The sequence below is a fragment of the Streptomyces sedi genome (genome assembly GCF_006335015.1).
Lineage (GTDB): Bacteria > Actinomycetota > Actinomycetes > Streptomycetales > Streptomycetaceae > Streptomyces > Streptomyces sedi.
This window is the reverse complement of record NZ_VDGT01000010.1, coordinates 1-54872: the sequence shown is the minus strand read 5'-3', so window position 1 is coordinate 54872 and position 54872 is coordinate 1. Positions and strand designations below refer to the sequence as shown.

Below are 54872 nucleotides of genomic sequence, written 5' to 3'. Positions count from 1 at the left end.
CCGTGGACGACGGGCTGTCGCCGGATGACGGAGGTTGACCGAGTGATGACAAGGAGCGAACGCCGGTGCCAGAGTAAGAGGGTGACGTCGCCGCCCCCGCGCTCCACCCCGGACGCAGCCCACGCGGCCTCCGAGCTGGTCGAGCTGCTGGAGGTGCTGTGGGAACGCGGTCGCGACGCGGCGTCCCCCGCGCCGGTCTCCCCCTCCCAACTGCGGGTCCTGCACGTGCTGGAGCGCGAGGAGGGGATCAACCTGCGCGGTCTCGGCGAGGTGCTGGGCGCCGCGCCCTCCTCGGTGAGCAGGCTCTGCGACCGGCTTCAGGCGCTCGGCTACGTCGAGCGCGAGCAGAGCCCGGCGAGCCGCCGCGAGTTGCAGCTGTCGTTGACGCCGAGCGGGCGCGCGTTCCTCGCCGAGCTGCGCGGGCGCAGGAAGCGCGCGTTGGAGACGGCCGTCGCCGCCATGGAGCCGGGCGCGCGGCGGGCGCTCGTCGAGGGGCTCGCCGGATTCCGGGCCGCCGTCGAACGGACCCCTCACACCGTGGAACGGACCGCGCTCGCCGTCGAAGAGCCCGCAGCCGTCGTGCGACAGGCCGTGCCCGCCGTCGAAGAGCCCGCGCCCGTCGCCCCACACGTTCCGCCCGCCCCGCCCGTTCCGGCGGAACACGCGGGCCGCGAAGGCGAGGGCGCCGGGCGCCCCGCCTCCCCGACCCCCGCGTCCCCGACCCCCGCCGAGCCGGCCGCCTGGGGGGACCGGGCCGGGGGCGGACCGGGGCCGCGTACTCTCGGGGGGCGCGTCGGCGCCCCCGAGGCCACGGCGGGATAACGACCGGCGTCACGGCGGCCGTTCGGGTTACGGCGACAGAGCGGGAAGGCTAAAGTTTGCCGAGCGGCAACTATGGGCTTTTCACACGTCGATGACATCCAGGACGCCTCGGGGGAAGGGCGGGAGCGCCGGTGCGACCGCGGTACGAGAGGGTTTGATGTGAGTGCCATCGAGTCGGCGGGGCGGGCCCGGGTGGCCCGCGCTCTGCGCGACCACGAAGCGGAGATCGCGGAGAACTGGATCAATCTCCAGGTCGAGCAGGACGTGCTGGTCGCCGGCATCGGCGAGGGCGAGCTCAGGGGCGAGGCCGACCAGCTGGTCGCCTCCCTGCGGGGCGCGCTGGCCGACGAGGAGTTGCCGACCGCCCGGCTCGCGAGCGAACACGCCGAGCTGCGCCGCACCCTGGCCGAGCTGTCCCTGCGCCGCGCGCGCGGCGGCGCGACCCCCGCGGCCATCTCGCTCGCCGTCCTCGCGCTGAAGGACGTGGTGCTGGAGATCCTGCGCCGTTCCACGCGCGACGCCACCGAGCTGTTCGAGGCGGCCGTGGTGCTCAACCGCGTGCTGGACGCCGGCGGGATCCTCGCGTTCGACCAGTATGTGGCGACCCGCGAGGAGATCATCAGCCGTCAGAGCCGACAGCTGATGGAGCTGTCCACCCCCGTCGTCCGCCTCTGGCGCCACGTGTTGGCCGTGCCGCTGATCGGCACCCTGGATACCAGCCGCACCCAGGTCGTGATGGAGAGCCTGCTCCAGTCGATCAAGGACGACGAGGCGCAGGTCGCCATCATCGACATCACCGGCGTCGCCGCCGTGGACACCTCGGTGGCCCACCATCTGATGCAGACCGTCGCCGCCGTGCGGCTGATGGGCGCCGACTGCGTGATCAGCGGCATCCGACCACCGATCGCGCAGACCATCGCGCAGCTCGGCGTCGACCTCTCCGCCATCCTGACCCGCGCCACCCTCGCCGACGCGCTCGCCGCCGCCCTGCGGATCACCGGCGACGCCCCGCTGCCCGCCGGCGTGGGAGGCGGCTCGTGACCGGGGTGCGCCGCGCGACCGGCGTGCCGATCCTGCGGCTTGGCGACGTGCTGGTCACGGGGCTGCTGGAGGAGCTGGACGACCGGTCGGCGACGGCCTTCCTCGACGAGCTGACCGAGCGCATCACCGCCGAGGGCGCCAAGGGCGTGCTGATCGACATCTCCCGGCTGACGATCATCGACTCGTTCGTGGCCCGCACCCTGAGCGAACTGACCACCACCGCCCGCCTGCTGGGCACCCGGGTGATCGTCGCCGGGATGCGGCCACCCGTCGCCATCACCCTCGTGGAGCTGGGGCTGCGGCTGGACGGCGTGGAGACCGCGCTCACCGCCGAACGCGGAATGGCCGCCCTGGGCTGGTTCCGCACCGCTTCTTCCCAGGAGGTCGGGCATGGCGACCATGCCGGATGAGCCGTCCGTGCGGCTGGCCAGCCGGCAGGCGCCGCCGTTCGCCGGACCACCGGGGCCGGTGACCAGCCGCAGCGAGCACCCGGTGCGCGTCGAGGAGGACCTGATGGAGGCGCGGCACGCGGTGCGCGCCGCCGCCCTCGCCGTCGACCTCGGCCTGGTCGACCAGACCCGCGTCGTCACCGCCGCCAGCGAACTGGTGCGCAACGCCTACATCCACGGCGGAGGCGGCGTCCTGGTGATCGAGCAGCTCAGCCGCAAGGGCGGGCGCGGCATCCGGCTGACCGTCAGCGACGACGGGCCCGGCATCCCCGACCTGGACGCCGCGCTGGACGACGGCTTCAGCACCGGCGCCGGCCTCGGCCACGGCCTCGGCGGCGCCCGGCGCCTGATGCACGAGTTCGACGTCGAGTGCCCGCCGGGTGGCGGTACCACCGTCCGCGTCACCCGCTGGGCACCCGGGTGACGCGCGGGTGACCAGCCCCTCCCTGCCCCGGGTCACCCGGCAGGTGCGCGTCGACCATGTCTCGGCCGTTCATCTCGCCCTCACCGAGGCCCGCGCGCTGGCGCGGACGCTTCGACTGCCGGGCGCGCTCCCCGAGAAGGCCGCGGTCCTCGCCAGCGAGCTGGCCACCAACCTCGACAAGCACGCCCGCGACGGCGTCCTCTACCTCCAGCCGCTGCCCCGCGGCGGCGGCCTCGAACTGACCGCCGTCGACCGCGGCCCCGGCATCGTCGACGTGCGCGCCGCGCTCGCCGACGGCTTCTCCACGACCGGCACCCTCGGCAGCGGCCTCGGCGCGGTCCGCCGGATCGCCGACACCCTGACCCTCCACTCCGATCCGCGCGGCACCCTGGCCCGCGCCACCCTGACCGCGCCGGGCGCGCGGGAGCCCGGTCCGCTCGGCGCGATCTGCCTGCCGGCCGTCCCCCACGACGCGCCGGATCCCGTGTCGGGAAGCACCGGCCGGGACGGGGAAGGGGAGGCGTCCTGCGGCGACGCGTTCGCCGTGCGGGAGACCCCGGACGGCCGCACCGTCGCCGTCATCGACGCGCTGGGCCACGGCCCCGAGGCCCAACGGGCCGCCGACAGCGCGCTGGCCGTCTTCGACGAGGACCCCTCGGCGCCGCTCACCGAGCTGCTCACGCGTCAGCACCGCGCGCTGCGCCGTTCGCGCGGCGCGGCCGTCGCGCTGCTGCGACTGGGCGCCGAGCAGGCCGAGTTCGCGGCCGTCGGCAACGTGCGGCTGGTGCGGATCGGTCTGGAACGGCCGCACGGCGGGCCGGCCGGACCTCCCGGCATCGTCGGCTACACCCTGCCGCGCCTGGTCACCCACCGGCTGCCGCGCGTGCCGGGGGAGACCCTGCTGCTGCACACCGACGGCATCGCCCCCGGCTGGTACCGGGCGCCCGCCGAGGAGCCGCCCCGGCTGCCGCCGACCCTGCTCGCCCCGTTTCTCGCCCATCGCCACCGACGGGTCCGCGATGACGCGGCGATCGTCGCCATCCCCACGTGAGGCCATGAACAGCAAGGACAGCAACCGCTTCGCCGATCTCGACGGACTGCGCCGGGCCGTGCGGCAGATCGCCAGGCGCCACGGCCTGCCCGTCGACCTGCGCGCCCGGCTGGTCGTCTCGGTCAGCGCGGTGGCCGGCGCGGAGTTGGCCGCCGGGCGCCCCGTCACGCTGGAGAGCGCCCTGCGCCAAGCCGCCGCGCGCCCCCCGCTGCTCGCCGTGGCGTGCCGCTGGGCCGACCGCGAGACCGTGCCCGACCTGGCCGAACTCCCGCTGCCCGCCGAGGTGGACGACGACGGTTCCGTCCGCTGGGAGCTGCCGGTGACCTGGAAGGAGCGCTCCGGGCACCGGGACCCCGAGGACCAGGCGCTGGAGCACGAGCTCCAGCACGCGCTGGCCAGGGCCGACGCCCTCGCCGCCGACCACCGTCGCCTCAAGCACGAGCTCTCCGAGACCAACAGCGGAGTGCTGGCCCTCTATGTGCAGCTGGAGGAACGCGACGAACGGCTGCGCCGCGCCCACGGCAAGACCCTCCGGGAGCTGGAGGACGCGCTGCGCCCGCCGCCCGTCGAGGTCGAGGGCGTCGAGATGGCCGTGCACTACGCGCCGGCCGGCACCGACGCGCCCACCGGCGGCGACCTCTACGACTGGTTCACGCTGCCGGACGGCTCGATCCACATCACCGTCGTGGACGCCCTCGGCCACGGCGTGACCAGCACCCGTTCCGCGCTCAACGTGACCCACGCGGTGCGCACCCTGGTGCTGGAGGGGCACCGGCTGGACCGGGTGGTGGCCCGCACCGACGAGGTGCTGCACCCCTTCGACCCGGCGCTGATGGCCACGTTGCTGCTGGTGCGGATCGACCCGGCGAGCGGCGAGGTCACGCTGGCCAACGGCAGCCATCCGCCGGCCCTGGTGATGCGCCGGGACGGACAGCACGGCTATCTCGACCTGAAGGGGCGCGGCATCGGCTTTCCCATGGCCGGCTCCGACGAGATGCTCACGACCCGGCTGGACCCCGGTGACCTGCTGGTCCTCTACACGGACGGGCTGACGGAGAGCCGGAAGAACCCGCTGGAGGGCGAGGCCAGGCTGGTCGAGGCCGCCGCCCGCGTGACGGGCGCGCCGATCGCCGACATCCCCGGCCGGCTGGCCGAGGAGATGCACACGGTCATCCTGCACCCGGACGACACCCTGGCCCTGGCGATCCGCCGCACCCCGGCGGCCACCGCGCCGCCGCCCGCTCCGTGAACCCGCGCCCGCCCGGCGCCGCGGCGGCTACCGTGTGCGGGATGGAAGGCACCGACCCCGCGCGTGACCGCGCCGCCGCCCGCCCGCGGGTGCTGCTCTCCTGCGCGACCTCGATCGACGGGTTCCTCGACGACCGCACCGACCGCCGGCTGGTGCTCTCCGGCGCCGAGGACCTGGACCGGGTGGACGCGGTGCGGGCCGCGTCGGACGCGATCCTGGTCGGGGCGGCGACCGTCCGCGCCGACGACCCCCGGCTGCTGGTGCGTTCCGCCGCACGCCGTGCCGCCCGTGAGGCGGCGGGGCTGCCGGCCGACCCGGCCCGGGTGGTGCTGACCGGCAGCGGCCGGCTCGACCCCGGGGCCCGGGTGTTCACCGTGGGCGGTGGGGAGCGGCTGGTCTACTGCCCCGGGGAACGGGTGCCGGGCGCGGTCGCCGCGCTCGGCGGCGCGGCCACGGTGGTGGCCGGCGGCGACCCGCTGGACGTGCCGCGCGTCCTGGCCGACCTGCGCGGGCGCGGGGTGCGCTCGCTGATGGTGGAGGGCGGTGGCGAGATCCACACCGCGTTTCTCGCCGCCGGTCTCGTCGACGAACTGCACCTGGTGGTCGCGCCGTTCCTGCTGGGGGAGAGGGGCCGGCCGCGCTTCACCAGGACGGTCGCGTTCCCGCAGGGCCCTGAGCACCCGATGCGGCTGGCCGAGACCCGCCGGCTGGGGGAGTGCGTCCTGCTCCGCTATCTGACCGGCCCGGCGCACGAGACCGACGACGGGGCCGACGACGGGACTGACAAGGAGACCGACGACGGGACCGCGGGCGCGTCCGCCGTCGAGGGGAGGGCGGTATGAACGAGCCCCGTTCACCCGGGGGCCTGCCGACGGCTCGGGAGCGGCGCCGCCGGCTGCGGGAGACGCTGGAGCTGGCCCGGCGCTGCCCGCCCAGCCCGACCGCCTTCGCGGTGGGCGCGGTGATCGTCGCCGCCGACGGCACCAGGATGGCCACGGGCTACTCGCGCGAGACCCACCCCGCCGACCACGCGGAGGAGGCCGCCCTCGCCAAGCTCGCCCCCGACGACCCGCGGCTGGCCGGCGCCGTTCTCTACAGCTCCCTCGAACCCTGCGGTCAGCGCGCCTCCCGCCCCGCCACCTGCGCGGAACTGATCATCGCCGCCGGTATCCCCACCGTCGTCTACGCCTGGCGCGAGCCCCCGCTCTTCGTGACGGCGGCCGGCGACCACCGGCTGCGCGCCGCCGGGGTGACCGTCCTGGAGGAGCCCGAACTCGCCGCCGAGGCACGCGAGATCAACCGCGCGCTCTTCTCGGACCCCGGGACCGTCCCCGACCCCGAGCCCCCGCCGCGCCCCGAAGCCCTGTAAGCCCTGTAAGCCCCCGATCACCTTCCCTGAACGACAGGACGACAGAGCGACAGGACGACAGGGCGACAGGGCCCGCACGGGAAAACCCCGGTACCCAGGGCCCGCCTCCGCTTGGGCGGACCCCAGGCACCGGGGGCGAGGGGTACGCGGTCAGTTCACCGCCGGCCGGTTCGGTTCACCACCGGCCGGTTCAGCTCACCGGGGTGAAGTCCCGCGCGCCGATGAAGCTCGGCCGGCGCACCGGAGCGGCGAACGGTTCGACCGCCGTGTTCTCCACGCTGTTGAAGACGATGAACACGTTGCTGCGCGGATAGGGCGTGATGTTGTCGCCGGAGCCGTGCATGCAGTTGCAGTCGAACCAGGTGGCCGACCCGGCCTTCCCCGTGAAGAGGTGGATGCCGTGCCGGTCGGCGAACCCGGTCAGCGCCTCGTCCGACGGGATGCCGGCGTCCTGCATCTGGAGGGACTTCTTGTAGTTGTCCTCCGGGGTCTCGCCCGCGCACCCGAGGAAGGTCAGGTGCGAGCCGGGCATGATCATCAGCCCACCGTTGGTGTCGTAGTTCTCGGTGAGCGCGATCGAGACCGAGACCGTCCGCATCCGGGAGAGTCCGTCCTCCGCGTGCCAGGTCTCGAAGTCCGAGTGCCAGTAGAAGCCGCTCGCCCCGAAACCGGGCTTGACGTTGATCCGGCTCTGGTGGACGTAGACGTCCGAGCCGAGGATCTGCCGGGCCCGGTCGACGACCCTGGGGTCGCGGACCAGACCGGCGAAGACGTCGCTGATCCGGTGCACCTCGAACACCGACCTGATCTCGCCCGACCGGGGTTCCACGACGGAACGCTCGTCGGCACGCACCCCGGGGTCGGTCACCAGGCGGTCGAGTTCCGCTCGGTAGGTGGCGACCTCTTCGGGAGTGATCAGCTGGTCGATGGCCGCGAAGCCGTCCCGCTCGAACGAGCCCAACTCGTCGCCGCTGAACGGCCCCGGGGTCCCCGGCTCGGACCACACCACCGGGTCCTGCCGGGGGGTGGCCACCTCGGTGGCCCCGCGGGTCGGGTACAGGTCTGCGGTGCGTTCGGGTGCGGTGGTCATAGTGCTCCCTTCGTATCGATCAGGCTTCGGTCAGCAGCGGGTAGACCCCGTTCTCATCGTGGTCCTCCCGGCCGGTGACCGGGGGGTTGAACACGCACATCACGCGGAAGTCCGTCTTCGGGCGGACGGTGTGCCGCTCGTGGCCGTCCAGGAGGTAGAGGGTGCCCGGCTTGATGAGGTGCTTCTCGCCGGTCTCCTCGTTGGTCAGCTCCGCCTCGCCCTCGACGCAGAAGACCGCCTCGATGTGGTTGGCGTACCACATTGTCGTCTCGGTACCCGCGTAGAGCACCGTCTCGTGAAAGGAGAACCCGACGCCTTCCTTGGCCAGCAGCAGCCGCTTGCTGCGCCAGGTGCCGGAGGCGGACTTCACGTCGCGGTCGGTTCCCTCGATGTCGCTGAGCGATCGCACGATCACGTTGGTGCGCTTCCTTTCCTTCTGTGGATTTCTGTTTCCCGCCGGTGGACCCCGGCGGACCGGTGGTGGTCCAAGGGGACGGCGCCCCCCGACTCGCGGGGGACGCCGGTGGGGTCCTGGGGTGGGGGTCAGTCGGTCTCGCGTACGGCCCTGGTCAGGATGCGCAGGCCCTCGTCCAGCTCCTCGGGCGTGGCGGTCAGCGCCGGCAGCAGCTTGACGACCTCGCTCTGCGGGCCGGAGGTCTCGATCAGCATCCCCAGCTCGAACGCGCGCTGGCAGACCCGGCGCGCGCGGTCGGCCTCGTCGAAGGTGAGCCCCCAGACCATGCCGCGCCCCCGGTAGCTCGCGCCGGCGTGCGCGTGCTCCACGGCCAGGGCGCTGAGGGCGTTCTCGATCTGCTCGCCCCTGCTGAGGGTCTGCTTCTCCATCTGGCCGTCGGCCCAGTAGGTGTTGAGCGTGGCGGAGGCGGTGACGAACGCCGGGTTGTTGCCCCGGAACGTGCCGTTGTGCTCGCCCGGCTCCCACACGTCCAGCTCGGGGCGGAAGAGGCACAGCGACATCGGCATCCCGTAGCCGCTGATGGACTTGGAGACGGTGATGATGTCGGGGACGATGCCGGACTCCTCGAACGAGAAGAACGCGCCGGTCCGCCCGCAGCCCATCTGGATGTCGTCGACGATCAGCAGCATGTCGTGGCGTACGCACAGGTCGGCCAGCGCCCGCAGCCACTCCGGCCGGGCGACGTTGACCCCGCCCTCTCCCTGCACGGTCTCGACGATGACGGCGGCGGGCTTGTTGAGCCCGGAGCCGGTGTCCTCCAGCAGCCGCTCGAACCAGATGAAGTCGGGGGTCTGCCCGTCGAGGTAGTCGTCGAACGGCATCGGCGTGCCGTGCACCAGCGGGATGCCGGCGCCGGCCCGCTTGAACGCGTTGCCCGTCACGGCGAGCGCGCCGAGCGACATGCCGTGGAAGCCGTTGGTGAACGAGACGATCGACTCCCGGCCCTTCACCTTGCGGGCCAGCTTCAGCGCCGACTCGACCGCGTTGGCGCCGGTCGGGCCGGGGAACATCACCTTGTGGTCCATGTCCCTGGGGGAGAGCACCACGTCGCGGAAGGTCTCCAGGAAGGCGCGCTTGGCCGTGGTGGACATGTCCAGGCCGTGGGTGACGCCGTCGCGCTCCAGGTAGTCGATGAGGGCGCGTTTGAGGACCGGGTTGTTGTGGCCGTAGTTCAGCGACCCGGCGCCCATGAAGAAGTCGAGATAGGTGTGGCCGTCCTCGTCGTACAGATAGCTGCCGCGCGAGCGGTCGAAGACCGTCGGCCAGTTGCGGCAGTAGCTGCGCACCTCGGACTCAAGGGTCTCGAAGATGCTCAGGTCGGGCTGGGTGATGGTCACAGCGGATCTCCAGGTGAGGCGAAGAGTGGTCGTCGGGTCAGCGCGCGGCGGCGACGTCGGGGACGCGGATCGGGCCGATCCGGTACAGCACTTCGGGCTGGTGGCCGCTCTCGGGGAACACCTGGCTGTCGAAGAGCACCTCGCGTCGCACGGAGGCGAGGTGCCGTTCGGCGAAGGCGGCGAACAGCCGGTTGGAGGCGGTGTTGTCCGGTGTGACGGTGGTCTCGATGGTGGTCACCCCCAGCTCCTCGCCCGTCCGGCGGGCCAGGGCGTCGAGCATCGCGGCGGCGAGGCCGCGTCCCCGCTGTGCGTGGTCGACGGCGACCTGCCAGATGAGCAGGGTCGTCGGAGCGTCAGGGCGTACGTATCCGGTGATGAAGCCGACCGGTTCGCCCGACGCGTCTCTGGCCACGATAGAGGTGCCGGCGTAGTCACGGCACCACAGCAGGTAACTGTACGAAGAGTTCAGGTCAAGAACGCGGGAGTCCTTGGCGATCCGCCAGAGGATGGCCCCGTCCGCCAGCTGTGGTGTGTCGAGCGTGAGCTCGTTTCCTTGTTCCACTGTCCCGGCTATTTCCTGGTAATCGACGGCACGTGCATGGTCTGCTTGTGCGGGGGTCATGCGAATTGAATTTACCCAGCATGAGTGGAAAATGCATCGCCGACCGGGGTTAACGGGGGTGGGGGAGATGTGTTACGCGCGCGCGTGGGTCGGGCGAGGAGTGGCGGCGAAACGAGGGGGTTTGTCCGTTAGTTACCGGACAAAACGGGCGCGCTCGTGCGCTTGGTCACATATTCGTAACGACGGTGTGACCCTGTTGGCCTGGCGGTGTGATGTTGGGGGCACCCTCGGGCGTGTCGGTTTAGGGATCAGAAAACCGGGAAGAAGCGCCTCGATCCCTCACCCCGATAAACCCGGGAAACGGCTGTCGAATTTCCGGCGGACCGCCGGTGTCCCGGATGCTGGAAGTCTTCTCCGTCCGATGCGCTGAAGACGCGGAAAAGATTATGCGGATCACCGGTGGCAAATGCCAGCCGGAGAGGGCCGGTCAGCTGAACCCACCGCCGCCCTCCACCGCGCCGCCCGGCCCCTCGCCGGTGATCAGATAGCGGTCGAACGCCGCGTCCCTCGGCCCCTCGCCGTGCTCGTACTGCGCGGCGAAGACATGCGCGCCCTCCGCGACCTCCCGGCCCTCCCGCAGCTCCCAGCGGAAGACCAGGTCCCCGCCCTCCTCCCCGGTGGTGAACACGAAGTCCTCCTCCGGCGGAGTCCGCCAGCCGCCCGTCGGCCGCGCCGCCTCGTCCGCGACCACCCGCACCTCCACGGTCAGAGCCGTCAACGGGTGGCTTGTTTCGAGCGTGACCTCACTCTGCGACCAGTACGGGTTGTCGTCCCGGTAGACCTCGCCCGACGTGGCCAGCGTGCCCCGCGCCGACGGCGAGGCCGCCGTCGCTTCGCCCCGCTCGCCCCCGCCCAGCCAGCCGCCGACCAGCACGGCCGCCCCGAGCACGCAGCCCACCGCGCCCACCGCCCCCGCCACCAGCCGCCTCCGCCGGCGGCGCGACGCGGCGGCGACCGGGTCGGGCGCGGCCATCCCGCGCGCGACGCGCGCCCGCATCCGCTCCCGGTCGGGCCGGTGCCCGGCCGCAGCCGCCCGCAGCAGCTCCCGCGCGTCCTCGCGGTCGGCCATCGGCACTCGTCCTCTTCCGGTTCGGCGGTCGCGCGGCGGGCGGACGCGCGGGTGCGCGGTCGCTCACCCGCCGCGATGCTGGAGCGGGCCGGCGGACAGCGCCCGCAGCATCTCCGGGGCCCCGCCCGCCTCCTCCGCGCGGACCTCGGTCCGGCTCAACAGGCGCTGCATCTCGGCCAGTCCGCGCGAGGTCTGGCTCTTCACCGTACCCACCGAGATGCCCAGCGTCCGCGCGGTGTCGCGTTCCGAGAGGTCGAACGCGTGGCGTAACACCACGCACGCGCGTTTGCGGTACGGCAACCGCGCCAGCGCCGCTCTGACGTCCAGCACCGCGGGCACGTCGGGCCCCTCGGTCTGCTCCGCCTGCCCCGCCGAGAAGAGCGCGATCCGGCGGCGTTCCCTCATCCGGGCGCGGATCTGCGAACGGGCGAGGTTCGCGACCACGCCTCTGGCGTAGGCCAGCGGCCGTTCCGCTTCGGTCATCCGGTTCCAACGGTGCCAGATCGCGACCAGGGCGTCGGCGGCGAGATCGTCGGCGCCCTCCCTGCCGCCGTCGCCGCCGAGCAGCAGATAGGCGAGTCGGGAGAGTTCGACATGGTGACGCTCGAAGAAGGCGTGGAAGTCTTCGCTGGGGCTGGCCACGCCGGCCTCCTCGGGGGTGCGGCTCCTCAATGCCTGCCGACGGCGTTTGTTCGACAGGTCGTGCGGTGTCCGTGACGTCGCCCAGCCCCGGGAGTTGGGAGCGTAGCAGGGGATCGGTAGGCTGCCGAGGCTCGTGAACCGGCCGGTATGAGACGAGTTCTCGACCGGGTCGCCGCCGCGGCGGCGACCCGGAGCCGGCGCCGCCCGTCGATTCCGCCCCAGGGAGGTCCCGTTGTCGAACGGTCAGGTGCTGCGCGTCACGGGCCGGGTACTGACCGGCCCGGCCGCCGCCGCGGACGAGGGGGAGGTGCGCGACGAGGTCTGGGTCGTCGACGGTCGGATCAGCCTCACCCCGCCGGCCTCCACCCGCGAGGTCACCACGGTCCGCGGCTACGCGCTGCCCGGCCTGGTCGACGCCCACTGCCACGTCGGTCTCGGTCCCGAGGGCGCCGTCGACGCGGAGACCTCCGAGGCGCAGGCGACGGCCGAACGGGAGGCAGGCGCCCTGCTGTTGCGCGACGCCGGCTCGCCGGCCGACACCCGCTGGATCGACCGGCGCGAGGACCTGCCGCGCGTCATCAGGGCGGGACGCCACATCGCCCGCCCGCGCCGCTACATCAGGAACTACGCCCACGAGATCGAGCCGGAGGAACTGCCCGACCGGGTGCGGCGCGAGGCGCGCGCCGGCGACGGCTGGGTGAAGCTGGTCGGCGACTGGATCGACAGGGAACGCGGCGACCTCGCCCCGCTCTGGCCGGCCCACGCGCTGCGCGAGGCCGTCGCCGCCGCCCACGAGGAGGGCGCCAGGGTCACCGCGCACTGCTTCGCCGAGGACTCCCTGCGCGACCTGGTCGAGGCGGGCGTCGACTGCGTCGAGCACGCCACCGGGCTCACCGAGGAGACCATCCCGCTCTTCGCCGAGCGCGGCGTCGCGATCGTGCCGACGCTGGTCAACATCGCCACCTTCCCGAAGCTGGCCCGGGCCGGCGAGCGCCGTTACCCGCGCTGGGCCGCCCACATGCGGCGGCTCCACGAACGCCGTCACGCGACCGTGCGCGCCGCCTGGGAGGCCGGCATCCCGGTCTACGCCGGCACCGACGCCGGAGGCTCGCTCGCCCACGGCCTGATCGCCGCCGAGGTCGGCGAACTCGCCGCCGCCGGGCTGCCCCCGCTGGCCGCGCTCTCCGCCGCCACCTGGGGGGCACGCGACTGGCTCGGCCGGCCGGGGCTGACCGAGGGCGCCCCCGCCGACCTGGTCGTCTACGCCGAGGACCCGCGCCGCGACCTCACCGCGCTGGCCCGCCCCCACCGGGTGGTGCTGCGCGGCCGGATCGTGGGCTGAGGCGCGCGGGATGTGGTAGGCGCCGGCGTGCACGCCGGCCCGCAGTGCGAACGGGGAACGCCCGTGCGGCCCGACGTTCCCTCGTATGAGTGAAGTGACCTCTGATGGTCATTGATCACCCCCGGCAGGCCGAAGGATGGCGGCGTCCCGGTCGCCGCCGTGCCTGTCCCTGTTCGCGCGGCGGCGACGTTCACCATCTCGTGGGGGTTCATCACCCGTGTTCAACTCTGCCTTCGGGCGGTCCATCTCCCTTGCCCTGGTGGCCGGTTGCGGCGCGCTCCTGGCGGGCGCCACGCCCGCGGTCGCCGACGAAGGGCCGGAAGGGGAGACCCACGGCACCGCGAACGCCGCGGTGCTGCGCACCACGCTCGACGTCTCACTGCTGGACGGCGCGGCCAACCTGCCGCTGAACCTGGCGCTCAACGAGGTCAGCGCCCCGGCCGACGGGTCCCAGGCCGACGAGACGCTGCTCACCGCGACGCTGGACGGGGTGGCCGACGGCCGGCCGTTCGACGTGCTGCGCGCCGAGGTCGCCGGCGCCGAGGCCACCGCCGACGGGTCGGCCGCCACCGCCGACTCCGAGCTGGTCGGCGCCCGCGTCCAGCTGCCGGGGCTCGGCGCGCTCTCGCTGATCGAGCTGAGCGCCGTGCACTCCCGCGCGCACTGCGCCGTCGGCGAGACCCCCGTCGCCGAGACCACCGTGCCGGCCAGCGCCACGGTCCTCGGCCGGGAGGTCACCCTCGACTCCACCGGCGAGACCCGGCTGGAGGTGCCCGGCGTCGGCGAGGTCACCCTGGCCCTGGGCCAGCGCGAGACCACCGACACCTCCGCCGCCGCCACCGCGCTCGAACTGGCCGTGGAGATCAACCCGTTGGAGCTGAACGTGGCGACCGTCAGCGGCCGGGTCACCCTGGCCGAGGCCGCCTGCACCACCCCGGTCGGCGCGCCGGCGCCCGAGGAGGAGTCGGAGGAGCCCGACGCCGAGGAGCCCGAGGGGCCGGCGCCGCAGAGCGGGGGCGAACGCCCGGCCGGCGACCTCGCCGAGACCGGCGGCGGCTCCGCCACCCCGTACGTGGTCGGCGGTGGCCTGGCGCTGCTGGCCGTGGGAGCGGGCACGGTGGTGCTCGCCCGCCGTCGCGCGGCGTGAGGCGGTCGCGCTGACCGGCCGTTGACCGGTTGCCGCACGCGCGGGGGCCGGTGCCCGGCGAACATCGCCGGGCACCGGCCCCCGCCGCCGGGCCGGGGGCGGGGGCGTCAGGCGGCGATGATCCAGATGCCGTAGCAGACGGCCGCCGCGCACAGCCCGAAGGAGAGATAGCCGGCCGACCTCGCCGGGGCACCGCTCCTCGGCCCGCTCGTCCGGATGCCGAGCGAGAAGAGCCCGACCACGGCCACGGTCAGCAGCACCGACACCAGGATGACCTGGCCCAGCACGTCCCATTCGATGTTCATCGTCTGTGAGGACCTTCGCGTTTCGAGGTGTTTCCGGGATCGAGGTGTTACCGGGGTGCGTCGTGTTACCCGGGTGCGGGCGTCAGGAGGCGCTCGGGCCGGGACGCCCGGCCGTCGAGTCCGCCGGCGCGGTCCGCTGCTCCGCCTCCGGGTCGACGACCGGCGGCGCGAGCACGGCCAGGGCCGGCTCCTCGTCCCCCGCGGCCGACGTGCTCACCGTCGAGGGGTTCACCGCCGCCGACCCGTTCACCGAGGCCGTGTCCACCGAAGCGGTGTCCAGCGAAGCCTTGTCCACCGAGACCGTGTTCACCGGGGCCGTGGAGGAGTCGTTCACCGTCCCGTTCACCTTCCCGGTGCCCGAGGCCTCCGCCACCGAGGCGTCCGTCACCGGCTCCTCGTCCCGTACGGCGACGGTCTCCTCGGCCGGCAGGGCGTCCGGGTCGTCGTCGTTGACGTTGTCGGAGGAGACCGGCCGGCGGCGCGAGCGCGCCCAGATGGCGCCGCTCACCACGATCAGCAGCACCGCGACCGTCGCCACACCCCAGTCGCCCTGCTCGGCCAGCAGCGCGCCCAGCGCGCCGACCAGGCCGGCGGCCGGCAGCGTCAGCAGCCACGCCACGACCATCCGGGAGACCGTGTTCCACCGGATGACGCCGCCGCGCCGCCCCAGCCCGGAGCCGGTCACCGCGCCCGAGCAGACCTGGGTGGTGGAGAGCGCGAACCCCATGTGGGAGGAGGCCAGGATGGTCGTCGCCGCGCTCGTCTGGGCGGCGAAGCCCTGCGGCGGCTGGATGTCCGTCAGGCCCTTGCCCAGGGTGCGGATGATCCGCCAGCCGCCGAGGTAGGTGCCCAGCGCGATGGCCACGCCCGCGGAGGTGATGACCCACAGCGGCGGGTCGGAGTCCGGCGCCAGCGAACCGCCGGCGATCAGCGCCAGCGTCATCACGCCCATGGTCTTCTGCGCGTCGTTGGTGCCGTGCGCGAGGGAGACCAGCGCGGCGGAGGCGATCTGCCCGGCGCGGTAGCCCTTGGCGCTGGTGGCCCGGTCGGCGTCCCTGGTGACGCGGTAGGTCAGCCGGGTCGCCATGGTCGCCGCGACCCCGGCCACCAGGGGGGCCACCACGGCGGGGATGATCACCTTGGTGATCACCGCGTCCCCGTTGATCGCGCCGAAGCCGACCGAGGCGACGGTGGCGCCGATCAGGCCGCCGAAGAGCGCGTGCGAGGAGCTGGAGGGGAGCCCGGCGAGCCAGGTGAGCAGGTTCCAGACGATCGCGCCCACCAGCCCGGCGAAGATCACTTCGGGCTGGATGCCCGCCTCCTCGTCGATGATCCCGCCGGAGATGGTTCTGGCGACCTCGACGGAGAGGAACGCTCCGACGAGGTTGAGTATCGCCGACATCGCGACCGCGGGTTTGGGTTTCATCGCCCCGGTCGAGATGGTGGTGGCCATCGCGTTGGCCGTGTCGTGGAAGCCGTTGGTGAAGTCGAACGCCAAAGCCGTGATGATCACGATCGCGATCAACAGCGTGAAGTGTTCCATGTACCGGACAATCGTTCGGCGGGGTGGGGGCAAGCGGAGTTAACGTAGGGTGAATAGGTGAACGGAAGATGAATGAACGGCGGCGTAACGCTGTTGCTTCGATCCTTTTTTCGGCAGGCCCCTCCGGGGGCCGGAGGCCGATACCCGCCGAATGGCGTTCCGCCTGGCGGGAGTTGGTGCGGGCCGCCCGGCGGACGGTCACCGATGGTCTGGTCGTCGGCACCTCGGGTAACCTCTCGGTCCGCCTCGGCGAGACGGTCCTCGTCACGCCAAGTGGCGTTCCGTACAACGAACTCGGGCCCGGCGACCTCCTCGCCGTCGACCTCGAAGGCCGGGTCGTGGCCGGACGGCTGAGGCCGACGAGCGAACTCCCGCTCCATCTCGCGGTCTACCGGGAGAGCGAGGCCGGCGCGGTGGTGCACACGCACGCCGCCCGCGCGACGGCGGTCTCCACGCTGGTCGACGAGGTGCCCACGATCCACTACATGGCGGCGGCCATGGGCGGGCCGATCAGGGTGGCACCGTACGCGACCTACGGCTCGGACGAGTTGGCCCGCGCGGCGCTCACGGCGCTGGAGGGGCGCAGCGCGTGTCTGCTGCGCAACCACGGCACCCTGGTCCACGGGCGCGATCTGCGGCAGGCGATGGACCACACGGCGCAGCTGGAATGGATGTGCGAGGTGTGGCTCGCGGCCAGCTCCGTCCCCGGCCGTCAGCCGACCCTGCTCGACGAGGCGCAGCTGGCGGAGGTGAGCGAACGCCTGCGTGACTACGGCAACGGGACGCGCCGCTGAGGTCCTTCGACGGGCACGGCCACCGTCGCGGTGGCCAGGGGCGTCACCGTCCGCTGTCGGCCACCCGCCGGGGTGCGGTCGGCTCCCCGCCCGGTTCGGCCGCCCCACCCCGGAGGGCGCGCGGCTCCCCGCGCCCCGGCGGGGCGCGACGCCCGAACGGGGGGCGCCACGTGGCCCTCTCCCCGGCGCGCTCCCATGCTGGGGTCATGCGACGGCGGATCACGGCGGCGGTCGCCGCCAGCACGGTGTTGGCGGCCGGGGTCGGACTGAGCACGGCCGCGGTGGCCCGGTGGGCCACCCGCACGGCCCTCGGCGCGGCCGGCGCCGGCCGGCCGCTCGGCTTCGCCGGCGTCCGCTTCGCCGTGCACGGCAGCACGCCCGAGACCGTCACCCTCACCCGTTCCCCTCTCTCCCTGCGCCCCGGCACCTACCGGCTCACCGGCCGCCACGGCTCCGCCGTCGTCGGGGAGCCGCTGGAGGTGGCCAGCTCGCCGGACACCGTCGTGCGCCGCCTGCTCCCCAGCGGCGGCGCCGCCCCGTTCGCCACCGGCGCCTCCGTCGGGCTCACGCCCCAACTGCACGTCGGCGACCCACGCTCCGCCCTCGGCATCGAGTACACCGACGTCGCGCTCCCGCACGGTGCGGTCACCCTGCCGGCCTGGTACGTCGCGGGCGACCGCGAGACCTGGGTGATCGCGCTGCACGGGCTCGGCACCACCAGGGAGGGCCCGTTGAACCTGCTGCCCTTCCTCCACCGGCACCAGTTCCCCGTCCTGGTGCCCGCCTTCCGGGGCGACCCCGGCGCGCCGCGCCGCGTCGACCCCGTCTACCGGTTGGGCGCGGGGGAGTGGGCCGACGCGGAGGCGGCGCTCCGCTTCGCCGTGCGCTCCGGCGCACGCCGGGTGGTGCTCCACGGCTGGTCCGCCGGCGCGACGATGGCGCTGTACGCCGCCACGCACTCCCCGTTGCGCCGCCATGTCGCCGGCCTGGTCCTCGACTCCCCGGTGCTCTCGCCCACCGCGACCCTGCGCGCGCTCGCCGTCCGGCGGGGCCTGCCTCCGCCGCTGCGCCCGCTCGCCGTCGCCGCCGCGCGCCGCGACGCGCTCCCCGAGCGCCCGCCGCCGATGCCCCCCGTCGGCGAGCGGAACGCGCCCCCGCCCGTGCTGCTCCTGCACGGTCCCGACGACAGCGTCGCCCCGTTCCCCCACAGCCGCGACTTCGCCGGCCGCCACCCGGAGAACGTGCTGCTCCACACCGTCGCGCGGGCCGAGCACGCCGCGATGTGGAACGTCGACCCCGACGGCTACGAGGAGGCGCTGCGCCGCTTCCTCACCCCCCTGATGTGAGCCCCGCCGCGCCCTCGCCGCACGCCCGCCGCCGTGCCGCGGCGGGATGTCCGTCATCTACCGCTCTGTGCGGGGGGTTTGGGCTTTGACGGCCCTAACGGCGAAACTGCTCGGGTGACGTCCCGAACTCCGCGTGAGCCCCGGTTGCGCCTTGTCCCGCAGAACGCCCCGCAACGAGCGCCCGTCCAGCGCCGCACGGGGGAGCGCAGAAGGACCCCACGGCCACCCAAGGGCGTGCTGCCTCCCGAGCGTCTGGCGCGGCAGGCGCGCGAGCTGCTGGCCGACGCGGTGCGGGTCGCGCACTGGGCCAGGGAGGCCGGGCTCTCCCCCGAGCAGGACGCCGCCCGCGCCGCCGCCGAGCTGGGAATGTCCACCGCCGAGCTGCGGGAGAACTGGAGCCGCGCCCGGCTGGCCGGCCTGCTGGAGATCGAGGGGGAGGGCGGCGCGGTCAGCGCCGGCTGGCGGCTGCGCGCCTGGGAGCGCGACGACACGGCGGCGCTGCGCGGCTGGGTCGCGCTCTTCGACGCCTGGTGCCTGGCCCGCCCCGCGCCGTCGGACGCCGACCCCTCGCTGGTCACCGACGTGGTCGCCGCCATGCCCCAACTGCTGTCCGTGATGCGGCTCTCCGAGGGGCCGGTCACCGCCGCGGGCCTGATCGACCTGATGCGCCGCCGGGTCGCCGAGCTGCGCGCCGAACGCCCCGACGACGCCGGCCCCGACACCCCGGCCCCCGAGCCCGTCGAGCCGGCGGCGGAGGACCGCGCGACCACGGCCGAACGCGTCCGGCTGCTGGGCTGGGCGCTGGACGCGCTCTCCTCCGTCGGCGCGCTCACCCTGCACGCGCGCGGCGACCGCCCGGCCAGGGCGCGCCTGACCGACCTGGGCAGCTGGGCGATGTGGACCAAGCTGGAGCAGATCTGCGTCGCCGCGCAGAGCCCCGCCGGCAACATCGAGCAGTCGGCCGTCGCCATGCTGCGCGGCTGCGCCAACCTCACCCCCGGTCCCGCCCGCGCCGAGTACCGCGCCTGGCTCGCGGTGCGCCCCACCGCCCCGGCCGTCGACGAGCTGCTGGCCGCCGCCAGGGGCGAGGACGCCCTGATCCGGGGGCTGGCCTTCCAGGCGCTGCGGGTGGTCGGCGCCCCCGCGTCCGAGGCGGTGCGCGCCGTGGTGGACGACCCGGTGCTGCGCCCCTACGCGCTGCTGTGGCTCGCCGACCACGAGGGCGGGGACCCGCGCGAGACGGCCGAGTCCTCGCTGGGTGTGCTCAACCGCCAGGAGGCCACCTGGCTCTGGGTCGACACCGCCTCGGCCGCCCAGGAGCACGGCGCCGAGCGGCTGCTGGTCGACCATCTCGACACCGCCCCACAGCCGAACGTCGCCGAACTGGTGGACGAGATTCGTATCTGTGGCCACCCGCGCACCGTGCAGGTGCTGCTGGCGCTGGCGGCCGTCCATCCCGACCAGACGGTCGCGAAACGGGTCCGCAGGGCGGCGTTCCAGGTCCACAGCGGAGGCGCCTGAGGTGGGGGAGCGGCAGGGGGACGGTGGGCGGGGAACGCGCCGCGCCGCGCGGCTAGAATGGCCGCCATGGACACTCCGTTCCTCGTGCACTAGCGGCCGTAAGCGCTGATCCGACCCCGTCTCACACATTCCGTACCTGGAGTCTGTCCATGATCACCGCATCCGGGATCGAGCTGCGCGCCGGCGCCCGCATCCTGATCGAGAGCGCCTCGTTCCGCATCGCGCAGGGCGACCGCGTCGGCCTCGTCGGGCGCAACGGCGCCGGCAAGACCACCCTCACCAAGTGCCTGGCCGGCCAGGGCACCCCGGCCGGCGGCACCATCACCCGCTCCGGCGAGGTCGGCTACCTCCCGCAGGACCCGCGCACCGGCGACCTCGACGTGCTCGCCAGGGACCGCATCCTCTCCGCCCGCGGCCTGGACACCGTCCTGCGCGGGATGCGGGAGAACGAGGAGCGCATGGCGAGCGGCCAGGGCGCCACCCGCGAGAAGGCGATGCGCCGCTACGAGCGGCTGGAGACCGAGTTCCTGACCAAGGGCGGCTACGCCGCCGAGGCCGAGGCCGCCACCATCGCGGCCAGCCTCGGCCTGCCGGACCGGGTGCTCGGCCAGCCGCTGCACACCCTCTCCGGCGGCCAGCGCCGCCGGGTCGAGCTGGCGCGCATCCTCTTCTCCGACGCCGACATCCTGCTGCTCGACGAGCCGACCAACCACCTCGACGCCGACTCCGTCATCTGGCTGCGGGACTTCCTGCGGACCTACCGCGGCGGACTCATCGTGATCTCCCACGACATCGACCTCGTGGAGACGGTGGTCAACAAGGTCTTCTACCTGGACGCCAACCGCTCCGCCATCGACATCTACAACATGGGCTGGCGGCAGTACCAGATCCAGCGCGAGGCCGACGAGAAGCGCCGCCGCCGCGAGCGCGCCAACGCGGAGAAGAAGGCCGCCGCGCTCAACGCCCAGGCCGACAAGATGCGCGCCAAGGCCACCAAGGCCGTCGCCGCCCAGAACATGGCCCGCCGCGCCGAGCGGCTGCTCGCCGGCCTGGAGGACGAGCGCCGCGACGACAAGGTCGCCAAGCTCCGCTTCCCCGACCCGGCGCCCTGCGGCAAGACCCCGCTGGCCGCCGAGGGGCTGTCGAAGTCCTACGGCTCGCTGGAGATCTTCACCGACGTCTCGCTCGCCATCGACAAGGGCTCACGGGTCGTCATCCTCGGCCTCAACGGCGCGGGCAAGACCACGCTGCTGCGTCTGCTCGCGGGCGTCGAGGTGCCCGACACCGGCGGGGTCACCCCGGGACACGGCCTCAAGCTCGGCTACTACGCGCAGGAGCACGAGACCCTGGACCCGGAGCGCACGGTCCTGGAGAACATGCGCAGCGCAGCCCCCGACCTGGACATGGTGCAGGTGCGGAAGACGCTCGGCTCGTTCCTCTTCTCCGGCGACGACGTGGACAAGCCGGCCGGGGTGCTCTCCGGCGGTGAGAAGACCCGGCTGGCGCTGGCCACCCTGGTCGTGTCCTCGGCCAACGTGCTGCTGCTCGACGAGCCGACGAACAACCTGGACCCGGCCAGCCGCGAGGAGATCCTGGGCGCGCTGCACAGCTTCAGCGGCGCGGTCGTCCTGGTCACCCACGACGAGGGCGCCGTCGACGCCCTCCAGCCGGAGCGCATCATCCTGCTGCCGGACGGCGTCGAGGACCTGTGGAGCGCGGACTACGCGGACCTGGTCGCCCTCGCCTGAACGGCCCACCGGGTCGCCTCCGGTCCCGTTGATCACGCGGCGATGGACCAATCGACGCACGGGTGATCATTCATCTGAGTGAGTGCGGTCGTAGCCGGGCGTGTCGAAACGTCCGGCGCGCCGCGCTCGCCCCCCGCCTCGCCCGTGCGTCGCGTTCCCCGCGCTCACCTGCCGCTTCGTGCCCGCGGGCGGCGCCGCCCCGCGCCGTTCCGCGGTCCCGGAACGGTCGGGGAGCGGTCCGTTTGTCGTACGTACCGCGACGAATGGGTGGCCAGAACCCCGGTTAGGGGTGATCATGAGAGTCCAGAGCGCACTTCGTATGAGGAGGCACGAGTGGCCGAGACTCTGAAGAAGGGCAGCCGGGTGACCGGCACCGCGCGCGAGAAGCTCGCGGCAGACCTGAAGCGGAAGTACGAGTCGGGTGCCAGCATCCGGGCGTTGGCCGAGGAGACCGGCAGGTCGTACGGCTTCGTCCATCGGATGCTGAGCGAGTCCGACGTCACCCTGCGCGGCCGTGGCGGCGCGACCCGGGGCAAGAAGGCCGCCTCGGCCTGAACCCCACCCCGACCGCCCCGGACGACCGGGCACGGGCGCCGATCGTTACGCTTCCAGGCATCACTACTGCCGAGTAACGAGCGGAGACCCGATGAGCCTGCTCGACCAGGACGGTGTGCGTGTCACCGTCCACGACGCCGTGGCCACCGTCACGCTGACCAACGCCGCGCGGCGCAACGCGCAGACCCCCGCCCTGTGGCACGCCCTCGCCGAGACCGGACGACGGCTCACCGGGGACATCAGGGTCGCCGTGCTGCGCGCCGAGGGCGTCTCCTTCTCGGCCGGCCTCGACCGGCGGGCCCTCACCCCGGAAGGAATCGAAGGCCAGCTCTCGCTCTTCGACCTGGCCGCCGCACCGGAGTCCGAACGCGACGCCACCATCGCCTCCTACCAGGAGGCGTTCACCTGGTGGCGCCGCCCCGACCTGGTGACCGTCGCCGCGGTCCAGGGGCACGCCATCGGCGCGGGCTTCCAACTGGCCCTCGCCTGCGACCTGCGCGTCTGCGCCGAGGACGCGCGGTTCGCCATGCGCGAGACCAGCCTCGGCCTGGTCCCCGACCTCGGCGGCACCCACCCGCTCGTCGCACTGGTCGGCTACGCCAGGGCACTGGAGATCTGCGCCACCGGCCGCTTCGTCCATGCCGACGAGGCCGCACGCATCGGCCTGGCCAACCTGGTCGTGCCGGCCGACCAACTGGCCGCCGCCACCGACGACCTGGCCGCGGCGCTGCTCGCCGCCGAACGCGGCGCGCTGATCGAGACCAAGGCGCTGCTGCGCGCCGCGACCCACCAGGACTACGACACCCAACGCGCGGCCGAACGCGCCGCCCAGGGCCGCCGGCTGAGGGAACTCGCCGGCCTGGACTGAGCCCCTCCCCGCCCCGGCTCAGTCGACCGCGGTGACCAGCAGCGTCACCCGCACCGGTCCGGGGGCCCCGCCGTCCCGCGCCGCCGCCGATGCCGCGGCGCGGGCCACCTCCCCGGCCAGCGCGGGCAGCGGACGCCTCCCCTCGGCCTCCCACTGGAGCCGCACCAGCCGCGACGGCGGCTCCTGACGGTCCTCCACACGCACCGCGCCCAGCCAGCCGTCGAGCACCGCCGAGAGGCCGGCGACCCCGTCGACCGCCGTGACCGCCTCCGCCACCTCGTCGGCGCACGGGCCGCCCGAGCGGAGGGAGTCCGGCGGGGACGGCGGCTCGTGCGGCGGCCCCGCCGGCTCGGGCGGCTCCGACAGCAGCTCGGTGACCTCCAGGTCGACGGCGGCCACCGACAGCCCCAGCCGTTCCGTCGCCTCCTCGACCAACGCGGCCCGCACCCGTTCGGCCACCCCGGTCAACGGAACCGTCGGGTAGGCCGCGAACTCGGCCGTCATCCGCAGCGGCCCTGGCGGCAGCGCCCCGGACGGCGCGGGGAGCGCGGCGTCCTCCGACGGGTCCCGGGGGTCCCCGTCCGCGCCGAGTCGCAACTCGCCGAGGCGCACCCCCGGCGCCGCTTCGGCGACGGCCCGGGTCAGCGCGGCGCGCGCGGCACGTTCCGTCAGCCACCCGGCCCACTCCGCCTCCTGCCGCAGCGGCAGCAGCCGCCCCAGGCCCAACTGCCGCCGCATCGTGCTCAACAGACCGTCGGCGCCCATTTGTTTCCACCTTCCGTTGCGCATGGGTTTGTACTCAACCGGCCAAGGCTGGGTACAGCATCTCCCAGGAACGCGGCGACGGCCGCCCGAGGCGCCACCCGATCGGGGGGCCACGAGCGGGGCGCGGAGCACGCCGCGCTTAGTGTGGCCGAGAAGGCGACGGCCGAAGCCGCCGCCAGGAAAGGGGCGAGGCACAGTGAGCGACACCACCACGGAGCAGGGGACCGGCCAGGTCGCGGACCAGGGGTCCGAGCAGGCGACGGAGTCCGGCAGGACCCTCGGCACGCGCCGGGGCACCGGTGACCCGGCGACCCGGGGGCGCACCACGATCGCCGACGGTGTGGTGGCCAAGATCGCGGGCATGGCCACACGCGACGTCGTCGGCGTCCACGCCATGGGCAGCGGGCTCGCCCGCACCTTCGGCGCCGTCAGGGACCGGGTGCCGGGCGGCAGCCGGTCCGTCACCCGCGGCGTCAAGGCCGAGGTGGGCGAGGTGCAGACCGCGCTCGACCTCGAAATCGTCGTCGAGTACGGGGTCTCCATCCCCGATGTCTCCCGTACCGTACGGGAGAACGTCATCACGGCCGTCGAGCGGATGACCGGACTTGAGGTCGTCGAGGTCAACGTCAACGTCGTCGACGTCAAGCTGCCCGACGACGAGGAGGACGACGAGGAGCGGCAGCTCCAGTGACCTCCCGCTTTCAGTGATCTCGCGGTTGTCGGTATCACGTCGTTCCACTTGAGGAGTACGAGATGAGCATGGCGGTGATCGGAATGGTCGCCGGGATGGCCCTGGGCTTCGCCGGATACTTCGGCGGGTTCGCGGCCTTCCTGCTGGTGGCGGCGCTGGGGGCGATCGGCTTCGTGGTCGGCCGGTTCGTCGACGGCGACCTGGAGCCCGGCGACCTCTTCCGCTCCGGGGACCGCGGCGGCGACCGGCGGCGATGACGGTGGAACAGGAAGTACCGGCCAACCAGCGCGGCACCACCCGGATCGCCGACCGGGTGGTGGCCAAGCTGGCCACCCAGGCGGCGCGCGAGGCGCTGCGGGCGGACCGCACCGACCCGCCGGCCCCGCGCGGACGGCACGGCGGGCCGCACGCCACGGCCGTGGTGCGCCGCCCGCCGGGCGCGGACGGCACGGGCGGGCTGGCCAGCGTGCGGGTCTCCGTCGAGCTGGGCTACCCCTCGGACATCGGCGCCCAGTGCGGCTCGGTGCGCCACCATGTGACGCGCCGCGTCGGCGAGTTGGCCGGGATGGAGCTCCAGGAGGTGGCCGTCGCCGTGGAACGGCTGCACTCCTCGGAGCTGGACGGCGCCGCGTCGGGGAAGCTCCTGTGACCGCCCGTCACGCCCACCGGGGACCCGGCGGCGAGGGCGACCCCGCGGACACGGAGCCGTTCCAGGACCACGGCACGAACGGGGACACCGTTCGGCTGAGCAAGACGGCGGACGCCCCGGAGCCGGGTGCCGGTCCCGGCGACGAGACCGCCCCCGAAGGCGAAGAGTCGGATCCGATGCGGCAGTCCGCCTCGACCGCCCGCTACGAGCCGGGAGGGGCCGAGGACGGCCGCGCGCCCCGCTTCTGGTCGGTGCGCCGGGTGCCGGCGGGGCTGGTCGCCGCCGCGCTGCTGGCCGGGTCGGGGCTGCTGCTCTTCGACATCGTCTCGGTCCGCGCGGACCGCCCGGCCGCCGCCTGGCGGCGCGAGACGGCCGACGCGCTGGCCACCCGCCCCCTCGACGACGGCTGGGTGGTGGCGGGCGCCGCGCTCGCCATGCTGCTGGGCGTCGGCCTCGTGGTGCTGGCGTGCACCCCCGGCCTCCGTCGACTGCTGCCGATGCGCCAGGACAGCGAGCTGATGCGCGCCGGCATCGAACGTTCCGCCGCCGCGCTGGTGCTGCGTGACCGGGCCCTTGAGGTCTCGGGGGTGCGCAGCGTGCGCGTCGCGGTCGGAAGGCGCCGGATCAGGGTCACGGCGGAGGCACACTTCCGCGTGCTGGACGCGGTCCGCGCCGACTTGGACGCGGTGCTGGGCGACGGCATCGACGAACTGGGCCTGGCCCGCCGGCCCGCACTGGCCGTCCAGGTGCGCCGGCCGGCGAAACGATAAGCGAGAAGGAGCGGTCGGGATGCTGCGGATCGTCAACCGGGTGCTGCTGGCCCTGACCGGGGTCGCGCTGTTCCTGCTCGGCCTCTCGGTGCTGGTCGGCACGCTCGACCTGCCCGAACGGTGGGGCTTCACCACCCCGTCGTGGTGGACGTGGGACACGCCGGACGACGTGCTGCTGAGCGACGGCGACCGGCTGCGCCACCGCGAGGCCAGCTGGTGGTGGCCGGTGGTGATCGGCTCCCTGTCGCTGCTGGTGCTGCTGAGCCTGTGGTGGCTGCTGGCCCAGCTGCGCCGCCGTCGGCTCTCCGAGGTGCTGGTCGACAGCGGCGACGGCGTCGGCGCGTTGCTGCGCGGGCGCGCCATGGAGGACGTGGTCGCCGCCGAGACGGAGACCCTGCCGGGCGTGGACCGCGCGCGCGTCAGCCTGGTCGGCCGCCGCGAGCAGCCGAGGGCGCGGGTCGCCCTCGTCCTCGCGCCGCAGGCGCGGCCGGATGAGGTGGTCCGCAGGCTGCGCGCGGAGTCCATCGAACACGCGAAGGTCTCCGCCGGCCTCGAAGCGCTCCCCGCGGAGGCCCGCCTCCGCGCGGCCAAACACGGGCCGGAACGCGTCAGCTGAGCCCTGCGGGGCTTTTGCGGTCGGAGTGGCTCGGGTGGGGTGCCGTCCTCGCCCCGGTGGGTGGTTGCTCGCGCGGTTCCCCGCGCCCCTGGGCTCGTGGTGGCGGGGGTGGTGGGCCAGGTGCGGGTCGACGCCCAGGCGGGGCACCGGCTACGTCGGCTGCCCGCCGACCGGGGTCGGTTCCTCGGACCGGGGACGGACCTCGGCCGGCTTCCCCGTACCGCCGGCGTCAGCCGGTTCCGCCGCCCGCCGGTCGTTCACGTCCCGGCGCAGCAGCAGCACCCATCCGACGGGGACGCCGGCGGCGAAGAGCCACCACTGGACCGCGTACGCGAAGTGCGCGCCGATGCCGGTGTGGTCCGGCTCGGGGACCAGCTCCAGGGCCGGGTCCGCCGGGTCCGGCGGCACGGTCTCGGTCAGGTCCAGATAGCCGCCGAGCATCGGCTGTCCGAGATCGGCCGCCCGCTGCTCGCTGTTGATCAGCATCGTCATGCCCTCGGGCAGACCCGAGCGCTCCCGGACGCCGGTGTTCCCCGTCGTCTCGTCGGCCATCAGCCGCCCCGTGACCGTGACCTCGCCGGACGGTGGCGGCGGCACGTCGGGCGCCCGGGTCAGGTCCTGGCCGGCGGCGACCCAGCCGCGGTTGACCAGCACCGCGGGGCCGTCGTCCGGCACCAGCGGGGTCAGCACGTGGTAGCCCATCGCGCCGTCGCCGTTGGTGCGTTGGCGGACCAGCACCTCGTGGTCCGCGGCGTAGACGCCGGTCGCCGTCGCCGGCCGGTAGCGGTCGTCCGGGTCGGGGCCCGTCTCCGGTGCCGACAGCTCGGCCATCGGCACCGGCTCGGCCTCCAGGCTGGAGGCGATCAGGTCGTTGCGCGCCACCCGCTGGTCGTGGCGGTCCATCTGCCAGAACCCGAGCCAGACCATGGCCGGGATCAACAGCAGCGCGAGCAGGGTGAGGATCACCCACTGCCGGGACAGCAGAAAGCGGTACACGCCTGATGACGCTACCCGAACCCGGTCACACCCCCTGCGCCGGGTCCTCCGCCGGGGCCACGTCGCGCAGCAGATGGGTGAAGGCGGCCTCGTCCATGACGGGGGTGCCGACGGCGCGGGCCTTGGCGACCTTGCTGGTGGCGGCGTCGGGCGCGTTGGTCACCAGCAGGCTGGTCAACGCGGAGACGCTGGTCGCCACGTGCAGCCCGGCCTCGACGGCCTGGTCCTCCAGCAGGTCGCGGTCGATCGAGGTGTCCCCCGAGAAGGCGACCCGCATCCCCTGTATGAGCCGCCCGCCCGCCTGGTAGCGCCCCGGGTTCGGATACGGGCAGGCGGGCCGCCGCCGGCTCGGCCGCCAGCCGCGCCAGGCGCCCGCCGCGCCGACCCGCTGCCGCCGCTCGGCGGCCGGCGCCTGGGACCACTCCGTGATCGGCAGGCAGGCGTGCAGCGGGAGCGGCAGCCGGCGGTCGGCCGCCTGGTGGAGGCTGGGCCGGAACGCCTCGGCCAGCACCCGCGCGTCGTCCAGCGCGTGGTGCGCCCGCCGCTGCTCCACCCCGAAGTGGCCCACGAGGGTCTCCAGCCGGTGGTTGGGCAGCGGCAGCGCCAGCTCCTTGGCCAGCCGGATGGTGCACAGCCGCTGCCGCGTCGGCGGGGTGCGCTCCGCGCGCGCGAACTCCCGCGCCAGCATCGTCCAGTCGAAGACCGCGTTGTGCGCGACCAGCACCCGGTCGGCCAGCCGCTCCGCCAACTCGTCGGCGATCTCGGCGAACAGCGGCGCGTCCCGCAGCATCTCCGTCGTCAACCCGTGGATCCATGTCGGCCCCGGATCGCGCTGCGGGTTGACGGGGGAGTACCAGTGGTCCTCCACGTCCCCCCTGGCGGTCAGCCGGTAGACGGCCGCCGAAACGATCCGGTCATGGCTGGCCAACCCCGTGGTCTCGACGTCGACCACGGCGAACCCCGACGGATAGCCCTCCGGCCAGGGGCCGTCGGGGGTGGTCCGTGGCAGGGGGAGGTCAACCGTGGCCGCCTGGTCGTGGTCTTCGAGCATGGTCCCAGAGGATACGGGCCGGCACCGACAGTGCCCGCCGGACGGCCGGGAGTTGGGCCGGTGCGCGGGGCGCGGGTGAGGCCGTTCCCGCTGGTTGTCACAGGGGTGACGTACGCTGCGAGACATCTGCTTCCCACCAGCGGAGGTGCCAGGATGCTCCTCGACACCCACGGACGGACCGCCACCGACCTGCGGGTCTCCCTCACCGACCGGTGCAACCTGCGCTGTACGTACTGTATGCCGGAGGAGGGCCTGGCGTGGCTGGCCAAGCCGGAGTTGCTGACGGATGACGAGATCGTGCGGCTGGTCGGCGTCGCCGTCGGTCAACTGGGCGTCACCGACGTCAGGTTCACCGGCGGGGAGCCGCTGCTGCGGCGCGGCCTCGTCTCCATCGTGGAGCGCTGCGCTGCGCTCGCCTCCCGCCCCCGGCTCTCCCTGACCAGTAACGGCATCGGCCTGGAGCGCGTGGCCGTCCCGCTGCGCGAGGCGGGGCTCGACCGGGTCAACGTGTCGCTCGACACGCTGAGTCCGGAGACGTTCGAGCGGATGACCAGGCGCCGGCGCCACGCCGACGTGCTGCGCGGGCTGGCCGCAGCCCGGGACGCCGGCCTCACCCCCGTCAAGGTGAACGCGGTGCTGATGCCCGGGATCAACGACACGGAGGCGCCCGAGCTGCTGGCCTGGGCGCTGGCCGAGGGGTACGAGCTGCGGTTCATCGAGCAGATGCCGCTGGACGCCCAGCACGGCTGGCAGCGCGCGGAGATGATCACGGCCGAGCGGATACTGGCGGCGCTTCGGCACCGGTTCACGCTCACGCCGGAGGAGACGCGCGGCTCCGCGCCGGCCGAGCGGTGGCTGGTGGACGGCGGCCCGGGCCGGGTCGGCGTGATCGCCTCCGTGACGCGCCCGTTCTGCCGCGCCTGCGACCGGACGCGGCTGACGGCCGACGGCCAGGTGCGGGACTGCCTCTTCACCCGTGAGGAGTCGGACCTGCGCGGCCCGCTGCGGGGCGGCGCCGACGACGCGGAGCTGGCCGAGCTGTGGCGGCGGGCGATGTGGGGCAAGAAGGCGGGCTCGGGGCTGGACGATCCGACGTTCCAGCAGCCGCAGCGGCCGATGTCGTCGATCGGCGGCTGACCGCCGGGCGGGGACGCGCCGGGGTCAGGCGTCGTTCCGCGCGCGCCACTCGTCGAGCGGCACGACCTCCTTCAGGAACTCCCGCAGCCCCAGGAAGCGCGACAGGTACTCCCGGTGCTCGTCGCAGGCCAGCCAGGTCTTGCGGCGGTCCGGGGTGTGCAGCTTGGGGTTGTTCCAGGCGAGCACCCAGACGGCCGGCTGGCGGCATCCCTTGGCCGAGCAGACCAGCTCGGTCTCGGCGGGCTCGTTCGACACGGGGTCCTTCCAGCTTCTTCGCGGTTCCGTGGGGTTTTCGGTTCCCTGGGGTTTCTGCTCAGGTCGTGGTCGATCCTGCCCGGTTCCGAACGAAGAGGACACGACGCTGATCGAGACGCTGACTGGTCCCGAACATGCCCGAACATGATCGACGCCGGGCGGCCACGGGGGGAGCCGCCCGGCGTCTCTCTGTCGCTCCGACGGGGGATACGGAGCGCTCTTGAAGTATGACACGCCATCGGGCGTCCAATGCAGAGGAATGACCCAAATGATCTGAGCTTTTCCGGGTGTTGACCGTCGGAAGGGTCAACTCCGTTTGTGGGCTTCCCGCTGTCCCGGCGGCAGCGCCCGGGGCGCCACCGACTCCCCGACGAACGTGGAGGGCAACGACGGCACGTTCTCCCGACCCGCGTTCGCCACCACCACGGCGATGTACGGCAGCGTGATGCCCAGCACCAGTGTGACGGCCGCCAGCGGCAGGCTGACGTTCCACAGCAGCGCGGTCAGCAGCACCGCCAGCGTGCGCACCACCATCGCCACGATGTACCGCCGCTGCCGGCCGCGCACGTCGTCGTCCAGGCTCTGCCGCGCGCCCGTGATCCGGTAGACCCCGGACTCCTCGTCCCTGCCCTCGCCGGAACGACGCAAGTGCGCCATCTCACCTCACCCGTCTCCCGGGACACCGGGCGCGACACCGCGCCGCGCCCGGCCCTACGCCCACGGTAAGCCCGGCCCCCGCTCAGTCGCGCAGCTGGGCCAGCTTCCGCCCCGCCTTCAGGTACAGCCCGTCCGGCGCCCCGGCGGCGGCGCGCTCCGCGACCACCTCGGCCAGCGGGCGCAGCGCGTCCGCCTCCGACAGCACCTCGGCCCGCTGCTCCGCGCCGTCCTGGAGGACGAGACGCAGCGCGTTCTGCTTGGCCAGCCGCCGCGCCGCCGAGGCGCTCGGCGCGAACTCCAGCACCTTCGCCAGCACCGTCGTCACGGACTCCGCGCCGTGCTCCGCCAGCGAGACCTCCGGCAGCGTCTCCACGTCGGCGAAGCTGCGCCGGGAGAACTGCGCGGTGAAGCCGTCGCGCGCCCTCATCGCCGCCTCCACGCCGTGCAGCGCCGCGACCACCTCGCCCGCCAGCACCTTCTTCAGGTCCATCGGGTGCAGCGAGGAGTCCGCCAGCCGCCCCCTGACCGCCTCCAGCTCGGCGTCCGTCCACTCCGTCCAGGCCCGCAGGTAGGGCTCCATCAGCCGGTCGGGGATGGACATGACCTTGCCGAACACGTCGTCGGGCGTCGAGTTCAGCCCGATGTAGTTCCCCTTGGACTTGGACATCTTCGCGCCCGACCCGTCGGTGCCCTCGATCAGCGGCATCCCGACCACCAGCTGCGGGGTCTGGCCGTAGATCTCCATCACCCGCCGGCCCATCTGCATGTTCAGCAGCTGGTCGACGCCGCCCAGCTCCACGTCCGCGTCGATCTCCGCCGAGTCGATCGCCATCGCCACCGGGTAGATCAGCTCCGACATCGACAGCCCGTGCCCGGCGTCCAGCCGGCCGCGGAAGTCCTCGCGCTGGAGCAGCGAGGACGCCGAGACCTGCGCGAGCACCCCGATCAGCCGGGGCAGGGTGATGCCGGCCAGCCACTCGCTGTTGTGCCGGAAGCTGACCTTCTCGAAGTCGAAGAACGGACGCACCTGGTCGCGGTAGCCCGCCAGGTTGCCCGCGATGTCCTCGTCGGTCAGCGGGGGCCGCTCGGCGGAACGCCCCGAGGGGTCGCCGATCTTGGCGGTGATGTCGCCGATGATCAACGTCACGTCGTGGCCCATCCGCTGGAAGCGGCTGAGCACGATCATCGGCACCGCGTGCCCGAGGTGCACGTCGGCGGCGGTCGGGTCGATCCCGAACTTGACGTGCAGCCCGTGCCCCGCCTCCCGCGCGGCCCCGATCCGCTCTGCCAGCCGCTCGGCCGACGGCACCAGCTCCACCGCGCGGGCCGCGATCAGCTCGGCCTGCTCCGCCGGCGACAGGTCGGTCAGGTCCAGATAACGCCGCGTCGCCGTCTCCTCCAGCAGCCGCTGGACGGTGGTGTCGGAGGAGAGGTCCTGCGCCAGCAGCGCGCTCGCGCGCCGCACGGATTCGCCGAGGCGTGTCACGTTTCGGTCCTGCCGTTTGTCGGGGATGAGAACGCCCCGATTCTACGGCCGCCCGCTCACACGCCCGGGCTGACCGAACTCATGTGGAACTCCGGCACCCGCAGTGCCGGCATCGCCACCCTCGGGAAGTACCTGCCCCACTCCCGGGAACGGGTCAGCCCCGTCGCCGACGCCTCGCTGGCACGGGCGATGACCTCCACCGGCGACTCGTTGAACCGGAAGTTGTTGACCTGACCGACCACCTGACCACCTTCGACCAGGAAGACGCCGTCCCTGGTCAACCCGGTCAGCAACAGGTTCTTCGGATCCACCTCGCGGATGTACCAGAGGGAGGTGACCAGCAGGCCGCGCTCGGTGGTCGCGACCAGTTCGTCCAGCGAGGCGGTGCCACCGGCGTCCAGCCGCAGGTTGTCCACCACGGGGGCCAGCGGCAGCCCGGAAAGCTCCGCCGAGTGCCGGCTGCTGGTCAGCGTGCGCAGCGTCCCGTCCGCGATCCACTCGGTGCGGCCCAGCGGAAGGCCGTTGTCGAAGACCGAGTTGCTCGCGAGGAAGCTGTCGGCCGAGGAACGGGTGAGCACGAACGGCGCCGCCTCCATCCCCGCGTCAGCAGGGTCACTGGTAAGCGTCATCGGCAGCCCGGTCAGCCGCTCCCCGGCCCGCGTCCCGCCGCCGGGCCTGCTGAAGACCGTGCGCCCCTCGTGGGTGCGCCGGGCGTCGACGGTCAGATGCTGGTAAAGCAACAGGTCGGCGACCGAGCTGGGCGGCAGCAGCGTCTCGTAGCGGCCGGGCGGCAGGTCGACCGTGCGGTCGCCCCACGCCAGCCGCGCCGCCAACGAGGAGTCCAGCGCCGCGAGATCGAGGGCGGAGAAGTCGTGCACGGGAACGGTGACGAACGAGGAACGCCGCCGGCCGTCCGACTTGGCGTTCAACTCCAGGGAGCCGGTGGCCTGGTCGTGCCGCAGCCGAAGCCCGCTGGAGGTGCCCAGGTAGCTGGAGACCATCTCGTGCTCGGCGAACCCGAAGAGCTCACGCCCCTCGCGCGCCGCCCGCGCGAACGTCTCCCCGAGCGCCGGCGCGAAGCCCCCGAAGACCGCAGAGGAGGTCTCCGCCGGCGCGTCGGCGAAGTCCGCCGAGGCGGGCATCGCCGTGCCCGGCACGAGCGGGCTGGCCTCGTCCGAGGTCGGCGACTGCCTGGCCGCCTCCTCGGCGGCCCGGACCACGGCCTCCACCTCGTCGCCGGTGGCCGCCGACCGGGAGACCACCCCGACCGACACCCCCGTGGCGCCGTTCACCGTGGCGATCACGGTCAACTGCCGGCCCCGGGTCTGCCCGTTGGTGGTCAACGCGTTGAGCGCCCACCGGAGGTTGGCCGAGCTTCGCTCCTCGACGATCACGACGGTGCCGTCGGCCCGCGACAGCTCCAGCGCGCGTTCGATCGTCTCGTGTGGTCCGGCAGCGCTCATCGGCTCGCCTCCCGCGTGGTGTCCAACCGAGTGCCCTCAGTCTGCATTGACGCAGGCTAGAGGGCGCCCGGCCACCGGGGCTAGCGCCTCACGTGATCGAGCAACGCCCGCCACGCGGCGACGGGCATGAGTACGGCGGGTCCGTTGGGGTTCTTCGAGTCGCGTACGGGGACGGTGTCGGCGAGCCCGTCGACGACTTCGAGGCAGCCGCCTGCGCCGTTCTCGGAGTAGGTGCTCTTGCGCCAGCCGTTCAGCTGCCCGGCGGGGAACGTCCTCATGTCATTGCCTCTTCAGGTAATCAGTGATCAAAGTCTTCGACTGTGCCTCGTTCAGGGCCAACATCAGTGCGTTGTCGAAGCGCTGCCCCTGACGGGCTCGATCATTGGGCGAGTCTACGATCCGACCGCTATCGAACGACTCGGTCAACAGGACCGCAGATCCATCGGCGAGCTCCAGCATGGTGATGCTGCCCCCCATGACCGCGTGAATCCCCGCACTGAACGGAATGATCTGGACAGCCACACGCGGTCGTTCGCCCGCGGCGAGTAGATGCTCCAATTGCCCGCGCATGACACCCGGTGCCCGTGCCCCTCGGCAGAGAGCGGACTCGTCGATCAGCGCCCGGTAGAACGGTGGGTCGTCGCCCCCGAAGATGCGTTGCCGTGCCACTCGCGAGGCCACCCACTGCTCCAGTTCGGCAGCCGAAGTGCCTGGGAGGCCCGTGCTGATCAACTCCCGGGCGTAGCCCTCGGTCTGCAACAAGCCCGGGATCAGTGATGAGGTGAGGACCCGGATCCTCCGGGCCCGGCGTTCCTGCTTCACCACGCTTCTGGAAGACCGCGCCACGGTCATCTCCGAGGACATCGCCTGAAGCTCCTCCAGGGCGCCTCCTTCCCCGAAGTACTCGTCAAGCGCCGTGACCAACGCGGGACTTGGCGCCTTCTTCCCCGTCTCCACCCGGCTCAGGTAGGAGGCCGAGTATCCGGTGACGGCTTCGGACAGTTGTCTCAACGACATTGCCCGGCCCTCCCGCAGTGTGCGAATCCTGGCCGCGACGCGCTGTTGTTGACCAACCACCCCGGCGCTGTTGTCACTGGTCAGCAGCGTCAACACCTCCTCGTTGCCCCCGCATTAACCGCGCGTATTTGGTTACGCGCTCAGCGTGCTTTCATCCTTACACCTCTGCCACGATGGTGACCAGACGGCAACAACCCGTAATCGCGAGTGCAGTTGGAGGTCAGCCGATGATGGTTCACCTGAGGCGGGACGAGATCGACCTGGACTACGACGGGGACGAGCCGCTGCGGCTCGTCGCCGAGATGGAGCGGGCCGTGCGCCGGCACGGCATCACGATGACGGACATCGGCCTGGACTCGCGCTACCTCGACATGTACTGCGCGAACACCAACAACGTCGTGATCGAGCTGGGGCCGTGCCGCGGCGACCATCTGGAGAAGCTGATCAGCGTCCTGAACGCCGCGCCCGTCGAGGAGCCGAGGAGGTTCGGTTCGCTCCCGCCCAGCTGAACGTGTCTGGGGGCCTTCGGGGGCCGGAGCGCGGGCGGGGACTTCGTCGCCGGCCGGTGGGTGGGCCGGGGCCGCACGACCGAGGGGCCGGTCGAGTTCTTCGACAACGACATCCTGCGCGCGGTCAACGGCAGGTGCACGGAGTACTGGGTGGCGTCCGCCCAGCGGTAGACACGCGGGCTCCGTGGAAGAGGTAGTCCCTACTTCTTCACGTGCTCGACCAGGGCCGCCCAGGCCGCTCGGGAGTGCACGACGGCGGGGCCCGTCGGACGCTTGCTGTCGCGTACGGGCACCACGGTGTCCAGCGTGTACGTGACCTCCACGCAGTCACCCGCGCCGTTGTTGGTGAAGGAGCTTTTCCGCCATCCGGTCAGCCCGCTCGCGTCGGGGATGTGTCTCATCGCAGCTCCTCGTGTCCTTGGTGCTCGGCTTGCCGTGGTCCAGTTACCCCGTTGCCGAACCCGGGACACGGGGGCGCCCGGCCGCCGCTTCGCGACCGTCGCCACCGGTCGCGAAGCGGGTGCCTCCTCAGGAGACCGCCGCCTCCCGCGCCGTGTTGAGCACGTTCACGTTCCGGAAGAGCGCCGAGGGGCAGCCGTGGGAGACGGCGGCCGTCTGGCCGGGTTGGGCCTTGCCGCACATGAACGAGCCGCCGAGCACGTAGGTCTCGGGGCCGCCGACCGCCTCCATCGAGCCCCAGAAGTCGGTGGTGTTGCCCTGGTAGGCGAAGTCCCGCACCTGACCCGCCAGTTGACCGTTACGGATCAGATAGGCCCGCTGTCCGGTGAACTGAAAATTATACCGCTGCATGTCGATCGACCACGAGCCGTTGCCCAGGATGTAGAGCCCGTTCTCCACCCGTTCGATCAGCCCCTCCGTGGCGGGCCCCTCGGGGTCCGGCCGGAGGGAGACGTTGGCCATCCGCTGAAGCGGCACATGCGCGGGGGAGTCGGCGAAGGCGCAGCCGGTGGAGCGGTCGAAGCCCTGGCGCCGGGCGATGCGGCGGTCCGTCTGGTAGCCGACGAGGACGCCGTCCCGCACCAGGTCCCAACTCTGCGCCGCCACGCCCTCGTCGTCGAACCCGACGGTGGCCAGGCCGTGTTCGACCGTCCGGTCCCCGGTCACGTGCATCGCGTCCGAGCCGTAACGCAGCGAGCCCAGCTGGTCGAACGTGGCGAACGAGGTGCCGGCGAAGGCCGCCTCGAAGCCGAGCGCCCGGTCCAGCTCGGTGGCGTGGCCGATCGACTCGTGGATGGTCAGCCACAGGTTGGAGGGGGCGATCACCAGGTCGAGGCTGCCGGGGGTCACGGAGGGCGCGGCCATCTTCTCGGCCAACAGCTCGGGCATCCGCGCCAGTTCGTCGTCCCAGTCCCAGCCGGTGCCCGTCAGGTACTCCCAGCCGCGCCCGACCGGGGGCGCCAGGGTGCGCATGGTGTCGAACCGGCCGGTGGCGGCGTCCACCGAGGTGGCGGTCAACGAGGGGGCGAGCCGCACCCGTTGCTGGGTGGTGACGGTGCCGGCGGTGTCGGCGTAGAACTTGTTCTCCTGCGCCGCCCACAGCATGGTGTCGACGTGGCTGACCCCGTCGCCGGCCAGCAGCCGGGCGCTGTAGTCGGCCAGCAGCTCGATCTTCTCCGCGTCGGGGACCTCGAACGGGCTGGTCTCGTAGGAGGAGATCCAGGTGCGTTCCCCGTGCGACGGCTCGTCGGCCAGCTCGACGCGCTCGTCCGCGCCGGCCGCCCCGGAGACCTGGGCCGAGAGCTTCGCCAACGCGACGGCCTGGGCGGCGACCTTCGCCGCCGCGTCCATGGTGAGGTCGACGCCGGCCGCGAAGCCCCAACTGCCGCCGTGCACCACGCGGACGGCGTAGCCGGTCGTGGTGGTGGAGTCGGTGCCGGCGGGGCGCGCGTCGCGCAGCGACCAGCGGGCGTGACGGACGGATTCCAGCCGGAAATCGGCGTGTTCGGCGCCCAGTGCCCTGGCCCTGGCGAGGGCGGCGTCGGCGAGTTGTCGTAGGGGCAGCGCGAGGAACGCCTCGTCGATGGTCCTGGGCAACCGTCTCTCCTGTCCTTGACTGTCCCGGCACTGTCCCGGCCTTGTCCTTCTCGGCCTTGGCCTTGCCGGGGCCTCGGCGGCGGCGCGTGTGGCGCGCGTGCACAGATACTCGTCCCCCGACCCCCCATCGGCCAAGGCCGTGTCCACGGGCGGGGCGCACGGTGTCCACGGGCGGGGCGCACGGCCGGAGCCGGCGACGTGCCCACGGCCGGGTGCGGGCGAGCGGCGGCGCGGTCTTCCGGCTCCGCGCGCTCCGCGCGACTTTCGCGCGGCCGAATGCCGTTCGTTGCCTGTCCTTTCCGTTCCCGACCGGTTCCGAGCGTTCCGGAACGTCTGTCTTCGGCCGCCCGCATGGCGCCTTTCGCGCGCTGTGGGAACCCCACAGCCAGCCGTCGCGCTGGCTGTCGCGCCTTGGTTAACGCGTTTACCACCGGAGGGTCTAGCGTTGTGGAAAGCACACGAGACGAAAGAGGTGGTCCCTTGAGCCGCTCGGTACTGGTGACCGGAGGCAACCGCGGGCTCGGCCTTGCGATGGCCCGCGCTCTGGCCGGGGCGGGTGACAAGGTCGCCATCACCTACCGCTCCGGCGAGCCGCCCCAGGAGCTGGTGGAGTTGGGCTGTCTGGCGGTGAAGTGTGACATCACGGAGCCGGAGCAGGTGGAGCAGGCGTTCAAGGAGGTGGAGGACGCGCACGGCCGGGTCGAGGTGTTGGTGGCCAACGCGGGTATCAACCGCGACACCCTGCTGCTGCGGATGTCCGAGGAGGACTTCTCCACCGTCCTGGAGACCAACCTCGTGGGCACGTTCCGCGTGGTCAAGCGCGCCTCCAAGGGGATGCTGCGGGCCCGCACCGGCCGGATCGTGCTGATCTCCTCGGTGGTCGGGCTCGCCGGCTCCGCCGGGCAGGCCAACTACGCCGCTTCGAAGGCCGCTCTGGTCGGCTTCGGGCGTTCGCTCTCCCGCGAGTTGGGCTCGCGCGGCATCACCTGCAACGTGGTGGCGCCCGGCTTCATCGACACCGACATGACCCGGGAGCTGACGGACGAGCAGCGCAAGGTGATCATGGAGAAGATCCCCGCTGCGCGCTACGGCGAGCCGGACGAGGTCGCCGCGACCGTGCGCTTCCTGGCCTCCGAAGAGGCCGCTTACATCACCGGAGCCGTCATCCCCGTTGACGGCGGATTGGGCATGGGTCACTGACGACATGAGTGGACTTCTCGCCGGCAAGCGCATCCTCGTCACCGGGGTGATCACCGACGCGTCGATCGGTTTCCACGCCGCCCGGCTGGCCCAGGAGGAGGGCGCCGAGGTGGTTCTCACCGGCTTCGGCCGGCTCTCCCTGGTGCAGCGGATCGCCAAGCGGCTGCCCAAGCCCGCCCCGGTCATCGAGCTGGACGTGCAGAACGCCGAGCACCTGGCGACCCTGGCCGACCGGGTGACCGAACACCTCGGCGAGGGCGTGGGGTTGGACGGCGTGGTGCACTCCATCGCGTTCGCCCCGCAGGACGCGCTGGGGGGGAACTTCCTGAACGCGGAGTGGTCCTCCGTGGCCACGGCCGTCGAGGTCTCCGCCTACTCGCTGAAGTCGCTGACCATGGCGGTCCTGCCGCTGCTCGAACAGCGCGGCGGCTCGGTCGTGGGGATGGACTTCGACGCGCAGGTGGCATGGCCCAAGTACGACTGGATGGGCGTCTCGAAGGCGGCCCTGGAGGCCACCTCGCGCTATCTGGCGCGCGACCTGGGCGACCGGAACATCCGGGTCAACCTGGTCTCGGCCGGCCCCATCAAGTCGATGGCCGCCAAGTCGATCCCGGGCTTCGAGGAGCTGGCGGACGTGTGGAACACCCGCGCGCCCATCGGCTGGGAGCTGACGGACCCGGAGCCGGCTGCCCGCGGCGTGGTGGCGCTGCTGTCGGACTGGTTCCCGAAGACGACCGGTGAGATCGTCCACGTGGACGGTGGCGTCCACATGATGGGCGCCTGACACCGACGTGCCCGGGGGCGCGGACGTGGTGCGTGAGCACGCGTCCGCGCCCTTCGACGTTCGCCCTTCGGGGGAGACCGACGCACCCCGGGGCGCGCGCCGGGCGGCGCGAACGGGCATGAGGGGCGCGAACGGGCGTCCGGGGGCGCGCGTGCTGCCGGGCGGCGCGCACGGGTACCGGGGGAGCGTGAGCGCGCGGCGCCGTGCGCCGGCAGGAGCCCCGCGCGCGGCCGGAATCAGCCGGCCGCGTAGAGCGAACGCCCGCACACCCGCGCGTACGAACCCGCCTCGCTGCCCGCCGTTTCCGGGTCCCCGGAGCGGATCGCGTCGACCAGCCGGCCGTGGTCCATGTGCTCGTCGGCCCGTAGCTCGTCGCCCACATCATGGCGCAAAAACGCCCTCACGACGGAGCCCAGATCCGCGTAGAGCGCGGTCAGCACCTCGTTGTGCGAGGCCTGGACGACCGCCATGTGGAAGGTCGCGTCCGCCTCGACGAAGCTCTCCACGTTCCCCGTGCCCCAGGCGTTCTCCCTGCGCTTCAGCAGGGCGTCCAACTGCCGCAGCTCGCGCGGTGTCCTGTGGCGCGCGGCCAGCCGGGCCGCCGACGCCTCCAGGGTGCTGCGCACCTCCGCCACGTCGTGCGGCCTGGCCTCCGCGAAGCGGCGGTGCATCACGCCCGCCAACTCGCTGGTCGCCGCCACATACGTGCCCGAGCCCTGCCGGATGTCCAGCAGCCCGTTGTGGGCGAGGGCGCGGATCGCCTCGCGGACCGTGTTCCTCGCCACGCCCAGCCGTTCCACCAGCTCGGGCTCGGTCGGGATGCGGGAGCCGACCGGCCACTCGCCCGAGGTGATCTGGAGGCGCAGTTGGCCGATCACCTGGTCGGCCAGCGCGGCGCGACGCGGTGCGGTCAGTGACATGGCTCTCCCGTTGCCGATCCCGGGCCCCGCGGGCACTCCCCCCGGAGCCTCATTCGTCCCATGATTCTATGATGAGAGTCATGGGGCTTCTTCAGAGAGACCGTACTCCGCCCCGACGTTCCGCCGTCCATGACCGAGCATCCACCGGCCATCCCGACGCACGGATGCGCCGGGGGCGCGTACTGCTGGCGCTCGCGCTGGTGTTGACCGCGTTCAACCTGCGCCCCGCGATCTCGGGGCTGGGGCCCGTGCTCGCCGAAGTCCGCGACGACCTCGGGATGTCCGCCACCGTCGCCGGCCTGCTCACCTCCGTGCCCGCGCTCTGCTTCGCCGTCTTCGGCGTCACCGCGCCCCGGCTCGCCGGCCGCTTCGGCGCGGTCCGGGTGGTGCTCGCCGGGCTCGCCGCCATCGCCCTCGGGCTCGGGCTGCGCGCCGTCGCCGGCGACACCGCCGTCTTCCTCGCCACCAGCGCGCTGGCGCTGGCCGGCATAGCCGTCGGCAACGTGCTGATGCCGGTCCTGGTCAAACGCTTCTTCGCCGACCGCGTCGGGCTGCTCACCGGCCTCTACTCGATGGGCATGGCCCTGGGCACCGCCGGCGCCGCGGCCCTGACCATCCCGATCAGCGAGGCGTTCGGCGGCCACTGGCGCCACGGGCTCGCCGCCTGGGCCGCGTTGGCGGCCCTGGCGCTGCTCTTCTGGCTGTTCGTGCCCCGCCGGGCACGCGGCGACGCGGAACGCCGCGCCGGCGACGGCCACGCCGCACCGGGACAACGACGGCTGCGGCTCACCCGCTCGCCGACCGCCTGGGCGCTCGGCGTCTTCTTCGGGCTCCAGGCGACCGCCGCCTACGTCACCATGGGCTGGCTCCCGCAGATCTACCGCGACGCCGGCGTCCCCGCCTCCGAGGCCGGGATGCTGCTGGCCGTCGTGATGGGCCTGGGCGCCCCGCTGAGCTTTCTGATCCCCACCCTCGCCACCCGGATGCGCCACCAGGGCCCGCTGGTGGTCGCCATCGGCCTGTGCGGCTTCGCCGGCTACCTCGGCCTGTGGCTGGCCCCGGCCGGCGGCGCCTGGGCGTGGGCCGTGCTGCTGGGCATCGCCAACACCGCGTTCACCGTCGCCCTGACCATGATCGGCCTGCGCGCCCGCACCGGCACGGGCGTCATCCGCCTCTCCGCGTTCGCCCAGAGCATCGGCTATCTGCTCTCCGTCCCCGGGCCGCTGCTGGTCGGCGCGCTCAACGAGGCGACCGGCGGCTGGAGCGCCCCGCTGCTCCTGCTCGGGACGCTGCTGACGGCCCAGGTCTGCTGCGGGGTGCTGGCCGGACGGGACCGCTGCGTGGAGGACGACGGCTGAGTGGGACACTGTCCCCATGCCAGCGCTCGACCCGAACCCCCGCAACGGCCAACGCAACCTGCTGCTGATCCTGGGCGCCATGCTCGGGATCTCCGTGGTCATCGCCGTGATCGCCACCCTCGCCTCCCCCTGAACCCCCGCCCGGGGCCCGCCGGAGCGCCCGCGGGGTGGTGCTGACACCACCTTCCCCTAGGGGGTTGGGTTCAGGGAGGACTGGGTGGCTCACCGGATGGGCCCGCGCGCCCGCCGTCCGTAGATTCTTGGTTCAACGGGAGCCCGAACGCCCCACCGGGGCACGGGACCCGCGCCGACGAGGAAGCGGACGAAAGGGAAGCGCCATGACCGCTCGCGCCCGGCCCACCCAGGGGGAGATGCGCCTGCGTTGGTGGGCCGTCGCCCTGCCGATCGCCAGCTTCGCCGCGCTGCTCGCCCTGCTCGCCTCCGCCCAGGACAGTACGGCGGCGACCGTGGGAACCGACCCGGTCAGCCAGCTCTTCGAGTACGTCCACGCCTCCCTGCGCTGACCTCCGCGCCCGCGGGGGAGTGGCGCCCAACGGCCCGGGCCCCGCCGCTCGTTTCGTGCGAAGCTGGGACACATGAGCGTCGAAGTCGTCCGCAGAATCGTCCTTCTCCGACACGCGAAAGCCGACTGGCCCGACGTGGCCGACCACGATCGGCCGCTCGCCGAACGTGGCCGCCAGGACGCCGTCACCGCCGGACGCCGGCTCGCCGGCTCGGGCGTCACCCCCGAACTCACCCTCTGCTCCACCGCGGTGCGCGCCCGCGACACCTGGAAGCTGTGCGCCGCCGAACTCCCGCGCCGCCCCAGGACCACCTACGAGAGCCGCCTCTACGAGGCCACCCCCGGCCAGGTGATCGCCGTGCTCAACGAGGTGGACGACGCCGTTCGCGACCTGCTGGTGATCGGGCACAACCCGACCCTGCACGCGCTGTCCGACCTGCTCGCCGGCACCGCCGAGGGCGACACCCTCGCCCGCGTGCACGCCAGCGGCTTCCCCACCGCCTCGCAGGCGGTGCTGACGCTGCCCGGCGGCTGGAAGTCGCTGGAGCCGGGCGCCGCCACGCTCACCGACTTCTGGACCCCCCACGCGTGAGCCGGGCCGCCCCCGGCCGGCCGCCGCGCCACCGCCTCACCACCCCTGGGCGTCGGCGGCCTCCACTTCCTCCCGGGTGATCCCCAGCAGGTAGAGCACGGTGTCCAGGAACGGCACCGAGACCGCCGTGTGCGCGGCCTCCCGCACCAGCGGCTTGGCGTTGAACGCCACCCCCAGGCCCGCCGCGTTCAGCATGTCCAGGTCGTTGGCGCCGTCGCCGATCGCCACCGTCCGGGACAGCGGCACTCCGGCCTCGGCGGCGAACCGCCGCAGCAGCCGCGCCTTCCCCGGCCGGTCGACGACCTCGCCCGTGACCCTGCCGGTCAGCTTCCCGTCCACCACCTCCAGGGTGTTGGCCGCCGCGAAGTCCAGCCCGAGCCGCTCCGCCAGCGAGTCCGTCACCTGCGTGAACCCGCCGGAGACCACGCCCACCTGGCAGCCGAGCCGCTTCAACGTCCGGATCAGCGTCCGCGCGCCGGGCGTCAGCCGCACCTCGGACCTGACCTTGTCCACCACCGACTCGTCGAGACCGGCCAGCAGCGCCACCCGCTGGTGCAGGGACTGCTCGAAGTCCAACTCCCCGCGCATCGCCGCCGCCGTCACCTCGGCGACCCGCTCCTCGCAGCCGGCGTGCGCCGCGAACAGCTCGATCACCTCGTCCTGGATCAGCGTCGAGTCCACGTCCATCACGGCCAGCCGGGGCGCGCGCCGCTGGAGCCCGGAGGAGGCGACCGCGATGTCCACGCCGCTGGCCGCCGCCTCCCGCGCCAGGGCGGTGCGCAGTACCTCCGTCGGCGCGCCCGAGACGTCGAACTCCACGGCCGTCACCGGGTACTTCGCCAGCCGGTAGATCCGGTCGATGTTGCCGCCCGTGGCCGCTATCCGGGCCGCCACCGAGGCCGTGACCTCCGCGGTCAACGGGTTCCCCAGCACCGTCACGTGGCTGCGGCCCGTGCCGCGCGCCGGGTTGTCGCCGGTGCCGGAGATGATCTCCGCCTGGAGCCCGGCGCCCTCGGCCCAGGCGTGCACCGTCGCCCGCAGCTGGCCCTCGCCGCCCCCCGAGGCGTCCCCGACCGGGGCGCGGACCAGCGCGCAGAGCGTGATCCTTCCCCGGGTGACGACCTGCTCGATATCGATCACGTCGACCTGGAAACCGGCCAGTGTGCGGAAGAGCCCGGCGGTCAGCCCCGGGCGGTCCCGTCCGAAGATCTTCACCAACAGCGTGGGGGCCATCTCGTCGGCCCAAGTCACGGAGGTCATGATGGGGCCCACGTTAGCCGCTGCCCGGCGGGCCGGCGCCTCGGGTGTCCGGCAGCCGGACACCCCCGACCGGCCGTCGGTCACCGCGCCGCCGCCGGGGGCACGGGCGCCGGCGCCGAGGTCACGGGCGGGTTCACGCTTGGCGACAGCGTGGCCACTTTCGGGGGGCGACTTCCTGTTTTCGCCCCGAGCCTGGAATAGTGCCCCAACGATGTTCAACCATCCCTAGACTTCCGGTCGGAAGTCACTCGGGGGACGACTTTGTGGGGCATGGAGTGCCAGAACTCGTACTGGAACTGAACGGTCAGAGCTGGACCTTGGACCCTACGCGGTCCTACAGCCTCGGGAGAGATCCACAGGGGGACTTCGTCCTCCAGGACTCCCGGGTCTCGTGGCGCCACGCGACCGTGCGCTGGGGTGGGCAGAGCTGGGTGGTGGAGGACCACGGCAGCACCAACGGGACATACGCCCAGGGGCAGCGGGTCCAACAGCAGCTGCTGGGGCCCGGCACGGTGATACACCTGGGCAACGCCACCGACGGCCCCCGGCTGTCGTTCACCGGCGGCGCCGAGCCCTACCAGTCCCAGCAGACGGCGGCGATGCCGTACCAGTCGGGACAGGGCGCGGCTTACCAGTCGCAGCAGGCTCCTGCCGCGCCTTACCAGTCGCAGCAGGCGCCCGCCACGCCTTACCAGCAGCAGCCCCCGCAGATTCCGGCCACGACGCCCTACGGGCAGCCGGGCGGGCCGCCGCCGCAACAGCCCGCCGGCGCCCCGCCGGCCGACGGCGGCCAGCCCAACAACGGCGCGACCAGCCTTCACCAGTTCGCCGTCGGCCAGGTCACCCGCATCGGCCGTGCGCTGGAGAACGAGCTGGTCGTTCCCGACCTCCAGGTCTCCCGGCTGCACGCCGAGTTCCAGGCGCACAGCGACGGCCGGTTCGAGATCCACGACATGGGCAGCCACAACGGCACCTACGTCAACGGCCAGCAGCTGCCGAAGAACGGCCGCGCCAACCTCGGCCCCAACGACACCGTCGGCATCGGCCACTCCACGTTCCGACTGGTCGGTAACCAGCTCCAGGAGTTCGTCGACACCGGTGAGGTCTCCTTCTCGGCCCGCCACCTGACCGTCCAGGTCAACAACGGCCAGACCACGATCCTCAACGACGTCTCCTTCGGCGTCCCCGAGAAGTCGCTGATCGGCGTCATCGGCCCCTCGGGCTCCGGCAAGTCGACGCTGCTGCGCGCCCTCACCGGCTACCGCCCCGCCACCTACGGCGAGGTGCTGTACGACCACCGGAACCTCTACACCCACTTCGCCGAGCTGCGCCACCGCATCGGCCTGGTCCCGCAGGACGACATCCTGCACACCGCCCTGCCCATCCGGCAGGCGCTGCGGCTCGCCGCCCAGCTCCGGTTCCCCGGCGACGTCGCGGTCGCCGAGCGCAACAACCGGGTGGAGGAGGTGCTGGCCGAGCTGAAGCTGCTGCCGCACGCCGACAAGCGGATCTCCTCCCTCTCCGGCGGCCAGCGCAAGCGTGTCTCCGTCGCGCTGGAGCTGCTCACCAAGCCGTCGCTGATCTTCCTCGACGAGCCCACGTCGGGCCTCGACCCGGGCATGGACCGCGACGTGATGCAGCTGCTGCGCGGCCTCGCCGACGACGGCCGCACCGTGCTGGTCGTCACCCACTCCGTGGCCGAACTCGGCCTCTGCGACCGGGTGCTGGTCATGGCCCCCGGCGGCGGCGTGGCCTACTTCGGTGCGCCGGACGAGGCGCTCAACTTCTTCGGCTACGACAACTGGGCCGACGTCTTCTCCGCGTTCGAGAACTACCGCGACTACGACTGGATGGGCCGCTGGCGCGGCTCGCAGCACTACCAGATGTACGCCGCCGACCTGGACGCGGTGCAGCCGCAGGCCGCCCCCTACCAGCCGATGGGCGTGATCCAGCAGAAGGCCCAGACCTGGGGCTCCCAGGTGCTGACCCTGATGCGCCGCTACGCCGCCGTCATCCTCGCCGACAAGGGCTTCCTCGGCCTGACGGTCGCCCTGCCCGTCATCCTGGGCCTGGTCAGCCTCGCCATCCCCGCCGACTCCGGCCTCGGCTACGGCCCACCGGAGAACGGGCTGCGCAACGGCGACGCCAGCATCGTGCTGCTGGTCCTCGTCGTCGGCATGTGCTTCTCCGGCGCGGCCAACGCGGTGCGCGAGCTGATCAAGGAACGCGTCATCTACGAACGAGAACGGGCCGTCGGCCTCTCCCGTTCCGCGTATCTGATGTCCAAGGTCTTCGTGCTGGGCATCGTCACCGTGCTCCAGGGCGCGATCCTGTGCGTCATCGGCCTCGCCCCGCGCGAGATGCCCGAGGAGGGCGTCCTCTTCACCAGCTCGCCCGCGGTCGAGATGAGCCTGGTGATCATGGTCCTCGGCTGCACCTCGATGATGATCGGACTGGTGATCTCCGCGCTGGTGCGCACCTCCGAGATGACCATGCCGCTGCTGGTGATGATCTCCGTCGTCCAGCTCGTCTTCACCGGCGCGCTCTTCCAGGTCCACGGCACCCTCGGCGTCGAGCAGCTCGCCTGGCTGATGCCCTCCCGCTGGGCACTGGCCGGCGCCGGCACCACCGTCGACCTCAACACCCTGACGGCCTCGCCCACCGAGGAGCCGGACCCCGACCCGCTCTGGAAGCACGAGGCCGGCTTCTGGCTGCTGGACGTCACCGCCCTGCTGGTGCTCGCCGTGATCTGCGGGTTCCTGGTGATGAAGTTCCTGCGCCGCCACGAACCCGAGGTCATGCGCGCCTGACCGCCACGGCCGCTCGGTCCCGCGACCTAGGCCCCGCGCCGCACACCACGACCCGCCGCCGCCCGATACGACCCGGGCGGCGGCGGGTTAACGTTTCGGCCATGGGCCCACCCACCGGGCTGGCCGCGGTAAGCGCCGCGCTGCTGGCGATGAACCGCACGCTCCAGGTGCACGACGTGCTCCAGACCATCGTGCGCTCCGCCCGCGAGCTGCTGGACGCCCGCTACGCCGCGCTCGGCGTCCCCGACGGCAACGGCGGCTTCGCCCAGTTCCTCGTCGACGGCGTCACCGACCGGCAGTGGAAGGCCATCGGCCCGCTGCCCCGCCAACACGGCATCCTCGCCGCCATGCTCAACTCCGCCACCCCCGTCCGGCTGCCCGACGTCCGCCTCGACCCGCGCTTCGAGGGCTGGCCCTCCGCCCACCCCGAGATGACCGACTTCCTCGGGATGCCGATCGCCGACGGCGAGGAGGTCCTCGGCGCCATATTCCTCGCCAACAAGCGCTGCCCCCGGAACGCGCCCGCGCCCCCCGACGGCTGCGGCTTCACCGGCGAGGACGAGGAGCTGCTCCACCTGCTCGCCGAACACGCCGCCATCGCCCTCACCAACGCCCGCCTCTACGAGCGCAGCCGCGAGCTGACCATCGCCGACGAACGCGCCCGCCTCGCCCACGAGCTGCACGACGCCGTCGCCCAGAAGCTGTTCTCCCTGCGACTCACCGCCCAGGCCGCCACCACCCTCCTGGACCGCGACGTCGCACGGGCCAGGGACGAGCTGCGCCAGGTCGCCGCCCTCGCCGCCGAGGCCGCGGAGGAGCTGCGCGCCGCCGTCGTCGAGCTGCGCCCCGCGGCCCTCGACGAGGACGGCCTCGCCGCCACCCTGCGCGCCCAGGCCCAGGTCCTGGACCGCGCCCACCCCGCCCGGGTCTCCTGCGACTGCCGCGACATCCGCGCCCTGCCGCCCGCCCACGAGGCCGCCCTGCTGCGCGTCGCCCAGGAGGCGCTGCACAACGCCCTGCGGCACGCCGCGCCCGCCACCGTCGACGTGCTGCTGTGCCGCGCGGACGACGCCACCCTGCTGCGGGTCAGCGACGACGGAACGGGCTTCGACCCCGACGCGGTGCGCACCGCGGGACGCCACCTCGGCCTGGTCTCCATGCGCGACCGCGCCTCGGCCGTCGGCGGCACGCTCACCGTGCGCTCGGCGCCGGGCGAGGGAACCGTGATCGAGATGGAGGTGCCCGGTGGCTGAGGCCATTCGCGTACTGATCGTGGACGACCACCAGGTGGTGCGGCGCGGCCTGCGCACCTTCCTTGAGGTCCAGGACGACATCGAGGTGGTCGGCGAGGCCGCCGACGGCGCCGCCGGCGTCGCCGCGGCCGTCGAGCTGCGCCCCGACGTGATCCTGATGGACGTCAAGATGCCCGGCACCGACGGCGTCGAGGCCCTCGGCCGGCTCCGCGAGCAGGGCAGCGGCGCCCGGGTGCTGGTCGTCACCAGCTTCACGGAACGCCGCACCGTGGTCCCCGCGCTGCGCGCCGGCGCGGCCGGCTACGTGCACAAGGACATCGACCCCGACGCGCTGGCCGGCGCCATCCGCTCCGTGCACGCCGGGCACGTGCTGCTCCAGCCCGAGGTCGCCGGCGCGCTGCTGGCGGGGGAGGGCGGGGGAGGCGGACGCGCCGGCGCGCTCACGGACCGGGAGCGCGAGGTGCTGGCCCTCATCGCCAGGGGCCGCGCCAACCGGGAGATCGCCCGCGCCCTGGTGCTCTCGGAGAAGACGGTGAAGACCCATGTCTCCAACATCCTGATGAAGCTGGACCTCGCCGACCGCACCCAGGCCGCCCTGTGGGCCGTGCGTCACGGCATGGCCGACTGACACGCCGACTGACACCCTCCGTCAACTCCGCTCGTCATACCATCGGGTGACCTAGTGATCACGCGCGTGTCCCCGTCGCCGCACGGCCGTTCTTGAGGGAGGAGCCGGGGCAACCCCGCCCCGGACACGAACCCGAGAACCCAGCCAAAGGACTCGACGTGAACCACTTCAAGAAGGCCGGCGCCGTCGCCCTCATCGTCGGCGGCATCGCCGCCACCGGCGCCGGGGTGGCCGCCGCCGACAGCGGCGCCGCCGGCGCGGCTGCCCTGTCGCCGGGTGTCGCCTCCGGCAACAGCGTGCAGATCCCGGTCGACGTGCCGGTCAACGTCAGTGGCAACACCATCAACGTGATCGGCCTGCTCAACCCGGCCTTCGGCAACACCGCCGTCAACCACTGACCCGGACGAGGGGCACCGTCAGCCCCCGTCCCCCCGCGTTGATCCGAACGGGGGTATCGGGCCTCCCGCCCGTGCCGCACGCCAGATCGACGCGTTGTGCACCACGCGACCCCCGCAGCGGGGTCGCGGCACACGCATTCGTCCAGGAGGAACGCATCCCATGAACAACGCGAAGAAGGCCGCCCTGGTCCTCGCCGCCACCGGCGCCACCCTGGGCGCCGTCGCCGGTACCGCCGCCGCCGACTCCGGCGCCATCGGCGGCGCCGCCGGCTCCCCCGGCGTCATCTCGGGCAACAACATCCAGGCCCCGATCGACGTGCCGGTCAACGTCAGCGGCAACTCGGTCAACGTGATCGGCCTGCTCAACCCGACCTTCGGGAACACGGCCGTCAACAGCTGACGCCACCCAGGTCACCCGCGGCCCCCGGAAGCCAGCCAGGCTCCGGGGGCCGCCCCCTTCCCGCCGCCCGAACGCCGCGTCGCGGCCTTCCCCGAACCGCCACGCCGCCCGACTACCCGCGCTGCCGCTCCCGTTCCTCCGCGTACGCGTCGTACGCCGCCACCCGCGCCCGCCGCGCCGCGCGCTCCAGGGGCCGCAGCAGCTCCTCCCGCCGCGCCAGCTCCCCCGCGCTCACCGCCCCGCCGCCTCCGTCCCCCCGCGCGATCTCCACCAGCGCCCCCACCCGGGACGCCAGTTCCAACACCCGCACCGCACGCGGCGGATACCCCGGCGCCAACAGCTGCCGCCCCCGTTCCATCCGCGCCCGGTACGCCGCCAACGAGGCGTCGGCCACCGGCCCCGAACCCGCCACGTCCAACGCCGTCAGCGCCGCGGTCGCGTCCCGCATCACCTCGGCCAACTCCCGCTCCGCCTCGCCCAGCGACGGCACGTCGGCCGGCGGCGCCTGCCGCACCGGCGACACCCGCCACAGCACCTCGCACCGGCTGTCGCCCTCCGGCCCCCGCTCCACCACCTCGGGCACCAGACCCAGCGCCGCCCCCGAGACGACCACGGCCTCACCCGCGTCCAGCGCCGCCTCGTTGAACTCCGGCGGCCCGCTCAGCCCCAGCGGATGCCCCGGCGTCGGCAGCGCGATCCGCAGCCCCACCGCCCCCAGGGCGCGCAGCCGACCCCACGCCAGCGTCAGCCCCACCTGCCCCGACTCACCCGGCAGCCCCACCACACGGTGTGCCGCGTCCTCCCCGACCGCACCGGCGGCGGCGTCGTCCGGCGAGACGAGACCGGCCAGCAACGCGTTGCCCCAGGCGGCCAGCCGCCCCACACGAGGTTCCTCCCACATGGCCTCTACCTTAGGGAGTGACGCGGAACGCGCTGCCTGACGCCCGACAGCGGGGAAGGGTGGCGTAGGTTTTGTCCTGGGGAAGTGCCCACAGGCACCGAAACGGCGATGGCAAGGGGAGAAACCGCGCGCATGAGCGATGTACTGGAGCTGGTGGACGTATCCGTGGTCCGCGAAGGCCGCGCTCTGGTGGACAAGGTCTCCTGGTCGATCGCCGAGGGCGAGCGCTGGGTGATCCTGGGCCCCAACGGAGCGGGCAAGACCACCCTGTTGAACGTCGCCTCCAGCTATCTGTTCCCCACCAGCGGCACGGCGCAGATCCTCGGCGAGAAGATGGGGGGCGTCGACGTCTTCGAACTCCGCCCCCGCATCGGCATGGCCAGCAGCGCCCTCTCCGACAAGCTCTCCCGCCGCCAGACCGTGCTCCAGACCGTGCTCACCGCCGCCTACGGCATGACCGCCGGCTGGCAGGAGAGCTACGAGGCCGTCGACGAGCAGCGCGCCCGCGCGTTCCTCGACCGCCTCGGCATGAACGACCTCCTCGACCGCCGCTTCGGCACCCTCTCCGAGGGCGAGCGCAAGCGCACCCAGATCGCCCGCGCCCTGATGACCGACCCCGAACTCCTGCTGCTGGACGAGCCGGCCGCCGGACTCGACCTCGGCGGGCGCGAGGACCTGGTGCGCCGGCTCGGGCGCCTCGCGCGCGACCCGTACGCCCCCGCGATGGTCATGGTCACCCACCATGTCGAGGAGATCCCGCCGGGCTTCACCCATGTGTTGCTCATCCAGAACGGCTCGGTGCTGGCCGCCGGCCCCCTGGAGTCCACGCTGACCTCGGCCCAGCTCTCCCGCTGCTTCGGCCTGCCCCTGGTGGTCGAGCGCCAGGGCGACCGCTGGACGGCGCGGGGACTTCCGCTGGGCTGAACTCCCCGCGTCCGCTGACCGGTTGGCGCCCTGTTCCTCGGCGTGTCCGGGGCACTACGATGGCCGCGTGGACTTCTGGGTGTGGTGGCTGATAGCCGCCGGAGGATTCGGCATCGCACTGGTGCTCACCACCATGCCGGAGCTGGGGATGCTCGGCGCCGGCGCCGTGGCCGCGGCGGTCACCGCCTCGCTCACGGACAACCTGGTCCTCCAGGTCCTGGTCTTCGCCGTGGTCTCCACGGCACTGATCGCCGTCGTGCGCCCCATCGCGCGCCGTTCCCGCAACGGCCCTCCCGAGCTGCGCAGCGGCGTCGACGCCCTCAAGGGGCGCTCCGCCGTCGTGCTGGAGCGCGTCGACGTCAACAACGGCCGGATCAAGCTCGCCGGCGAGGAGTGGTCGGCCCGTTCCCTGGGCGACGACGACGCCTTCGAGCCCGGCACCCAGGTCAGCGTCGTCGAGATCGACGGCGCCACCGCCATCGTGATGTGATGGCTGCCGCGACACCTCAACAGTCCCAACTCAACTAGCCGCAAGGGGAGTACACGATGGACGCCATCATCATCGTGCTGATCATCCTGGTGGTGCTGGTCGTCATCGCGCTCGTCCAAACGATCCAGGTGATCCAGCAGGCCAGCGCGGCCATCGTGGAGCGCTTCGGCCGCTACACCCGCACCCTGAACGCCGGCCTCAACATCGTCGTTCCCTTCATCGACCGCATCCGCAACCGGATCGACCTGCGCGAACAGGTCGTTCCCTTCCCGCCGCAGCCGGTGATCACCCAGGACAACCTGGTGGTCAACATCGACACCGTCATCTACTACCAGGTGACGGACGCGCGGGCGGCGACCTACGAGGTCTCCAACTACATCCAGGCCATCGAGCAGCTCACCGTCACCACCCTGCGGAACATCATCGGTGGCATGGACCTGGAGCGCACCCTGACCTCCCGCGAGGAGATCAACGCGGCGCTGCGCGGTGTCCTCGACGAGGCGACCGGCAAGTGGGGCATCCGCGTCAACCGCGTCGAGCTCAAGGCGATCGAGCCGCCGACCTCCATCCAGGACTCGATGGAGAAGCAGATGCGCGCCGACCGCGACAAGCGCGCGGCGATCCTCCAGGCCGAGGGTGTGCGGCAGTCCGAGATCCTCCAGGCCGAGGGCGCCAAGCAGTCCGAGATCCTGCGCGCCGAGGGTGACGCCCGCGCCGCCGCCCTCCGTTCCGAGGGTGAGGCCCAGGCGATCCGCACGGTCTTCGAGGCGATCCACGCGGGCGACGCGGACCAGAAGCTGCTCTCCTACCAGTACGTCCAGATGCTGCCGAAGATCGCCGAGGGCGACTCCAACAAGCTCTGGATCGTGCCCAGCGAGATCGGCGACGCCCTCAAGGGACTCGGCGGCAACCTCAACCGCCTCACCGGCGCCGGGGACAACGACAACGGCGGCGGGGGCAACGGCGGGGGCCAGCCGGCCCTCGACAAGCCCCCGGCCCCCCGGGAGCGCCCCCGCATCGAGTAGCCCACCGCGCTCACCCCCCGCGAGAACGCGAAGGTGCCGCCCGGAGTCCCACTCCCGGGCGGCACCTTCGCGTTCTGGTACCGCGTTCAGGCGGCGCCGGCCATCCCGGTCCGCGCCACCAGCCACTCCGGCAGCGAGGCCGGCGACCCCTGCGCGCCGAGCGCCAGCACCAGTGCGTCCGCCGGGGTCGGTTGGAACGGCTCGACCAGCAGCCGCATCCCGGCCTCGGCCGGCGTCCTGTTCGCCTTCCGGCGGTTGTCGTCCGCACAGGCGGCGACCGTGTTCAACCAGGTGTCCCCGCCACCGCGCGAACGCGGCACCAGGTGGTCGACCGTGCTCGCCCGCCGACCGCAGAAGGCACAGCGGTGCCTGTCCCTGACCAGCACCCCCCGGCGCGACCAGGGCGCCTGTTGTCGAAAGGGGACCTTCACGAAACGCCGCAACCTGATCACCTGCGGAACCGGAAGATCAAGGGCCGCCCCTCGGAAGTAGGCACCCGGCACCGCGTGCTCCAGCTCCGCCTTGCGCCGCAGGACCAGCACCACGGCCCGACGCGGCGAAACCGTCGACAGCGGCTCGTAACTCGCGTTCAACACCAGGGTTCCCGACACCCCGACCACCTCCCCGTCTCCCGCACCGCCGCCCCCGGCGGCCCGGCACCCACTGTGCCGCCACCACCACGGTCGGACAACGCAATTTCCCCCACCGACACGGCGCGGGAACGGGGGATGAACGACGGACGGGCCCCCGGCGGGGACCCGTCCGTTCACGGCTCGGTCGGCCCCGAGGGGCCCGACCTCAGGCGGGCACCTCGTACTCCCCGACCAACTGGGCCCGGCCGATCGCGTGGAAGCGCAGCATGAACCCGACCTGGGCCGGCGTCGCGTTCTCGTCCGGACCCAGCTTCTCCTGGTCCACGGCGTAGACGGTGAAGACATAGCGGTGCGGACCGTCCCCCGGCGGGGGCGCGGCCCCGCCGAAGTCCCGCGTCCCGTAGTCGTTCCGCACGTGTACGGCCCCGTCCGGCAGCCCGGCGCCGCCGGCGGCCCCGGCACCCGCCGGCAGCTCGGTCACCGAGGCCGGCAGGTCGAACAGCACCCAGTGCCAGAACCCGCTGCCCGTCGGCGCGTCGGGGTCGTAGCAGGTGACGGCGTAGCTCCGGGTCCCCTCGGGGGCGCCGGACCAGCTGAGCTGAGGCGAGGTGTTGCCCCCGGCGTGCACCTGCGCGTCGGGCAGGGTCGCCCCCTCGTCGAACCCCTCACTGGCCACCGCGAACGCGGCCACCGGCGGGTGGAAGTCATGGGGGAGGGGACGGCGGCGCAACTCGGACATAGAGCGGAAACCTCCTCGTCGAACGGTTTGCTGGCCCCGTTAGCCTAGTCAGCGCGCCACCCCGGAAGCTCTCGAAGAGCCCCGGGAGGACACAGGGAAAACGCAGAGCAGACGTAGGAAGAGCGACGTGCCGACGAAGCCCACCCCAGAGCAGCCGCTGCCGCGCGACTTCTTCGACCGCCCCGTGCTCGACGTCGCGCCCGAACTGCTCGGCCGCACCCTGGTCCGCACCACGGAGGAGGGGACGATCACCCTCCGGATCACCGAGGTCGAGGCCTACGCCGGCGAGATCGACCCGGGCTCCCACGCCTACCGCGGTCGCACCCGGCGCAACGCCTCGATGTACGGCCCTCCGGGACACGCCTACGTCTACTTCACCTATGGCATGTGGCACTGCCTCAACCTGGTCTGCGGACCCGAGGGGCACGCCAGCGGTGTGCTGCTCCGCGCGGGCGAGATCCTCACCGGAGCCGAACTGGCCCGCGCCCGCAGGCCGAAGGCGCGCGGGGACCACGAGCTGGCCAAGGGGCCGGCCCGCCTGGCCACCGCGCTCGACGTGGACCGCGTCCTCAACGGCACCGACGTCTGCGGCGCGGATCCCGCCGCCCCCCTCCGCGTCCGCCAGGGCACGCCCGTCCCCGCCCGAGGAGTCAACAGCGGCCCCCGCACCGGGATATCGGGCCCGGGCGCGGTGCACCCCTGGCGCTACTGGATCGCCGAGGACCCCACCGTCAGCCCCTACCGGGCCCACCAACCCCGACGCCGAGCTGCGCGGCTTGACGCCGACGCAACAGGGTCGTAATGTAGATCGAGTCGCCTGAAGCAGACGCTCCTGGAAGACGGTCGTCAGACCCTTCGGAGCAGCTTGGACGACACCCACTACAAAGCAGTGATCTCTTCCCTCCGGGGGCCTTTTTCGGCGTGCCGAAAAACAACCGGGAGGAGCCCGATTTGGAATTCGGGCGGGGTTGGTTCTAAAGTAGTGGACACAGCGAAGGGAACGCCCGGAGGGCCCTGAGAGGGGTTTGAAGGAAGCGTCCGTTCCTTGAGAACTCAACAGCGTGCCAAAAGTCAATGCCAGATTTTCGAGTTATTTGCGAGGATGTTCGAGCATCTTTGTGGGTGACATCTTTTGATGAAGCATTCAC

Annotated in this window: 61 protein-coding genes and 1 pseudogene; 38 read left to right on the top strand and 24 right to left on the bottom strand. The window is 72.9% G+C overall.

Translation table 11 applies throughout. The annotated features are described in order from the left end of the window. Positions 1-45: 45 nt before the first annotated feature. The 8 genes and pseudogenes from FH715_RS28585 to FH715_RS14800 form a co-directional block, all read left to right on the top strand. A pseudogene (locus FH715_RS28585) lies at positions 46-519 on the top strand (MarR family winged helix-turn-helix transcriptional regulator); the annotation flags it as partial. Between the two features lie 462 nt (positions 520-981). Beyond that, entirely contained in the window at positions 982-1863 is an 882-nt protein-coding gene (locus FH715_RS14830) for an STAS domain-containing protein (RefSeq protein ID WP_139645363.1), read from the top strand. Further along, entirely contained in the window at positions 1860-2273 is a 414-nt protein-coding gene (locus FH715_RS14825) for an STAS domain-containing protein (protein ID WP_246108751.1), read from the top strand. Before FH715_RS14830 ends, FH715_RS14825 begins: the two co-directional genes overlap by 4 nt. Further along, positions 2254-2736: an ATP-binding protein gene (locus tag FH715_RS14820; protein WP_425472717.1), complete on the top strand. Its 483-nt coding sequence runs from the start codon at positions 2254-2256 to the stop codon at positions 2734-2736. The genes FH715_RS14825 and FH715_RS14820 overlap by 20 nt, the downstream gene beginning before the upstream one ends. Before the next feature lie 7 nt (positions 2737-2743). Further along, entirely contained in the window at positions 2744-3787 is a 1044-nt protein-coding gene (locus FH715_RS14815) for an ATP-binding protein (protein ID WP_139645360.1), read from the top strand. 4 nt (positions 3788-3791) lie between these two features. Continuing rightward, positions 3792-5036 carry a PP2C family protein-serine/threonine phosphatase gene (locus FH715_RS14810; protein WP_139645359.1) on the top strand — a complete coding sequence of 415 codons (1245 nt, stop codon included), beginning with the start codon at positions 3792-3794 and terminating at the stop codon, positions 5034-5036. A gap of 41 nt (positions 5037-5077) precedes the next feature. Next, positions 5078-5878 (top strand): RibD family protein, encoded by an 801-nt coding sequence (locus FH715_RS14805; protein ID WP_139645357.1) that lies wholly within the window; start codon positions 5078-5080, stop codon positions 5876-5878. Further along, a complete protein-coding gene (locus FH715_RS14800) occupies positions 5875-6405 on the top strand; it encodes a cytidine/deoxycytidylate deaminase family protein (RefSeq protein ID WP_139645355.1) in 531 nt (176 codons plus the stop codon). Before FH715_RS14805 ends, FH715_RS14800 begins: the two co-directional genes overlap by 4 nt. Positions 6406-6595: 190 nt before the next feature. On the opposite strand, the gene thpD is transcribed toward FH715_RS14800, so the two are convergent. The 6 genes from thpD to FH715_RS14770 form a co-directional block, all read right to left on the bottom strand. Further along, positions 6596-7495: an ectoine hydroxylase gene (thpD, locus tag FH715_RS14795; protein ID WP_139645353.1), complete on the bottom strand. Its 900-nt coding sequence runs from the start codon at positions 7493-7495 to the stop codon at positions 6596-6598. 19 nt (positions 7496-7514) lie between these two features. After that, positions 7515-7910 (bottom strand): ectoine synthase, encoded by a 396-nt coding sequence (locus tag FH715_RS14790; protein ID WP_139645351.1) that lies wholly within the window; start codon positions 7908-7910, stop codon positions 7515-7517. Between the two features lie 128 nt (positions 7911-8038). Continuing rightward, on the bottom strand, positions 8039-9307 hold the full coding sequence (ectB, locus tag FH715_RS14785; RefSeq protein ID WP_139645349.1) for a diaminobutyrate--2-oxoglutarate transaminase: 1269 nt from the start codon (positions 9305-9307) through the stop codon (positions 8039-8041). A gap of 37 nt (positions 9308-9344) precedes the next feature. Further along, positions 9345-9929 carry a diaminobutyrate acetyltransferase gene (ectA, locus tag FH715_RS14780; RefSeq protein WP_139645347.1) on the bottom strand — a complete coding sequence of 195 codons (585 nt, stop codon included), beginning with the start codon at positions 9927-9929 and terminating at the stop codon, positions 9345-9347. A 427-nt stretch (positions 9930-10356) separates the two neighbouring features. Beyond that, the gene (locus FH715_RS14775; RefSeq protein WP_139645345.1) at positions 10357-10998 is read right to left on the bottom strand and encodes a hypothetical protein; all 642 of its coding nucleotides are present in this window, start codon (positions 10996-10998) and stop codon (positions 10357-10359) included. A gap of 63 nt (positions 10999-11061) precedes the next feature. Beyond that, a complete protein-coding gene (locus FH715_RS14770; protein ID WP_139645343.1) occupies positions 11062-11640 on the bottom strand; it encodes a SigE family RNA polymerase sigma factor in 579 nt (192 codons plus the stop codon). A gap of 232 nt (positions 11641-11872) precedes the next feature. On the opposite strand from FH715_RS14770, the gene FH715_RS14765 reads away from it, so the two are divergent. Next, complete coding sequence (locus FH715_RS14765; protein WP_139645341.1) at positions 11873-12982, top strand: amidohydrolase family protein; 1110 nt, start codon at positions 11873-11875, stop codon at positions 12980-12982. A gap of 217 nt (positions 12983-13199) precedes the next feature. After that, on the top strand, positions 13200-14129 hold the full coding sequence (locus FH715_RS14760; RefSeq protein WP_139645339.1) for an SCO1860 family LAETG-anchored protein: 930 nt from the start codon (positions 13200-13202) through the stop codon (positions 14127-14129). 107 nt (positions 14130-14236) lie between these two features. Here the strand turns inward: FH715_RS14760 and FH715_RS14755 are convergent, their stop codons facing one another. Next, entirely contained in the window at positions 14237-14434 is a 198-nt protein-coding gene (locus FH715_RS14755; RefSeq protein WP_139645336.1) for a hypothetical protein, read from the bottom strand. An 82-nt stretch (positions 14435-14516) separates the two neighbouring features. Then, the gene (locus tag FH715_RS14750) at positions 14517-15977 is read right to left on the bottom strand and encodes an inorganic phosphate transporter (RefSeq protein ID WP_139645334.1); all 1461 of its coding nucleotides are present in this window, start codon (positions 15975-15977) and stop codon (positions 14517-14519) included. A gap of 68 nt (positions 15978-16045) precedes the next feature. Here FH715_RS14750 and FH715_RS14745 point away from each other — a divergent pair, with 68 nt between their 5' ends. The 6 genes from FH715_RS14745 (at position 16046) to FH715_RS14720 (ending at position 22809) form a co-directional block, all read left to right on the top strand. Continuing rightward, on the top strand, positions 16046-16771 hold the full coding sequence (locus tag FH715_RS14745) for a class II aldolase/adducin family protein (RefSeq protein WP_139645332.1): 726 nt from the start codon (positions 16046-16048) through the stop codon (positions 16769-16771). A gap of 206 nt (positions 16772-16977) precedes the next feature. Beyond that, positions 16978-18117 (top strand): alpha/beta hydrolase, encoded by a 1140-nt coding sequence (locus FH715_RS28940; protein WP_139645330.1) that lies wholly within the window; start codon positions 16978-16980, stop codon positions 18115-18117. 114 nt (positions 18118-18231) lie between these two features. Further along, entirely contained in the window at positions 18232-19638 is a 1407-nt protein-coding gene (locus FH715_RS14735; RefSeq protein WP_139645328.1) for a hypothetical protein, read from the top strand. Between the two features lie 149 nt (positions 19639-19787). After that, positions 19788-21386, top strand: a complete 1599-nt coding sequence (locus FH715_RS14730) for an ABC-F family ATP-binding cassette domain-containing protein (protein WP_139645326.1) — start codon at positions 19788-19790, stop codon at positions 21384-21386. A gap of 333 nt (positions 21387-21719) precedes the next feature. Beyond that, positions 21720-21941, top strand: coding sequence for a helix-turn-helix domain-containing protein (locus FH715_RS14725; protein ID WP_211367648.1), 222 nt, complete (start codon positions 21720-21722; stop codon positions 21939-21941). 91 nt (positions 21942-22032) lie between these two features. After that, positions 22033-22809: an enoyl-CoA hydratase/isomerase family protein gene (locus FH715_RS14720; protein WP_139645322.1), complete on the top strand. Its 777-nt coding sequence runs from the start codon at positions 22033-22035 to the stop codon at positions 22807-22809. An 18-nt stretch (positions 22810-22827) separates the two neighbouring features. Here the strand turns inward: FH715_RS14720 and FH715_RS14715 are convergent, their stop codons facing one another. Continuing rightward, entirely contained in the window at positions 22828-23574 is a 747-nt protein-coding gene (locus FH715_RS14715) for a nucleopolyhedrovirus P10 family protein (protein ID WP_211367646.1), read from the bottom strand. A 196-nt stretch (positions 23575-23770) separates the two neighbouring features. On the opposite strand from FH715_RS14715, the gene FH715_RS14710 reads away from it, so the two are divergent. The 5 genes from FH715_RS14710 to amaP all read left to right on the top strand — a co-directional run bounded on the left by FH715_RS14710 (position 23771) and on the right by amaP (position 26300). Beyond that, complete coding sequence (locus tag FH715_RS14710) at positions 23771-24265, top strand: Asp23/Gls24 family envelope stress response protein (RefSeq protein ID WP_139645320.1); 495 nt, start codon at positions 23771-23773, stop codon at positions 24263-24265. Positions 24266-24327: 62 nt separating this feature from the next. Continuing rightward, on the top strand, positions 24328-24522 hold the full coding sequence (locus FH715_RS14705) for a hypothetical protein (RefSeq protein ID WP_139645318.1): 195 nt from the start codon (positions 24328-24330) through the stop codon (positions 24520-24522). Next, entirely contained in the window at positions 24519-24914 is a 396-nt protein-coding gene (locus FH715_RS14700; protein WP_139645316.1) for an Asp23/Gls24 family envelope stress response protein, read from the top strand. Before FH715_RS14705 ends, FH715_RS14700 begins: the two co-directional genes overlap by 4 nt. Positions 24915-25009: 95 nt before the next feature. Continuing rightward, positions 25010-25684 carry a DUF6286 domain-containing protein gene (locus FH715_RS14695; protein ID WP_139645645.1) on the top strand — a complete coding sequence of 225 codons (675 nt, stop codon included), beginning with the start codon at positions 25010-25012 and terminating at the stop codon, positions 25682-25684. Between the two features lie 19 nt (positions 25685-25703). Further along, positions 25704-26300, top strand: a complete 597-nt coding sequence (gene amaP, locus FH715_RS14690) for an alkaline shock response membrane anchor protein AmaP (RefSeq protein ID WP_139645314.1) — start codon at positions 25704-25706, stop codon at positions 26298-26300. A 150-nt stretch (positions 26301-26450) separates the two neighbouring features. Here the strand turns inward: amaP and FH715_RS14685 are convergent, their stop codons facing one another. Beyond that, positions 26451-27296: an SURF1 family cytochrome oxidase biogenesis protein gene (locus tag FH715_RS14685; RefSeq protein ID WP_139645312.1), complete on the bottom strand. Its 846-nt coding sequence runs from the start codon at positions 27294-27296 to the stop codon at positions 26451-26453. Between the two features lie 25 nt (positions 27297-27321). Next, positions 27322-28347: a DEDDh family exonuclease gene (locus FH715_RS14680; RefSeq protein WP_139645311.1), complete on the bottom strand. Its 1026-nt coding sequence runs from the start codon at positions 28345-28347 to the stop codon at positions 27322-27324. Between the two features lie 153 nt (positions 28348-28500). Between FH715_RS14680 and moaA the strand changes: the two genes are divergently transcribed. After that, a complete protein-coding gene (gene moaA, locus FH715_RS14675; RefSeq protein WP_139645309.1) occupies positions 28501-29484 on the top strand; it encodes a GTP 3',8-cyclase MoaA in 984 nt (327 codons plus the stop codon). A gap of 24 nt (positions 29485-29508) precedes the next feature. On the opposite strand, the gene FH715_RS14670 is transcribed toward moaA, so the two are convergent. The 6 genes from FH715_RS14670 to FH715_RS14645 all read right to left on the bottom strand — a co-directional run bounded on the left by FH715_RS14670 (position 29509) and on the right by FH715_RS14645 (position 34458). Further along, positions 29509-29739, bottom strand: a complete 231-nt coding sequence (locus tag FH715_RS14670) for a hypothetical protein (protein ID WP_211367638.1) — start codon at positions 29737-29739, stop codon at positions 29509-29511. Between the two features lie 306 nt (positions 29740-30045). Then, positions 30046-30396, bottom strand: a complete 351-nt coding sequence (locus FH715_RS14665; RefSeq protein ID WP_139645307.1) for a DUF3099 domain-containing protein — start codon at positions 30394-30396, stop codon at positions 30046-30048. 82 nt (positions 30397-30478) lie between these two features. Then, positions 30479-31882 carry a tyrosine--tRNA ligase gene (gene tyrS / locus FH715_RS14660; RefSeq protein ID WP_139645304.1) on the bottom strand — a complete coding sequence of 468 codons (1404 nt, stop codon included), beginning with the start codon at positions 31880-31882 and terminating at the stop codon, positions 30479-30481. 56 nt (positions 31883-31938) lie between these two features. Continuing rightward, on the bottom strand, positions 31939-33345 hold the full coding sequence (locus tag FH715_RS14655) for a metallopeptidase TldD-related protein (protein WP_139645302.1): 1407 nt from the start codon (positions 33343-33345) through the stop codon (positions 31939-31941). A gap of 80 nt (positions 33346-33425) precedes the next feature. Continuing rightward, positions 33426-33623 carry a DUF397 domain-containing protein gene (locus tag FH715_RS14650; RefSeq protein ID WP_139645300.1) on the bottom strand — a complete coding sequence of 66 codons (198 nt, stop codon included), beginning with the start codon at positions 33621-33623 and terminating at the stop codon, positions 33426-33428. Between the two features lies 1 nt (position 33624). Continuing rightward, positions 33625-34458 carry a helix-turn-helix domain-containing protein gene (locus FH715_RS14645; protein WP_139645297.1) on the bottom strand — a complete coding sequence of 278 codons (834 nt, stop codon included), beginning with the start codon at positions 34456-34458 and terminating at the stop codon, positions 33625-33627. A gap of 131 nt (positions 34459-34589) precedes the next feature. Here FH715_RS14645 and FH715_RS14640 point away from each other — a divergent pair, with 131 nt between their 5' ends. Next, positions 34590-34871, top strand: a complete 282-nt coding sequence (locus FH715_RS14640; protein ID WP_139645295.1) for a hypothetical protein — start codon at positions 34590-34592, stop codon at positions 34869-34871. A gap of 200 nt (positions 34872-35071) precedes the next feature. Here FH715_RS14640 and FH715_RS14630 read toward each other — a convergent pair whose 3' ends face one another. Together FH715_RS14630 and FH715_RS14625 are read right to left on the bottom strand one after the other, a co-directional pair. Then, entirely contained in the window at positions 35072-35272 is a 201-nt protein-coding gene (locus tag FH715_RS14630; protein ID WP_139645293.1) for a DUF397 domain-containing protein, read from the bottom strand. 127 nt (positions 35273-35399) lie between these two features. Beyond that, on the bottom strand, positions 35400-36926 hold the full coding sequence (locus tag FH715_RS14625; protein ID WP_139645291.1) for a TldD/PmbA family protein: 1527 nt from the start codon (positions 36924-36926) through the stop codon (positions 35400-35402). A gap of 480 nt (positions 36927-37406) precedes the next feature. Between FH715_RS14625 and fabG the strand changes: the two genes are divergently transcribed. Continuing rightward, positions 37407-38126 carry a 3-oxoacyl-[acyl-carrier-protein] reductase gene (gene fabG / locus FH715_RS14620; protein WP_139645289.1) on the top strand — a complete coding sequence of 240 codons (720 nt, stop codon included), beginning with the start codon at positions 37407-37409 and terminating at the stop codon, positions 38124-38126. Between the two features lie 4 nt (positions 38127-38130). After that, positions 38131-38910, top strand: coding sequence for an enoyl-ACP reductase FabI (fabI, locus tag FH715_RS14615; RefSeq protein ID WP_139645287.1), 780 nt, complete (start codon positions 38131-38133; stop codon positions 38908-38910). Positions 38911-39146: 236 nt separating this feature from the next. Here fabI and FH715_RS14610 read toward each other — a convergent pair whose 3' ends face one another. Continuing rightward, positions 39147-39830, bottom strand: a complete 684-nt coding sequence (locus FH715_RS14610) for a FadR/GntR family transcriptional regulator (protein ID WP_139645285.1) — start codon at positions 39828-39830, stop codon at positions 39147-39149. Positions 39831-39910: 80 nt separating this feature from the next. On the opposite strand from FH715_RS14610, the gene FH715_RS14605 reads away from it, so the two are divergent. From FH715_RS14605 to FH715_RS14595, 4 genes are all read left to right on the top strand, one after another. Beyond that, entirely contained in the window at positions 39911-41188 is a 1278-nt protein-coding gene (locus tag FH715_RS14605) for a CynX/NimT family MFS transporter (RefSeq protein WP_139645283.1), read from the top strand. A gap of 16 nt (positions 41189-41204) precedes the next feature. After that, positions 41205-41321: an SGM_5486 family transporter-associated protein gene (locus FH715_RS29315; RefSeq protein ID WP_281290753.1), complete on the top strand. Its 117-nt coding sequence runs from the start codon at positions 41205-41207 to the stop codon at positions 41319-41321. A gap of 205 nt (positions 41322-41526) precedes the next feature. Further along, on the top strand, positions 41527-41712 hold the full coding sequence (locus FH715_RS14600; RefSeq protein WP_139645281.1) for a hypothetical protein: 186 nt from the start codon (positions 41527-41529) through the stop codon (positions 41710-41712). 72 nt (positions 41713-41784) lie between these two features. Then, positions 41785-42303, top strand: a complete 519-nt coding sequence (locus FH715_RS14595; RefSeq protein WP_139645279.1) for a SixA phosphatase family protein — start codon at positions 41785-41787, stop codon at positions 42301-42303. 36 nt (positions 42304-42339) lie between these two features. On the opposite strand, the gene serB is transcribed toward FH715_RS14595, so the two are convergent. Then, positions 42340-43563, bottom strand: coding sequence for a phosphoserine phosphatase SerB (gene serB, locus FH715_RS14590; protein ID WP_139645277.1), 1224 nt, complete (start codon positions 43561-43563; stop codon positions 42340-42342). A gap of 275 nt (positions 43564-43838) precedes the next feature. Here serB and FH715_RS14585 point away from each other — a divergent pair, with 275 nt between their 5' ends. The 5 genes from FH715_RS14585 to FH715_RS14565 all read left to right on the top strand — a co-directional run bounded on the left by FH715_RS14585 (position 43839) and on the right by FH715_RS14565 (position 49052). Beyond that, positions 43839-46373, top strand: a complete 2535-nt coding sequence (locus FH715_RS14585) for an FHA domain-containing protein (protein WP_139645276.1) — start codon at positions 43839-43841, stop codon at positions 46371-46373. Between the two features lie 101 nt (positions 46374-46474). Next, complete coding sequence (locus FH715_RS14580) at positions 46475-47626, top strand: GAF domain-containing sensor histidine kinase (RefSeq protein ID WP_139645274.1); 1152 nt, start codon at positions 46475-46477, stop codon at positions 47624-47626. Next, on the top strand, positions 47619-48254 hold the full coding sequence (locus tag FH715_RS14575; RefSeq protein WP_139645273.1) for a response regulator: 636 nt from the start codon (positions 47619-47621) through the stop codon (positions 48252-48254). The genes FH715_RS14580 and FH715_RS14575 overlap by 8 nt, the downstream gene beginning before the upstream one ends. Before the next feature lie 158 nt (positions 48255-48412). Beyond that, complete coding sequence (locus FH715_RS14570) at positions 48413-48652, top strand: chaplin (RefSeq protein ID WP_139645272.1); 240 nt, start codon at positions 48413-48415, stop codon at positions 48650-48652. Positions 48653-48812: 160 nt separating this feature from the next. After that, a complete protein-coding gene (locus tag FH715_RS14565; protein ID WP_139645271.1) occupies positions 48813-49052 on the top strand; it encodes a chaplin in 240 nt (79 codons plus the stop codon). Between the two features lie 112 nt (positions 49053-49164). Here FH715_RS14565 and FH715_RS14560 read toward each other — a convergent pair whose 3' ends face one another. After that, entirely contained in the window at positions 49165-49953 is a 789-nt protein-coding gene (locus FH715_RS14560) for a hypothetical protein (RefSeq protein WP_139645270.1), read from the bottom strand. 132 nt (positions 49954-50085) lie between these two features. Between FH715_RS14560 and FH715_RS14555 the strand changes: the two genes are divergently transcribed. From FH715_RS14555 to FH715_RS14545, 3 genes are all read left to right on the top strand, one after another. Then, positions 50086-50877 carry an ABC transporter ATP-binding protein gene (locus FH715_RS14555; RefSeq protein WP_139645268.1) on the top strand — a complete coding sequence of 264 codons (792 nt, stop codon included), beginning with the start codon at positions 50086-50088 and terminating at the stop codon, positions 50875-50877. 67 nt (positions 50878-50944) lie between these two features. Beyond that, positions 50945-51367: an NfeD family protein gene (locus FH715_RS14550; RefSeq protein ID WP_139645266.1), complete on the top strand. Its 423-nt coding sequence runs from the start codon at positions 50945-50947 to the stop codon at positions 51365-51367. Positions 51368-51423: 56 nt separating this feature from the next. Beyond that, the gene (locus FH715_RS14545; protein ID WP_097228804.1) at positions 51424-52392 is read left to right on the top strand and encodes an SPFH domain-containing protein; all 969 of its coding nucleotides are present in this window, start codon (positions 51424-51426) and stop codon (positions 52390-52392) included. 86 nt (positions 52393-52478) lie between these two features. Here FH715_RS14545 and FH715_RS14540 read toward each other — a convergent pair whose 3' ends face one another. Both FH715_RS14540 and FH715_RS14535 read right to left on the bottom strand, forming a co-directional pair. Then, positions 52479-53003, bottom strand: a complete 525-nt coding sequence (locus tag FH715_RS14540) for an HNH endonuclease (RefSeq protein WP_139645264.1) — start codon at positions 53001-53003, stop codon at positions 52479-52481. Between the two features lie 187 nt (positions 53004-53190). Then, positions 53191-53724: a YbhB/YbcL family Raf kinase inhibitor-like protein gene (locus FH715_RS14535; protein WP_139645262.1), complete on the bottom strand. Its 534-nt coding sequence runs from the start codon at positions 53722-53724 to the stop codon at positions 53191-53193. A gap of 127 nt (positions 53725-53851) precedes the next feature. Here FH715_RS14535 and FH715_RS14530 point away from each other — a divergent pair, with 127 nt between their 5' ends. After that, complete coding sequence (locus FH715_RS14530) at positions 53852-54526, top strand: DNA-3-methyladenine glycosylase (protein ID WP_139645261.1); 675 nt, start codon at positions 53852-53854, stop codon at positions 54524-54526. Positions 54527-54872 lie beyond the last annotated feature (346 nt).

Bases quoted from the DNA above. Each gene is read 5' to 3' on its own strand.
- FH715_RS14820 (WP_425472717.1), top strand. From the start codon at position 2,254: ATGGCGACCATGCCGGATGAGCCGTCCGTGCGGCTGGCCAGCCGGCAG.
- FH715_RS14810 (WP_139645359.1), top strand. From the start codon at position 3,792: ATGAACAGCAAGGACAGCAACCGCTTCGCCGATCTCGACGGACTGCGC.
- FH715_RS14805 (WP_139645357.1), top strand. From the start codon at position 5,078: ATGGAAGGCACCGACCCCGCGCGTGACCGCGCCGCCGCCCGCCCGCGG.
- FH715_RS14800 (WP_139645355.1), top strand. From the start codon at position 5,875: ATGAACGAGCCCCGTTCACCCGGGGGCCTGCCGACGGCTCGGGAGCGG.
- thpD (WP_139645353.1), bottom strand. From the start codon at position 7,495: ATGACCACCGCACCCGAACGCACCGCAGACCTGTACCCGACCCGCGGG.
- ectA (WP_139645347.1), bottom strand. From the start codon at position 9,929: ATGACCCCCGCACAAGCAGACCATGCACGTGCCGTCGATTACCAGGAA.
- FH715_RS14775 (WP_139645345.1), bottom strand. From the start codon at position 10,998: ATGGCCGACCGCGAGGACGCGCGGGAGCTGCTGCGGGCGGCTGCGGCC.
- FH715_RS14755 (WP_139645336.1), bottom strand. From the start codon at position 14,434: ATGAACATCGAATGGGACGTGCTGGGCCAGGTCATCCTGGTGTCGGTG.
- FH715_RS14750 (WP_139645334.1), bottom strand. From the start codon at position 15,977: ATGGAACACTTCACGCTGTTGATCGCGATCGTGATCATCACGGCTTTG.
- FH715_RS14745 (WP_139645332.1), top strand. From the start codon at position 16,046: ATGAATGAACGGCGGCGTAACGCTGTTGCTTCGATCCTTTTTTCGGCA.
- FH715_RS28940 (WP_139645330.1), top strand. From the start codon at position 16,978: ATGCGACGGCGGATCACGGCGGCGGTCGCCGCCAGCACGGTGTTGGCG.
- FH715_RS14730 (WP_139645326.1), top strand. From the start codon at position 19,788: ATGATCACCGCATCCGGGATCGAGCTGCGCGCCGGCGCCCGCATCCTG.
- FH715_RS14720 (WP_139645322.1), top strand. From the start codon at position 22,033: ATGAGCCTGCTCGACCAGGACGGTGTGCGTGTCACCGTCCACGACGCC.
- FH715_RS14715 (WP_211367646.1), bottom strand. From the start codon at position 23,574: ATGGGCGCCGACGGTCTGTTGAGCACGATGCGGCGGCAGTTGGGCCTG.
- FH715_RS14705 (WP_139645318.1), top strand. From the start codon at position 24,328: ATGAGCATGGCGGTGATCGGAATGGTCGCCGGGATGGCCCTGGGCTTC.
- FH715_RS14700 (WP_139645316.1), top strand. From the start codon at position 24,519: ATGACGGTGGAACAGGAAGTACCGGCCAACCAGCGCGGCACCACCCGG.
- amaP (WP_139645314.1), top strand. From the start codon at position 25,704: ATGCTGCGGATCGTCAACCGGGTGCTGCTGGCCCTGACCGGGGTCGCG.
- FH715_RS14680 (WP_139645311.1), bottom strand. From the start codon at position 28,347: ATGCTCGAAGACCACGACCAGGCGGCCACGGTTGACCTCCCCCTGCCA.
- moaA (WP_139645309.1), top strand. From the start codon at position 28,501: ATGCTCCTCGACACCCACGGACGGACCGCCACCGACCTGCGGGTCTCC.
- FH715_RS14665 (WP_139645307.1), bottom strand. From the start codon at position 30,396: ATGGCGCACTTGCGTCGTTCCGGCGAGGGCAGGGACGAGGAGTCCGGG.
- FH715_RS14655 (WP_139645302.1), bottom strand. From the start codon at position 33,345: ATGAGCGCTGCCGGACCACACGAGACGATCGAACGCGCGCTGGAGCTG.
- FH715_RS14650 (WP_139645300.1), bottom strand. From the start codon at position 33,623: ATGAGGACGTTCCCCGCCGGGCAGCTGAACGGCTGGCGCAAGAGCACC.
- FH715_RS14640 (WP_139645295.1), top strand. From the start codon at position 34,590: ATGATGGTTCACCTGAGGCGGGACGAGATCGACCTGGACTACGACGGG.
- FH715_RS14630 (WP_139645293.1), bottom strand. From the start codon at position 35,272: ATGAGACACATCCCCGACGCGAGCGGGCTGACCGGATGGCGGAAAAGC.
- fabI (WP_139645287.1), top strand. From the start codon at position 38,131: ATGAGTGGACTTCTCGCCGGCAAGCGCATCCTCGTCACCGGGGTGATC.
- FH715_RS14610 (WP_139645285.1), bottom strand. From the start codon at position 39,830: ATGTCACTGACCGCACCGCGTCGCGCCGCGCTGGCCGACCAGGTGATC.
- FH715_RS14605 (WP_139645283.1), top strand. From the start codon at position 39,911: ATGGGGCTTCTTCAGAGAGACCGTACTCCGCCCCGACGTTCCGCCGTC.
- FH715_RS29315 (WP_281290753.1), top strand. From the start codon at position 41,205: ATGCCAGCGCTCGACCCGAACCCCCGCAACGGCCAACGCAACCTGCTG.
- FH715_RS14600 (WP_139645281.1), top strand. From the start codon at position 41,527: ATGACCGCTCGCGCCCGGCCCACCCAGGGGGAGATGCGCCTGCGTTGG.
- FH715_RS14595 (WP_139645279.1), top strand. From the start codon at position 41,785: ATGAGCGTCGAAGTCGTCCGCAGAATCGTCCTTCTCCGACACGCGAAA.
- serB (WP_139645277.1), bottom strand. From the start codon at position 43,563: ATGACCTCCGTGACTTGGGCCGACGAGATGGCCCCCACGCTGTTGGTG.
- FH715_RS14580 (WP_139645274.1), top strand. From the start codon at position 46,475: ATGGGCCCACCCACCGGGCTGGCCGCGGTAAGCGCCGCGCTGCTGGCG.
- FH715_RS14565 (WP_139645271.1), top strand. From the start codon at position 48,813: ATGAACAACGCGAAGAAGGCCGCCCTGGTCCTCGCCGCCACCGGCGCC.
- FH715_RS14560 (WP_139645270.1), bottom strand. From the start codon at position 49,953: ATGTGGGAGGAACCTCGTGTGGGGCGGCTGGCCGCCTGGGGCAACGCG.
- FH715_RS14555 (WP_139645268.1), top strand. From the start codon at position 50,086: ATGAGCGATGTACTGGAGCTGGTGGACGTATCCGTGGTCCGCGAAGGC.
- FH715_RS14545 (WP_097228804.1), top strand. From the start codon at position 51,424: ATGGACGCCATCATCATCGTGCTGATCATCCTGGTGGTGCTGGTCGTC.
- FH715_RS14535 (WP_139645262.1), bottom strand. From the start codon at position 53,724: ATGTCCGAGTTGCGCCGCCGTCCCCTCCCCCATGACTTCCACCCGCCG.